Raw genomic sequence first — 56,377 nt, forward strand, 5'->3', positions numbered from 1 at the left:
TCGTCGTAGTCCTTCTCGAACCAGCCCGCGCCGAGGCCGAGAATCAGCCGGCCGCCACTGATGTGGTCGACGGTGCGCGCCATGTCGGCCAGCAGATCCGGATTGCGATAGCCACCGCCGGTCACCAGCGCGCCGATCTCCACCCGCTCGGTCTGCTCGGCGAACGCGCCCAGCATCGTCCAGCACTCGAAGTGCGCGCCGTCGGGATCGCCGGTGAGCGGGTAGAAGTGGTCCCAGTTGAAGACGATGTCGACACCCGCGTCCTCGCAGCGCAGCACCGCGTCGCGGATGAGCCGGTATTCCGGCGCGTGCTGCGGCTGTAGCTGAACTCCGATACGCACTGGACGACTCATGTGCACTCTCCTCGTCGCTCGGCCCGCCCCGCCCCGAGGCTACCGGGGCGGTGGGGGTTCCCGCAGGCAGCCGCACCGCGCCTCCGGCACGGGCTACGTTGGGGACGCGAGACCGAGCCGGTGGATGGAGGTGTCGGCGTGGCCGGCGGCGAGAACGAGGTGGTTCGCGCGGTCGTGTCGACGATGCTGCGCGATCGCGACGACGTGATCGCCGAGTTGTCGGCGGTGATGCGCGCGCAAGTCGTGACGCTCGACTCGGACGCCCGGCTGCGGGGGCTGTTCGAAGCGGGCACCACCGACAACCTGATGTCCGCCCTCGACTTCGTGCAGAACGACGCCGCCGAGGACGACGTGCACGCCCCCGATCGGGCCCTGGTGTACGCGCGCACGCTCGCGCAGCGCGACGTCCCGCTGTCCGCGCTGATTCGCGCCTATCGGGTGGGGCACGCCGGGTTCCTCGACATCGCGATGCGCTACGCCGTGGAACTGGGCGGCCCCGACAGTTCGGCGGCCATCATCCGGATCGTCCACCGCAGCGCGGTGTACATCGACCGGGTGTGCGAGCACGTCGGCGTCGCTTACGAACAGGAACGCGACCGGTGGGTGGGCAGCCGCGGCGCCCTGCGGCAGGAATGGGTGGCGCGCGTGCTCGACGGCTCGGCCGACGACATCGGGCAAGCCGAGCAAGTACTGCGCTATCCGCTGTCCGGCCGCCACATCGCGGTGAACGCCTGGACCGAGCCGCAGCTCTCGGCGCGGGCCGCGGTGGACGTGCTCGATGCCGTTCGCGCCGCGCTGGTTCCGCTGTTCGGCAACCCGCGCCGGGCGCTGGTGGTACCGACCGACGAACGCGAAGTCCGGCTGTGGTTCGCCGTCGCCGAGGACACGACGATCGACGCCGGGGCCATCGAACGCACGCTGTCGGCCATGTCGTTGCCGGTGCGGGTAGCGCTCGGCGGGTGCGGCGCAGGCGTGGCCGGATTCCGCCGCAGCCTGCGCCAAGCCGACCGCGTACGCGAACTCGTGCTGCTCGCCGGTTCCGGCGCGCCGCGCGCGGTGTCGCACGACCAGGTGGCGGCCGTCGCGCTCCTGGGCGGCGACATCGAGGAACTGCGCCACTACGTGGCCGACTGCTTGGGTGAGCTCGCCACCGACAACCAGCGCAATCTCTGGCTGCGCGAAACCCTGCGCGTCTTCTTGGCCAGCAACCGCAGCTACGCCGCCGCCGCCGAAGAGCTGGCGGTGCACCGCAACACCGTCCAGTACCGGGTGCGGCAGGCGCTCGAACTGGTCGGCGACGTCTTCGACGATCACGACCGCACGCTGCACCTGCATCTCGCCTTGCAAGCCGCGCGCTGGCTCGGACCAGCGGTGCTGCGACCGGTCTGAGCCGCGACCGGGCGAGGTCGTTTCGTGCGCTCCGCACGAAAGTTGTACGAAGTTTCGGTGCCCGCGACTATGGCCCACCTCACATCCCGGTTCGTAGCATTTCCGCGAATGCGCAGCTCAGATGAGGAGAAGTCGCTGTGTCAATGCTGGAAACCATGCGCGGGCCGATCGATACCGCTGATCTCGGAGTGACACTGATGCACGAGCACGTTTTCGTGCTCACCGGGGACGTCCAGCAGAACTATCCGGCCGAATGGGGTTCCGAAGAAGAACGCGTCGCCGACGCCGTGCGCCGGCTGCGCGTCGCCTACGACGCGGGTGTGCGCACGATCGTCGACCCGACGGTGGTCGGGCTGGGCCGCTACATCCCCCGGATCCAGCGGATCGCCGAGCAGGTGCCGGTGAACCTGGTGGTGGCCACCGGTATCTATACCTACGGCGATGTCCCGTTCTTCTTCCACTACCGCGGGCCCGCGCTGAACGAGATCGTCGGCGCGCAGGTCCCCGACCCGATGGTCGACATGTTCGTCGCCGACATCCGTGACGGCATCGCGGGCACCGGGGTGAAGGCGGGCATGCTCAAGTGCGCGATCGACCGGCAAGGGCTCACCGCGGGCGTGGAACGGGTGATGCGGGCGGTCGCCAAGGCCCATCTCGAGACCGGCGTCCCGATCACGGTGCACACCCATCCGGAGTCGCGTGCCGGGCTCGACGTCAAGCGCGTGATGTGCGACGAGGAAGGCGTCGATCCCAGCCGCATCGTGCTCGGGCACAGCGGCGACACCACCGACTGCGATCACCTCGCCGAACTCGCCGACGCGGGCTTCGTGCTCGGCATGGACCGCTTCGGCATCAACCTCGACACCACCTTCGAAGCCCGCGCCGACACCCTGATCGAGATGGTGCGCCGCGGCTACACCGATCGGATGGTGCTCTCCCAGGACGCGAGCTGCTACATCGACTGGATCGAGCCCGCCGCCATGGCGGCTCTGCCGCAGTGGCACTACACCCACTTGTTCGAAGACGTGTTCCCCTATGTGCTCGATCGCGGCGTCACCAAGGATCAGATCGACACCATGCTCGTCGACGTCCCGCGCGCGTTCTTCGAGGCACGCGCACGCTGACGTGGCCCGTCGCCGGGCGGCCCGATAGGATCGCCGCACCCTTACTCGGATCGTCCGGCACGTTCCTGCCGGGATGGGATGTGAATTCGTCATGGCCACTGTGACCTTCGACAACGCGACGCGGCTCTACCCGGGCTCCGTCAAACCCGCGGTGGATCGGCTGAACCTGGAGATCGAGGACGGCGAGTTCCTCGTGCTGGTCGGCCCCTCGGGCTGCGGGAAGTCGACCTCGCTGCGCATGCTCGCCGGTCTCGAGGACGTCAACGGCGGTCGCATCCTGATCGGCGACAACGACGTGACGCACGCGGAGCCGAAGGAACGCGATATCGCCATGGTGTTCCAGAACTACGCGCTCTACCCGCACATGACCGTCGCGGAGAACATGGGCTTCGCGCTGAAGCTGGCCAAGGTCGCCAAGGCGGAGAAGGAGCAGCGGGTGCTGGAGGCGGCCAAGCTGCTCGACCTGGAGCCCTTCCTGGATCGCAAGCCGAAGGCGCTGTCCGGCGGTCAGCGCCAGCGCGTCGCGATGGGCCGCGCGATCGTGCGCCAGCCGCAGGTGTTCCTGATGGACGAGCCGCTGTCCAACCTGGACGCCAAGCTGCGTGTGCAGACCCGTACCCAGATCGCGCAATTGCAGCGCAGGCTCGGCACCACCACGGTGTACGTCACGCACGACCAGGTCGAGGCGATGACCATGGGCGATCGGGTCGCCGTGCTGAAGGACGGCCTGCTGCAGCAGTGCGCCACGCCGCGCGACCTCTACCGCGACCCGGCCAACGTGTTCGTCGCGGGGTTCATGGGTTCGCCTGCGATGAACCTGTTCACGCTGCCGGTCACCGACGGCCGGGTAGAACTGGGCGGGCACGCGATCGCGCTGCCGCGCACCGTCGCCGACGAGGCGGGCAACACCGTGACGGTCGGCATCCGTCCGGAACACTTCGAGCTGGGCGACGGCTCCGGCATCGAGATGGAGGTCGACGTGGTGGAGGAACTCGGTTCCGACGCCTACATCTACGGCCGCACCATCGCCGAGGGCGGGACCGACGGCGCGGGCGAAACCATCGTCTCGCGGGCGGATTGGCGTAACCCGCCCGCGAAGGGCACCCGCCTGCGGCTGGCCACCGACTCCGAGCACGTCTACTTCTTCGACACCGAAGGACGCAGGCTCAACTGAGCGCCGCCGAGGGGCGCGCTCCTCGGCCCTCCGTGGACGCGCGGGCCGCACGACTTCGGTTCTCGGCTCGTACCCACGGATAAGCCGCTCACATTGCTCGGCCAGTCGCGCCGTCGCCGGTCGGCGGCGCGCCTGTCCGGCGCGGGCATCAGTCCGTCGCGTCCGATCGACGGCGTGCGCGCCGCTGCCGCGCGTAGTCCTCGTTGAGTCGCACGCCCAGTTCCTCCAGCTCGATCTCGCGACCGGATTCGCTGCGCACCTGCACCCGCACCGGTGCGCCGGTCGCTTCCTCGACCAGAAGCAGCGGAGCCGCCCCCGGTTGCAGGTAGGCGTCGCCCCACTGCATCAGCGCCAGCACGGCGGGCAGCAGATCGCGGCCCATCCGGGTGAGCACGTACTCGTGCCTGGTGCGCTTGCCTTCCTCCTGGTAAGGCCGTTTCGTCAGCAAGCCCGCCTCGGTGAGCTTGCGCAACTGGGCCGCGGCCGCCGCGTCGGTGATGCCGACGCGGCTGGCGAACCCGTCGAACCGCCGTGTGCCGTAGTACGCCTCGCGCAGGATGAGCACCGCCGAGCGCGTGCCGATGATGTCCATCGCCTTCGCGATCGAGCATTCGTCGGGTTTCCAGGCGCTGAGATCGGCCAACGGTCCTTCCATCACTGCTGCCATGACCGACATCATACCGATGCTGACTTGCCTTAACTATTGCCAGGGGTAGTCTGACTATGTGTTGATAGAGCCAGGCATGGTGGCCGGGCTCTCGGTCCGGAAGGAAGCACCATGAGAGACGCGGTGATTGTCGAAGCGGTACGCACCCCGATCGGCAAAGGCAAACCGAACGGCGCACTGCACAACGTCAACGCGGTGGACCTGCTGGCCCACAGCCTGCGCGAGGTGGTGGACCGCAGCGGCATCGATCCCGCACTCATCGACGACGTGATCGGCGGCGTGGTCACCCAATTCGGCGAGCAGGGCGCGAACATGACCAGGCGGGCCGCACTGGCCGCCGGATATCCCGAATCCGTCCCGGCGACCACCGTCGACCGGCAGTGCGGCAGCAGCCAGCAGGCCATCCACTTCGCCGCGCAAGGCGTGATCGCGGGCGCCTACGACATCGTGGTCGCCGCGGGCGTGGAGTCGATGGGCCGGATCCCCATGGGCTCCAACCTGGTCGGTTCGGACGACATCTCCGGCGTCGGCTTCGCCGAGCGCTACCCGGAGGGCCTGGTGTCGCAGGGCATCAGCGCGGAGCTGATCGCGGCCAAGTGGGGACTGACCCGCACCCAGCTGGACGAGTTCGCGCTCGCCAGCCACGAAAAGGCCGCGCTCGCCACCAAGAACGGCCTGTTCGCCAGGGAGCTGGCCCCGATCAACGGGCTCGCCACCGACGAGGGCATCCGGGTCGGCAGCACGCTGGAGACGCTGGCGGTACTGCGTCCCGCGTACTACGACCCGGCCATGGCCGCCCGCTTCCCGCAAATCGGCTGGGAGATCACGGCGGCGACCGCGAGCCAGGTCAGCGACGGCAGCGCGGCGGTGCTCATCATGACCAGCGAGCGCGCGAAGGAGCTCGGCCTGAAGCCGCTCGCCCGGTTGCACAGCTTCGCGGTGGCCGGCGACGATCCGCTGCTGATGCTCACCGCGGTGATCCCGGCGACCAGGAAAGTCCTGCAGCGCGCGGGTCTGCGGCTGTCCGACATCGACCTCGTCGAGATCAACGAGGCGTTCTCGCCGGTGGTGCTGGCCTGGGCCCACGACACCGGCGCGGACTTGGCGAAGGTCAACGTCAACGGCGGCGCGATCGCCATCGGGCACCCCCTCGGCGCCTCCGGCGCCCGCCTGATGACCACGCTCGTGCACGCCATGCAGGACCGCGGCGCCCGCTACGGCCTGCAAACCATGTGCGAGGCAGGCGGCCTCGCCAACGCCACCATCGTGGAGCGACTGGGCTGATCCATATCGCCACCGGCGCTGCGTGTTCGCGGTCGTTCGATGGAACACGCAGGCCGGTGGCGTCTCCCGCCACCGAACCACATCGGCCCGGCTACGTCCTCCAGGCGAGGCCACGCCCGTTCTGGTGGCGCAGCAAACAAAAACAGCCCGGGTTCGCCCGTTCGCCGCAGGCGCTGGAGCAAGCGGCGGTCGGTCGAACCGACACAGCCACAACACCGCGCGCCCCGATCGGCAAGCTCCACTACCAACGCCCCCAGCGCACCTCAACCACGACTTTCGAGCGAAGCGAGACCGAGCATCCGCCGTTCGCGGCCCGGCTCGCGTTTGCGCGGCCGCCGCGTACGCGACGAAGGAACACAGCGGCGCTCGCTCGAACCGACACAGCCACAACACCACGCGCCCCGATCGGCAAGCTCCACTACCAACGCCCCCAGCACACCTCAACCACGACTTTCGAGCGAAGCGAGACCAAGCATCCGCCGTTCGCGGCCCGGCTCGCGTTTGCGCGACCGCCGCGTACGCGACGAAGGAACACAGCGGCGCTCGCTCGAACCGACACAGCCACAACACCACGCGCCCAGATCGGCAAGCTCCACTACCAACGCCCCCAGCACACCTCAACCACAACTTTCGAGCGAAGCGAGACCAAGCATCCGCCGTTCGCGGCCCGGCTCGCGTTTGCGCGGCCGCCGCGCACGCGACGAAGGAGCAAGCGGCGGTCGCGCAAACGCGAGCCATAAGAGGGCCGCGAACACGCCGCGCCGAAGGCGCGGCAATTCAATACGACACCAGCACGACCGCGATCAAGAAACCGATCAGCCAGGATTCGAGGATCAAGGGGACCGCGATGAGCGGGGTCCAGGCGATCGGTCGTCGGTCGCGCACTTTCTCGATCACCGAGATGATCGCGGCGAGCACCGACGCCGCGATGCCCGCCCAGGCGACGACCTGCGCCCACGGCAGGTATCCGACGCCGCGGCCGTCGCGGCCGTCTCGTGCGAGCACATCGTAGAGCGGCACGAAAGAGGCCATCAGCCAGCCGAATCCGAGCACGATCACCGTACCCAGCGCGACACGCAGGGCGTCGGTCGTTCGCTGCCGGATGTTGCGCGCCATGCGATCAGCATGACCGGCCGTCGGCCGCACGGCATCTCAAGAGCCGGTGTAGACCTGGGAAGCCAATGCGACGCCTCCGGCGAACGAGAGCACGATCAGCACGATCGCCAGCACCGGCCAGTACCACATGTACCAGCGCTTGATCGCGGCCAGGATGAGCATCCCCGTAGCCCCGACGACAGCGAGCGCGGTTCCACCCCAGGACACCGCGAACGCCCAGCCCAGATAGTCGGTACGGCAGTTGTCCGTCCCGCATGGATCGCTGGCGAAGGCGAAGAAAAGCGTGAAGTAAGCGGCGGCGGAGCCGAGGACGGCCGCTACGCAGTACAGCACGATGGCGAGCACGACGTCCCAGGTCCGCACCGGCCGGTGCCCGGCGGGCGGCGATGCGGGCGCGACGTGCGGCGGCCAAGGCTGCGGGGTGTGGACCATGCCGCCAACGATCCCCTCCAGCGCGTCTCGCCGACTCCGGGAAACTACTCGAGTCCGCCTGCGCAATCCCGCGATGGGCCCCCGTAGCCGCCTAAGCTGGTCGGCGATGAGCGACTCCGCAGCGCAGAACGTCGTCTACGCCATCCCGATGCGCACCCGCTTCCGTGGCATCTCGGTGCGGGAAGGGATGCTGATCCGGGGGCCCCTCGGGTGGGGCGAGTTCTGTCCGTTCCCCGAATACGACGACCGCGAAGCCGCCGCCTGGCTGGCCACCGCCCTGGAGCAGGTGACAACGGGATGGCCCGAGCCGGTCCGGGATCGCATCCCGCTCAATTGCACGGTGCCCGCCGTCGACCCGGAGCAGGCGCACGCGATCGTGGCCAGGTCCGGCTGCCGCACCGCCAAGGTGAAGGTCGCCGACCATCCCGACTCGCTCGCGGAGGATCTGGCCAGGGTGGAGGCGGTACGCGACTCCCTCGGCCCGAACGGCGCGATCCGGGTCGACGCGAACGCCGTCTGGGATGTCGACACGGCCGTGCGCGATATCCAGCGGATCGATAAGGCCGCAGATGGCCTGGAATACGTCGAACAGCCGTGCCGGACCATCGAGGAACTCGCCGCGGTGCGCCGCCGTGTCGACGTGCGCATCGCCGCCGACGAATCCATCCGCCGCGCCGATGACCCGCTGCGGGTCGCGGTCGCCGGCGCCGCGGATATCGCCGTGCTCAAATGCACGCCGCTCGGCGGCGTTCGCCGCGCCCTGCAAGTGGCGGAGGCGGCGGGACTCCCCTGTGTGGTCTCCTCCGCTCTGGAGACCAGTGTCGGGCTCGCCGCGCAACTGGCGCTGGCCGGCGCGCTCCCGGAACTCGATTTCGCCTGTGGCCTCGGCACTTTGAGCCTGCTCACCGGTGACGTGACGCGGGGATCCCTGCGTGCGGTCGATGGCTACCTCCCCGTCCTGCGCACCCCACCCGAGCCGGAACCGGAACTGCTGGAGAGCCATCGCCACCCCGACGCCGAGCGCACCGCATGGTGGCAGGATCGCTTGGCTCGCGTCAGTGCGCTGCTCTCTCAAAGTACAAAGCGGCCTGGATGATTGGGGCGGCAATCGATCTCAACGGGGTGCGCATCTGCGGTGGTATCCCGATGTGCTGGGTCGGGTTCGGGCGATGGCGGAGGGCGGAGGGCGGAGAAAAGAATTCGCTGAACGATGGAACCGATCGGGGTGCTTCGACGTCCAACCAGATGAAGAACCAAAGATTCAACTGGGGGTGAGCGATGACGAAGTACGCGAAGAACATCGGGACGATCGCGGGTGGGGTGCTGACGGTCTTGATGACTACTTGTGTGGCATTGCCCGCCGCCGACGCGGCGCCCGGGCCGGGCAACGCGAACTGCCACGTGGACGCCGTGAAGGCCATGAATCCGCACAATTCCAAGGGCACGCCGACCGACATCGTCGGAAAGGGCAGTATCAAGTGCACGGCGGACATCGACTCGCTGTACATCGATGTCGAACTCCAGCGCAAGGAGGGTGGGAGCTGGAAGCGGGTCGCTGGCGGTCACAACGAGGCCACCAAACCCACCGCGGGGACCAAAATCGTTGCCCAAGGTGCCACCACCTGCGCGGACGGAGAGTACCGGACGGCTGCTCGCGGGGGCGGCGTGTACGGGGGAGTACCCTCTCAATCCTCGGCGTGGAAGTACTCGGACACGGTGGTGAATCCGTGCGGTAAGTAGTGCCGAGGCGGGCAAGGTTCGAGTGGGCTGGGAGGCCGGGGTGAGTGGGACGGAATGGGAGATGTTCTGCTCGGAGGTGTTTGCCATCGCCGAGCGTTACGCCATCCAGATATTTTCGAATCCCGGCACCCTGGTGCTCTCCAGCGGATCCTCGTCCACGGAAGCCGAAGCACGCGGGGCCAATCCACACATCGAACTGGTGGATATGGGCGACGCCGCGGTGCGCATCGAAACGGGCTGGTGCGTCCGCGCCGTCGCCGACTACGAAATCCAATTCGAGGACAAGCCGTCCCAGGCGGCCGCGGCGGTCGAGGCGATCATTCTCGGGGGCGCCGAAGAGTATGTGATCGTCGATGACGACGACCGGTGGGTGGCGTTCGGGTGGTGTATTCGGGGCAAGGATTCCCTGATGTCGCAACCCCCGCACATCACCTCGGGACGAAAGGCGGTTCGTCGGCTCCTGCCGTGGCGATCGGCGTGACCGTGCGGTAAGTAGCTCGACCAAGCCGACCCAGCTGCCGTCGGTGCAGCGTGCCCAGCCGTGGAGTCGGCCGGGCACGGTGGCGGTCGAATCGAGGCCACCGACCTTCACGCGCATCGGCACCTTGTCGCGTCCGAAGCCGTTGGGTGGAACGGTGGGGATGGCTTTGGATAGGCGGCGGGCTCAGCCGATCCGCACGCCACAACCGAGCATCGTGGTGCGCAGCAGCAACGCCGCTTCCGGGCCGACGACGCCGTCGACGAGTTCGACGTACCGGTCGCAGAATTCCGGGCCGTGCGCGGCCACCGACCCGGGCGCGGACTCCAAGTGATGCGCCAGTTCGTGCAGGATCACCAGTTCGCGCAGCGCCCAGGCGGTGCCGCCGGTGTGCAGCGGAACCGCCAGGACGTTCCCGGCCGCCTCGTAGTGCGCGGCGGTCGCCCCGGCGCGCGAGCGGACGCGCACCGCCACGGCGGCCCGCTCCCAGCGCGCCCGTACCCAATTGAGCGCCAGCACCTTGTCCGTATAACTCTGTACGGATTCCACCGAGGCGAAGCGGCGCTCGATCGGCAGCGTGAGCTGCGAACCGTACAGTTCGACGGTGCGCGCACCGTGCTCGTCCGCACGATCGAACACCCCGCGTACCAACTGCTCGGCGTCGTAGACCTTGGCGCGCTGGCTGTCGCGCACGGTCATCGCTGCGCGAGCGGTCGCGCGGCGGCGAGCAGCAGCCGATCGCCCGCTCGCGCCGACGGCACGCGGTTATGGCCGCCTCGCCCACCGCACGTGCTGTTCACGCTGGTCAACTGCTGCCCTCAGAGGAGGTCAACCTCGCACGGGCAGCGGGGAGTTCGGGGGAGGTTCCGATCCGGGCGGCCCTGCCCGCGCGGTCCCCCGCCGCCCGTGCCGCGGCAGAATGCCCCGCCGACGCCTGCGGCCCACGCCAGGTGCCGCGCGCCTCCGAGGTCTTCGCGTAGAAGTCGGTGAGCTCGATTTCCTTGTTCCGCAGAGCCAGCGCGGTCCCGGCCGCATCGGCGTCCCGCGGCAACACCTCGGCTTCGACCTCCGCCTTCACCTCGGCCAGCCGCCGCCCGATCCGCGCGGCGAACGCCATCTGGAAATTCAGGCGCGCCGTCACACCCGCGACGGGCGCCTGCACCCGCCGCCGGACCTGGCGACCCCACCGCTTCTCCACCACGATCTTCTCGACCGTGGCCGATCGATACGCGCCCGATTTGATGTACTGGTCGGACGCGCGCACCATCTGCACGAGCAGGCTGGCGTACAGCGCTTCGCAAGTATCGATATCGGAGTCGAACCCGTAGGCGTAGACCTGCGTCGAAGTCCGGGCGACATCGCAGCGCACGTCGTTCGCCGCCGCGATCGCGACGAACAGCTGAACGTAGGTACGCAACCCGCGTTTGCCCGGCTCGCCGATCGGAATGATCCGCTGCACCGGCGTCGGCCTGCGCTCACGCCCCGCGATATGCGCCCGCGCCACCGCGAGATCGATGGACGACTTCGTCGCCAGCCGCTGAGCAGCGGCGAGAAACGCCTCGGCCTCGTGCTCGTTGTCGGTCGATTCGGCCTTGCGCAGCAGCCCACCGATGCGTGTGAGCATCCGATCGGGAACCGCGTTCGGCGAAGACATCGCGCCCAGCCTAGTGGGCTCAGCCGAACAAGGCCCGACCGCGGCACCGCGCCGACTCGAGCGCACCGCCCCGCCGCCGCGCGGGCTCGACTTCGCGCCACCGTCCCGCACGCTGGATCGACACCATGTATCTTGCCTTGTGCACCGGCAGGGTGTGCTGCCGCTCACGAATGATCCTGGAGTGTTTGCGATGGCTGTTAAGAAGGTGACGTCCCTACGTTCGTCGCTCGTGCCACGGGCCGCGGTGGCGGTCGCTTCGGTCGGGCTGCTGACCGCGACGTTCACCAGCGCCTGCTCCAGCGACAGCGGCGGCAGCCCGACCAGCCAGAACCTCACCGGTCGCGGCCCGATCACCTACGTCGAGGGCAAGGACACCACCGAGACCGGCGCGGTCAAGCAGCTGATCGAGCGCTGGAACGCCGCGCACCCGGACGAACCGGTGACCTTCAAGGAACAGTCGAACGACGCCTCGCAGCAGTACGACGACCTGGTCGAGCACATGCGCTCCAAACAGTCGAACTACGACGTGGTCGCCCTCGACGTGCCGTGGACCGCCGAGTTCGCCGCCAAGGGCTGGATCCAGCCGCTGAAGGACTCCTTCGCCATCGACACCAGCGCGCTGCTCTCCCCGCCGGTCGCCAGCGCCACCTACAACAACACCCTCTACGCCGCACCCCGCAACACCAACGGCGGCCTGCTGTTCTACCGCAAGGACCTGGTGCCGAACCCGCCCAAGACCTGGAACGAACTGCTGGCCCAATGCCCCATCGCGCGCCAGCAGAACATCGGTTGCTACGCGGGCCAGTTCGCCCCCTACGAGGGCCTGACGGTCAACGCGGCCGAGGTGATCAACGCCTACGGCGGCAGCTTCGTCGGCGCCGACGGCAAGACCCCCACGGTGAACAGCCCGCAGTCCCGCGCCGGGCTGAAGGTCCTGGTCGACGCCTACAACAACGGCGACATCCCCAAAGAGGCCATCACCTTCAAGGAGCCGGAGTCCAGCAACGCCTTCGCACAGGGCAAGCTGATGTTCCTGCGCTCGTGGCCGTCCACCTTCGGTGACGTCGGCGGCGAGGCCTCCGCCGTGAAGGACAAGTTCGCGGTCGCCCCGCTGCCCGGCGAGAACGGCGTCGGCGCCTCCACGCTCGGCGGCTACAACGCGGCAATCAGCGCCTACTCCAAGAACAAGGCCACCGCGCTGGACTTCCTGCGCTTCCTGATCAGCGAGGACGCGCAGCACATCGTCGCCGCGGGCGCGCTGCCCTCGGTGCGCGCGTCGATGTACGACGACCCGGCGCTGATCGCGAAGATGCCGTACCTGCCCGCGCTCAAGGACTCCATCGCCAGCGCGGTGCCGCGCCCGGTAACGCCGTTCTATCCGGCGGTGTCCAAGGCCATCCAGGACAACGCTTATGCTGCGTTGAACGGAACCAAGTCCGTCGACGACGCGATCACCGGCATGCAAAAGGGCATCGAAACCGCCGGATCGTGAGCGGTTGAGCGCAACGGACCCGACGAACCCGCAGGAGAGAAACGGTGTCGGATCCTTCGGGAACGGCGACTAGCGTGCCGAAAGACGACGAGTTCGTTCCGGCCAGACGCGGCTTGGCCGCCAACCTGGCGCTGGAACTGCGACGCGCCGGGAAAGCCTGGTTGTTCGTCACGCCCGTGCTGATCGCGCTCGCGGTCGTCATCGGGTACCCCGTGATCCGGGCGCTGTGGATGTCCTTCCAGAAGGACCCGGGGCTCGACCCGGCGACCGGCATGTTCGTCGAGGGCGGCAACGCCGGATTCGCCAACTACACACACTGGCTGCTGCAACAGTGCCAGGTCGCGACCGGCGAGACGGTGGCCTGCCCGACCGGCAACCTAGGCTCGCAGTTCTGGCTGGCCATCGGAACCACCCTGTTCTTCACGGTGGTGACCGTCGCGCTGGAAGCGACGCTCGGCCTCGGCATGGCCATGGTGATGGGCAAGACCTTCCGCGGCAGGGCGCTGCTGCGCGCGGCCGTGCTGATCCCCTGGGCCATCCCGACCGCCGTCACCGCGCGGTTGTGGGAGTTCATGTTCCAGTACGACGGCGTGGTGAACCGCGTCCTCGGCACGCACATCCTGTGGACCTCCGACGCGTGGCCGTCCCGGTTCGCGGTGATCGCGGCCGACGTCTGGAAGACCACGCCGTTCATGGCGCTGCTGCTGCTGGCCGGTCTGCAAGTGATCCCGGCCGACGTGTACGAGGCGGCGCGCGTCGACGGCGCGTCGGCCTGGCAGCGGTTCACCCAGATCACGCTGCCGCTGCTGAAACCGGCCCTGCTGGTCGCGGTGCTGTTCCGGACGATGGACGCGCTGCGGATGTTCGACCTGCCCGCGATCATGACGCTGGGCAATCCGTCCACTCGGACGGTGTCGATTCTGGTGGTCGATCAGGTCCGGCAAGGCCCCAACAGTGCGGCCGCGCTGTCCACGATCACCTTCCTTTTGATCTTCGCCGTGGCGTTCGTGCTGGTGAAGGTGCTGGGCGCCAACGCGGTTCGCACCCAGGAAGAACAGCGGGAGGCGCACTGATGTCCGTGCAGACGGTGCAGAAGCCGGTGACCGACGAGTCCGCCGCCCAGCCGATCCCGTGGACCAAGCGCCTCGGCTCCGCGCGGGTGTACCTGGGTGCGCTGATCGTGCTCGTCTGGGGTCTCGCGCCGTTCTACTGGATGGCGGTCACCGCGTTCCGCGACCCCGACTACACCTTCGACAACACCCCGTGGCCGACGCACGTCACGCTGGAGAACTTCCGCAACGCGTTCGACACCAGCCGCGGCAACGACTTCGGCAAGGCGCTGGTCAACAGCATCGTCATCGGTTCCATCACGACGGTGATCGCGCTGGCGATCGGCGTGATGGCCGCGTACGCGCTGGCCCGGCTCACCTTCCGCGGCAAGTACGTGGTGTCCGGCCTGATCCTCAGCGCCTCGATGTTCCCGGTCGTCGTCCTGGTGACCCCGCTGTTCCAGCTCTTCACCAGCCTCGGCTGGATCGGCCGGTACCAGGCGATGATCATCCCGAACATCTCCTTCGTACTGCCGATGACGGTCTACATCCTCGCGTCCTTCTTCACCGAACTGCCCTGGGAGCTCGAAGAAGCCGCGCGGATCGACGGCGCCACCAAACTGCAAGCCTTCCGCCTGGTGATGCTGCCCTTGGCCGCTCCCGCCGTGTTCACCACCGCGATCCTGGCGTTCATCGCGGCGGTCAACGAATACCTGCTCGCCCGTTTGCTTTCCAGCGACAAGACCGAGCCGGTCACCGTCGCGATCGCCCGCTTCTCCGGCAACAACCCGCTGGTGCAGCCGTATGCCGCGATCATGGCGGCGGGCACGATCGTCACCATCCCGCTGGTCATCATGGTCCTGCTCTTCCAGCGCCGCATCATCTCCGGCCTGACCGCGGGCGGCGTCAAGAGCTGAATCTTTTGGCAGCGCCTGCGGCGCTGCGTGTTCGCGGCCCCTTGATGGCTCGTGTTCGGGCGACCGCCGCTTGCTCCTTCGTCGCCTACGCGGCGGCCGCCCGAACACGAGCCGGGCCGCGAACGGCACATGCTCGGTCTCGCTTCGCTCGAAACCAGTAGTTGGGGCTATCTGGTTGCGTCAGGTGCCAACCACTCGGCCTAAGGGTCGCGGTGGCGTCATCTTCCGCGGCCTTCTGGGACTCGACGAACCGAGAACGCGCTCGGGTACGGCGTGTCGATCGTCCGGAAAGTGGAAAGCCGGTGGGGAACGAGCGGGGTAAACTCTGCGTTCGACGCTCTTTTCCGTTCGTTCGTGCAGGTGAGTTCGTCCGACGCTCCGGGAGGAGATGATCGTGAGCTCGTTCCGCAGACCGCGAGAACGTAGACGCGGCGCCAAGGGGGGACCTCCGACCGCGCCGTATGCCTCGATCGCGGGCTGGACGGAGCGGCCGGGTGCGACGGAGCGGAACGCGCGGGCACGACGCGAACGCGCGGCGGCCCGCCGGAAATCGCGGCTGCCCGCTCCGCGCCCGGCGGAGCCGGATCGTCCACCACGGAGCAGGGCCGAACGCTTCCGCCGCCTACTGCTCGCCTTGTTCATCCTTTTCGGCGTGGTGCCCGCGCTGCTGTCCGTCCTGGCGTACTGGAGCGCCGAGATACCGGATCCGAACGCGGTGCAGACGAATCAGATCGCCACCGTCCTCGCCGCCGACGGCAGCACGGTCCTCGCGAAAATCGTTCCGCCGGATGGGAAACGGACGCCGGTTCCATTGTCCGAGGTGCCGCGGCCGGTGCGCGACGCGGTGCTGTCGGCGGAGGACCGCAATTTCTACACCAATCCCGGATATTCGACCTCCGGCTTCCTGCGCGCCGTGCGGGACAATCTGCTCGGGAAGGACAACGCGGGCGGCGGCTCCACGATCACCCAGCAATACGTCAAGAACGCGTTTCTCGGCTCCGAGCGCACGGTAACCCGCAAGCTGCGGGAGCTGATCATCGCGGCGAAGATGGCGCGACAGTGGAGCAAGGACGACATCCTCGCCGCGTACCTGAACACCATCTACTACGGGCGCGGCTCCTACGGCATCGCCGCGGCGGCCAAGGTCTATTTCGACAAGCAGGTGAACCAGCTGACCCTCGCGGAGGGCGCGGTGCTCGCGGCACTGATCCGGACGCCCTCCATCCTTGACCCGGAAACCCACCTCGCGGATCTGAAGGCGCGCTGGCGCTACGTGCTCGACGGCATGGTCGAGATGGGCGTGCTGGCGCCCGGCGACCGCGACGCCGCCACCTTTCCGCCGATCATCCCGCTGACCCGGATTCCGGACGAGGACGTGGCCCGCGGTCCGGAGGGCCTGATCCGCAACCAGGTGGTGCGCGAGTTGCGCGACTCCGGCATCAGCGAACGCGACTTGAACAAGGGCGCGTTGCAGATCACCACCACCATCGACACCAGGGCCCAGCAGGCGGTCCTGGACGCGGTGCGCGACCGGCTCGGTGCGCAGCCACCCGAATTGCGCGCCGCGGTGGTATCGATCGATCCGCGTTCCGGAGCGGTGCGCGCGTACTTCGGCGGCTATGACGGCCTCGGTTTCGACTTCGCGCAGGCGCCGTTGCAGACCGGTTCGGCGTTCAAAGTCTTCGCGGCGATCGCCGCGCAGCAGCAGAGCATCCCGCTGTCCCGCGTGCTGGACAGCTCCCCGGTGACCGACCGGGGCACCCGGATCACCAACGTCGACGGCGAGTCGTGCGGCAAGTGCACCATGGCCGAGGCGCTGAAACGCTCGCTGAACACCAGCTTCTACCGGTTGACCATGACGATGTCCGACGGTCCGCAGGCCATCGCGGAGGCGGCGCACGCGGCGGGCATCCCGAAGGAACTGCCGGGCGTGCCGGGCAAGACCCTGACCGAGGAGGGCGGGCGACCGCTGAACGGGATCGTGCTGGGGCAGTACTCGGTTCGCCCCATCGATATGGCCTCCGCCTACGCCACGATCGGCGCGTCGGGCGTCTACCACCAGCCCTATTTCGTGCAGCGAGTGGTGACCGGTGACGGGCGGGTGCTCCTGGATCGCGGCGGCGACAAGGTCGGCGAGCAACCGCCCGCGGGCGAGCAACGTATCTCCCGGACGATCGCGGAAAACACCGCCGAGGCAATGCTTCCCATCGCGGCCTACTCCAACGGGCACGCGCTGAAGAACAACCGTCCCTCGGCCGCGAAGACCGGTACCACACAGCTCGGCACCAGCGACCTGAACAAGGACGCGTGGATGATCGGTTTCACCCCGTCGCTGTCCACGGCGGTATGGATCGGCACCGAGCAGTCACAGCCGATCCGCACCGCGCGCGGAGCCGACATCTACGGCTCCGGCCTGCCCGCCGACATCTGGAAACAGGTCATGGACGACGCGCTGGAGGGCACCCCGATCGAACAGTTCCCCGGCACGCAGGCCCCGGGCCGGCCCAGTCCGAGCAAGCCGCCATCGGGCGGGCCCTACGACATCCTGAATCCACCGCAGCAGTCTCCGCAGCGTGAACCCGCCGTCATCATCCCCTCCAGCCCCCAACCGCCCAGGGAGGTGGAGATTTTCCCGGGGCTGAGCATTCCGGTTCCTGGATAGCGATGATGCTGTGACCTTCCGTCGCCCGGAGGAACGCATGACATGGCAGCATCGTTTGCCAGAGTGAGAGCGAACAGCGAGTGCGTCGGAACGGGCCGACGCCGAAACCGCGGAAACGATGCGGAAGGATATGCGCTCGAGCGACGACAGCGCGGCGCGAGCGACGGGCCCGGAGGCGGTAGCCTGCGCACCATGGAGGGCACCGGGAGCGACGCCGATTGAGGACAGACGAGACATAGGGGCTACGCCGGTGGATTTCAATGTCGTTGACCAACCCGAGACGCTGGTGGCGGGAACAGTGCTTCGCAGCCCCGCGCTCGCGGTCGAGGGACCGCGCCGCGCGAAAGTCGAAGAGGCGTGGAAGCGCAACCTGGCCCGCAAGCTACCCGGGCCGCCGACCACGGCATATGTCGACCACGCGCCGGAGATCAATTCGTACCTGACCCACATCGTCGGCTACCGCTGCCACAGCTTGGCCGACCTGCAGCCCGGCGACGTGCTGGCCCGGGTGCCCGCCGGGCGCTTCGCCCGGTTCATCGCCAGCGGGGACAACCTCGGCGACACCATCGTGAGCATCTGGCGAGCGGTCTGGGACGCGGAGGCCGCTGGGCGGCTCGTGCGGGCCTATACCGGCGACTGGGAACACTATCCGGACGCACGGACGGTGGAAGTCTTCGTGGCATTGGCAGACGATCAGGGCAACGGGTAGGAACAGACAGTGGACTTCGAGATCGTCACTCTGCCGCAGAGCATGGTCGCCGGCCTGACCGTGCCGCTGGCCGGCCGCGAGGTGACCGCGCGTGACCTCGACCTGGTGAACTTCACGTGGGATCGGTACCTGGCGCGGGAGAAGAACGTGCCGCGGGTGGCCGCCTACATCGGCCAGAACGATCACGCCGTCGCCGTGCTCGGCTACGAGATCGGCGGGATGGACGAATTGGACCCCGGTGACGTGCTCACCATCATCCCGCAGGGCCGCTACGCCAAGTTCGTCGTCGCCGACAAGCCCTACGACCTGCTGCGCACCGCGTGGGCGCAGGTGGCGAAGGCGGAGAACGCGGGCACCATCACCCGCTCGCACACCGCCGAGGTCGAGCGCTACACCGGCCCGGCGTCGGTGGAGGTCTACGTCTCGCTGGACTGACTGGACAGCCGATTGTGTACACGTACGCGTGTACACTTTCGGTATGTCGGAGATCAGCATCCGGGAGCTGCGTGCCAACTTGGCCGCTCACATTCGCGAAGCGGAAGCCGGTGAGCAGGTGATCATCCTGCGAGACGGCGCGCCCGCCGCCGCCCTGGTGCCGCTGTCCATGGTGGAGGCATTCGACGCGGCCGAGGACGAGATCCTGGCCCGCGAAGCAGAGGCGAGGCTGGCAACCGACGAGCCGACCTTCACCATGGCAGAGGTGCTCGCCGACCTCTTCGAAGACGACGCGAAGTGAAGTACCGCTTCCGGTTCCTGGACTCGGCGCGCCGAGAACTCCGGGCCATTGAGCGGCCGGATGCGATGCGGATTCTGACGGCCCTCACGGCGCTGGGCGACGACCCTTACGCTCCGGGTTTGGATGTGAAGAAGTTGTCCGGCCACCAGGACCTGTTCCGTCTGCGCGTCGGCAGGTACCGGGTCGCGTACCGGGTGGACAACGGCGTACTGGTGATCCTCGTGGTGAAGATCGGCTGGCGCAAAGACGTCTATCGGGGCCTGTAGTGGCCGAGCAGGTCGGCCGAGGGCGTTTCGCCGTCGGCCGACCTCGTGCCGGTGCGGTGCCTACTCCGCTCCGATGATGAAGGCTTCCAGCTGGGCGCGCGCGATGTCGTCGGCGAGCTGCTGCGGCGGGGACTTCATCAGGTAGGCCGAAGCCGGGATGACCGGTCCGCCGATGCCGCGGTCCTTGGCGATCTTCGCCGCGCGCACCGCGTCGATGATGATGCCCGCGGAGTTCGGCGAGTCCCACACCTCGAGCTTGTACTCCAGGTTCAGCGGCACGTCACCGAAGGCGCGACCCTCCAGGCGGACGTAAGCCCACTTGCGGTCGTCGAGCCAGCCCACGTGGTCGGACGGGCCGATGTGCACGTCGTTGGCGCCGAGCTCCTTCTTGAGGTTGCTGGTGACGGCCTGGGTCTTGGAGATCTTCTTCGACTCCAGGCGCTCGCGCTCGAGCATGTTCTTGAAGTCCATGTTGCCGCCGACGTTGAGCTGCATGGTGCGGTCGAGCTGCACACCGCGATCCTCGAACAGCTTGGCCATCACGCGGTGGGTGATGGTCGCGCCGACCTGACTCTTGATGTCGTCGCCGACGATCGGGACACCGGCCTTGGTGAACTTCTCCGCCCAGACCGGGTCGGAGGCGATGAACACCGGCAGGGCGTTGACGAACGCGACACCCGCGTCGATCGCGCACTGCGCGTAGAACTTGTCGGCTTCCTCCGAGCCCACCGGCAGGTAGGACACCAGCACGTCGACCTTGTTGTCCTTCAGCACCTGCACCACGTCGACCGGCTCGGCCTCGGACAGCTCGATGGTCTCCGCGTAGTACTTGCCGATGCCGTCGAGGGTCGGGCCACGCTGCACGACGACGTCGCTCGGCGGCACGTCGGAGATCTTGATCGTGTTGTTCTCGCTGGCGAAGATCGCCTCGGCCAGGTCGAAGCCGACCTTCTTGGCGTCCACGTCGAACGCGGCGACGAACTTGACGTCGCGGACGTGGTAGGGCCCGAACCGCACGTGCATCAGACCGGGAACGGTCGAGGACTCGTCCGCGTCCCGGTAGTACTGCACGCCCTGGACCAGCGAAGAGGCGCAGTTACCCACACCTACGATGGCGACGCGAACCGCTGTGGCGTTGTCAGCCTTCTCGTTGTCACTCATGGCCGATATTTCCCTCTTTCTGTGGTGCCGCCTTCGTCGATTGCTCCGCCGCAATCAACTCGTTGAGCCAGCGCACTTCGCGCTCGCTTGATTCGAGTCCGAGTTGATGGAGCTGCCGGGTGTAGCGATCCAGCGACCCGCTGGCCTTCTTGATCGCCTCCCGGAGCCCCTCTCGGCGCTCCTCGACCTGGCGCCGCCTGCCCTCCAGGATCCGCATCCGCGCTTCCGCGGGAGTGCGGCTGAAGAAAGCCAGATGAACGCCGAAGCCGTCGTCGGTGTAGTTCTGCGGTCCGGTGTCGGCGAGCAGCTCGCTGAACCGCTCCCGCCCGGCCGGGGTCAGTTGGTAGACCCGTCGCGCACGGCGTGTCGTCGCGCCCGCGGGGATCTCCTCGGCGATCAACCCGTCCGCCTGCATGCGGCGCAGCGTCGGGTAGAGCGATCCGTAGGAGAAGGCACGAAACGCCCCGAGCAGGCCGGTCAGCCGCTTGCGCAGCTCGTACCCGTGCATGGGCGCTTCCAGGAGCAGCCCGAGGATTGCCAGCTCGAGCACCGGGCTTCACCCCCTGACTGTGTTCAGACCTAACCGATGGATGCGACTTCCCACTATATCGGAGCGATACATCTGTGCACAGACGTCTCCCCGCCGTGGACGAGCTACCGACTCAGCGGGAGGGTGGGAAGACCGCGAGCGGCTCGCCCGCGAAAGTGACCTTCGCGTATCCGGAAGCGCCGCCTGGGCAATTCACGTGGATATCGACCACGGGACCGGGGTCGACCGCGCCGGGCGAGTCGAACTGCAGGCTGACGTGACTGATCACGCCGTCCGGGCACTTCACCGTCTGCGGCGCACCGGCCAGCAGGCGGGCGATGGCGGGCACGTCGACAGCGGCGAGGTCGAAGGTGCGCGTCCCCGCTTTGCGCTCGGAGGCCCGCGAGGTGCCGAAGTCGCCGTCGTAGCGGTAGTCGCCGGTCTGGGCCGCGTTGCCGGGCTTTTGCCGGTCAACCAGGGCGTACTTCGGGTACAGGGTGACATCGTCGGCGATCAGGTCCCCGAACTCGGCCCGATACTCCGCGAGGAAGTAGGACAGGCCCGCACCGGTGGTCATGTCGGGAACCTTCTCCGACGAACCGGGCAGATCGACACCGCAGCGGCTGATCGCGCCCACCATCGCGCCCGCGACCAGGGCGGCCGCGATCGTCGAGACCGGCGCCAGCCAGCGCCGCGGTCGCCGCCGGTCCACGCGAACCACAGGGGCGTTCGCGAGGTCGTCCGGAACCTGCAGATCATCGATCAACGCGTCCAGCTCGCCGAAGGATTTGGCTCCCATCGCCTCGGCGGTACGCGCGGAATGCTCGCCCGCGGTCAACTGTCCGTCGGCCAGCGCGGCGTCGAGCAGGCCGCACACGTCGGCGCGGTCGGTATCGCGGGCGCGGATTCCGCTGTATCGGGTTGTCGCCATCGTCCTACCCTTTGAACGGCGAGACACGGCGGATCTCGCCCGCCGGAGTCATCGTGAAGTATCCGCTCTCCCTGACCGAGTTGCTCACGTAGACGGTGACGAGGGGTTCGGCGTTGGTCCTGGCATCGGCCACGCTCACCGAGAAATGCGTCACGGCGCCGCCCGGCACCCGGACGATCGTGGCCGCGTCGGCGAGCGCCCGGCCGATCGCCTCCGCGTTCAACGCGCCGAGATCCACCGACGGTGTGTCGGCCTTGCGGGTCTCGATCTGCCGGGACTGCGTGAAGCCACCGCGGTAGTCGTAGGCGACCTTCCGGTTCGCCTGCCCCGGCACCGCCCGGACCAGCGAGGCGTAGTCCTCGTGCATATACAGCTCATCGACTTGGAGGTCGCCGAATTTCCGCTGGTAATTACGCAGGAACGTGGCGATTCCCTCGGTGGTGTGCGGGCTCGGCGTGGGGATGACCAACGGTTGCACCGTCGCTTGGTCCAGCACGGGCATGGCCTGCGCCTTCGGGTGCGGTTCCTCCGCTTCCCGGGTGACCGCGAGGAATCCGGCGCAGGCGGCCAGGACCGCGGCCACGGTCACCGCGGCTGTGTACCACCGGCGGCGTGAGCGCGGCGGCCGCGGCGCCGGGGCGATATCGCCGGGCCGCTGCAAGTCCGAGACCAGATCCCGCAGATCGCCCAGGGTGCGCGCCTCCGCGGCGAGTTCGGCGAGGGTGTCGTGCTCCTCTTCGGACAGCTGGCCGTCGACCCGGGCGGCGTCGAGCAGCTCGCGAGTAGTGGCGCGATCGGCAGCGCGCGCCCGGGTGTGATCGGGATAACTTGCTCCGGATGCCGAGCGGCGCAGGCGTTTTCGCGCGCTCGCCGAGCGCTGCGGAGTGAACCCGCGCACCGTGGCCTGACTTTGCAGATCGGCGGTGAGCGCGGACAGGTCGCCGAGCGTTTTCGCCGCCGCGGCCTGCGCGATCCGGTCGTGGTACTCGTCGGCGCCGAGCTGTCCCTCGGCGTAGGCGGCGTCCAGCAAGCTGGACGCGGCGGCGCGGTCGAGGTCACGCGCTCGCGTGCGCCCGGATGCTGCGGTGGACACAGACGGATGGTAGCCCGGGCCACGCCGCGACGCGCTGGATCGCGGCCGGTCGGGACCGGTCAATCCGCACAGCCCGGGGCGGGGTGATTCCAACACCGCTACTCTGGTTCTCGTGCGAATTCAGCGGCAAGTTGTCGACTACGCCCTCCGGCGCCGGTCGCTGCTGGCTGACGTCTATGCGGGCCGGGTCGATGTCGCCGAGGTGTGTGATGCGAATCCTTATCTCTTGCGTGCGGCGAAGTTCCACGGCCGGGGTAGCGAAGTCACCTGCCCCATCTGCCGGAAGGAACAACTGACCCTCGTATCCTGGGTCTTCGGCGACGGCCTCGGGCCGGTCGCCGGATCGGCTCGCACACCCGAGGAGCTTGCGCGACTCGCCGAGACGCGCGAAGAATTCTCGGTTCATGTCGTCGAGGTATGCCGGACGTGCAGCTGGAATCATCTGGTGCAGTCCTATGTGCTCGGTTCCGCGCCGGCGCCGCCGCGCCGCCGCACCGGGACACGCGCGAACCGGCGCACTGCCGCCGAATGAAGTGCCTGGGTCATCCCCGTCGGCTGACTCGGGGAGCAGGCACGCGTCCGCCGCGGTGACGACTACCGCTGATAGCCACCTGGACCGCTACGAGTTATGGAGATCTTGTCAGTGAATTCGCCCTACGAGCCCTACGGCGATGAGCCACATGGCGGTCGTCCTCCGCAGAGTTCACGTCCAAGTCCCAACCCGTACCAGAATCCCCGTCCCGGGCCGCCGCCCGGCGCCCGTCCGGGTCAGCCGTCGGGTGGGCGTCCCGTCCCCGGCGAGCCGCGCGGGCCGCAGCCGCCGCGCCGCCCCGGCCCCCCGCCGAACGGGCGACCGCCGCAGGGCGGCCGTCCGCCCCAGCCGGGCCGTCCGCCGCAGCCGAACCGCGGCGTGCCCACCGGCGGCGCTTCCGGCCCCCAGCAGACCCAGCGGATCCAGCGGCCCGGCTCGCTGACCGAGGCGGTGGCCGAGCGCGACCGGCGCGGTCCCAGCACCGGCCCGCGTCCGGCCACCGGTGGGCGTCCCGCGGTGGACCGTGATGGACGTCGCGTTCCCGGCAGCGGCCCGACCACGGGTGAGCGCAGGCAGGCCGCGGGCGGACCGCCGTCCGGCCCGCCGCCGCGCCGTGGCGGCGGCAACGGCTCCGACGGGCCGGGTCGGCGCCAGCCCGCGCAGAAGAAGAAGTTCCCGTGGCGGATCGTGCGCCGCACGCTCTACGTCATGATCGCGCTGGCCATCCTGGTGCCCAGCGGCATCTTCCTGGCCGCGTACACCACGGTGTCGGTGCCGCAACCGGGCGACCTGAAGACCAACCAGGTGGCGACCATTCTCGCCTCCGACGGCACGTCGGTGATCAGTAAAGTCGTCCCGCCGGAAGGCAACCGGACCGACGTCACCATCGACCAGATCCCGCCGCACGTGCGCAACGCGGTGATGGCGGCCGAGGACCGGGACTTCTACACCAACCCCGGCTTCTCCATCTCCGGCTTCGCGCGTGCGGCCAGGGACAACGTCCTCGGCAAGGAGAGCGCGGGCGGCGGCTCGACGATCACCCAGCAGTACGTGAAGAACGCGCTGGTCGGTGACGAACGCTCGCTGACCCGCAAGATGCACGAGCTGGTCATCTCGGCCAAGATGGCGCGGCAGTGGAGCAAGGACGAGATCCTCGCCGCGTACCTGAACACCATCTACTTCGGTCGCGGCGCGTACGGCATCGACGCGGCGTCCAAGGCGTATTTCGGCAAGCCGGTGCAGGAGCTGACCGTCGCCGAGGGCGCCGTGCTGGCCGCCACCATCCAGTTGCCGTCCAGCCTCGACCCGGAGAAGAACCCGGAGGGCGCGAAGACCCGCTGGAACTACGTGCTCGACGGCATGGTCTCCCTCGGCAGCCTGAACACGGCCGAGCGGCAGGGCCTGCAGTACCCGCAGGTGGTCCCGCTCGCGTCGACGCGCGACAAGGAACAGGACTCCGGCCCCGAGGGCTTGATCAAGACGCAGGTGCTCAAGGAACTCGCCGCGGCGGGCATCAGCGAGCAGCAACTGAACACCTCCGGCCTGCAGATCACCACCACGATCGACCCGAAGGCCCAGCAGGCGGCCGTGGACGCCGTCAACAAGAACATGGACGGCGAGCCGGAGAACTTGCGCACCGCCGTGGTCTCCGTCGATCCGCGTACCGGCGCGGTGCGCGCTTACTACGGCGGCAACGACGGCCAGGGCTACGACTTCGCCAACGCGGGTCTGCAGACCGGTTCGTCCTTCAAGGTCATCGGCTTGGCGGCGAACTTGGAGCAAGGCATCCCGCTCTCGCAGATGTACGACAGCTCACCCATCACCGTGAACGGCATCAAGATCACCAACGTCGAGGGCGAGCAGTGCGGCATGTGCACCATCGCCGAGGCGCTGAAGCGATCGCTGAACACCAGCTTCTACCGGATGCAGCTGGACATGCAGAACGGTCCACGCAAGATCGCCGACATGGGGCACAAGCTCGGCATTCCGGAGACCATCCCGGGCGTGGGCAAGACACTCACCGAGCCGGACGGCTCCGGGCCCAACAACGGCATCGTGCTCGGTCAGTACCAAGCCCGGCCGCTGGACATGGCGTCCGCCTACGCCACGCTGGCCGCCTCCGGCGTCTATCACGCGCCGCACTTCGTGACGAAGGTCGTGACCGCCGATGGGCAGGTGCTGCTCGATCGGGGTGAAGTGGCCGGTGAGCAGCGCGTCTCGGCGGCGGTGGCCGACAACGTCACCGCCGCGATGAAGCCGATCGCCGCCTACTCCCGCAACCACGGGCTGGCCAACGGACGCGAATCAGCATCGAAGACCGGTACGGCGCAGCTCGGCGATACAGGGGAGAACAAAGACGCCTGGATGGTCGGCTACACACCCTCGCTGTCGACCGCGGTGTGGGTGGGAACAGAGCAGGGAGACCCCTTGCGGAATGCCAGTGGCGGCATGATCTACGGATCGGGCCTGCCGTCGGATATCTGGAAGGCCACGATGGACGGTGCGCTGAAGGGCACCACCAACGAGAACTTCCCGAAGCCCGCCCCTATCAAGGGTCAAGCCGGTGTGCCGGAGTGGTCAGCTCCCTACACACCGCCGTCCACGGTCGATACCCCGCTGCTGCCTCCGGTTGTGGTCGCACCGACGCAGGTGGAGATCCTGCCCGGCATCACCATCCCGGTTCCAGGCGTCCAGCCCGCGCCGCAGCAGCAGCGCCCGCAGCAGCAGCGGGAGTCGGACTCGGGCCCGCTGCCCGGCCAGCCGGTGGCGCCGTCCGACGGCTCGTCGCCGACGGCCACCGGCTCACCGAGACCGGGCAACAGCGGCAACTCGAACAACGAAGGCACGACCGGAACCGCGCCGACACGGGGCCGGTAGTTCACTGTCACGCAGGCCGGGGCCGACCGCATCAGGTCGGTCCCGGCCTGTGTCGTATTCGAAGCTCCGCGGCTGTGCACGGAAGGCACGCGTGGAGGGTGTGGACGACTCGATCCCGACCGTCGGCCGCACTCCGGGTAGCCTCGGGATCCGTGACCGATCAGCAGCTGGTGGAGCCACGGAGGAATGGGAGGGCACCGCTGTCGGACCAGGTGAAGCCCGGTGGGGCGTACTACGCGGCCCCGGCTCCGCTCGCATCCGATCTCCGATCCGCGGACGCCCGAGACCGGCCGAGTCGCAACGATTCCCTCGCCGCGCAACTGTCCACGGTGATCGGCGGGCCGGTCGGTGATCACGCGCTGATCGGGCGCGTGCGGTTCTGGACGCCCATGCGGGTGCTGCTGGCGTTCACGGTGGTGTTCCTGGCACTGGGCTGGTTCGGCAAAGCAGGTTGCATCCAGCAGACCAACGGCGCGGATGGCCCGACGCTCGACTGGAACAACGGCCGGCAGTACGTGGCGATGTGCTACTCGGACACCGTCCCGCTCTATGGCGCGGAAAGACTGAACGAAGGCGCCTTCCCGTACAAGAAGCAGTGGACCGAGCAGACTCCCGACGGTGGCCGGGAGACGCGATACATGGAGTATCCGGTGCTCTCGGGCCTGTACCAGTACCTCGCGATGCGGATCGCGAAGAGCTGGGACGTCGCGCCACTGCCCGGTGCGCTGCAGGTGGTGATCTACTTCAATGTCGTCGCGTTCGGTCTGGCGATCGCCTGGCTGATCACCGTCTGGGCGTCGGCCCTGCTGTCCGGCCGCCGGATCTGGGACGCGGCGCTGATCGCCTGTTCACCGCTGGTGATCGTGCACGCGTTCACCAATTTCGACGCGCTCGCGACGGCCTTCGCCGCGACCGGCCTGCTGGCCTGGGCACGGCGCAAACCGGTGGTCGCGGGCGTGCTGCTCGGTCTGGGCGGAGCCGCGAAACTGTATCCGCTGCTGCTGCTCGGCCCCATCGTCGTGCTGTGCCTGCGTACCGAGACGATGCAGCGCACGCCGCGCACCCACCTCGGCCTACGGATCCGCGACATCGACGGCCGGCACACCTTCCTGGCGTGGGTGCGTGAGACGCCCTACCGCATCCAGTTCCTCAGCGCCCGTCCGCTCGGCGCCGCGTCCGTCACGGTGTGCGCCACGCTGGCCACCTGGCTGGCGGTCAACCTGCCGATCGCCGCGCTGTTCCCGAACGGCTGGCGAGAATTCTTCCGGCTGAACACCACCCGGCACGCCGACCCGGACTCCATCTACAACGTGATCTCGTCGTTCACCGGCTGGCCCGGTTTCGACGGCGTGCTGACCCACGGGGAGCAGCCCGCCATCCTGAACGCCGTCTCGCTGCTGGCGTTCGTCGCGGCATGCGCGGCGATCGCCTACATCGGCCTCACCGCACCGCGGCGGCCGCGGCTGGCACAACTGTGCTTCCTCGTGGTCGCGGCGTTCCTGCTGACGAACAAGGTGTGGAGTCCGCAGTACTCGCTGTGGCTGGTGCCGCTCGCCGTCCTGGCACTTCCGCACCGTCGCATCCTGCTGGCCTGGATGACCATCGACGCCCTGGTCTGGGTCCCGCGCATGTTCTACTACCTCGGTCTGGACCGCAAGGGCCTGCCCGAACAGTGGTTCACCGGCACCGTCGCACTGCGCGACCTGGCGGTGCTCGGACTGTGTGCCGTGATCGTGCGGCAGATCTATCGCCCGGAGGAGGACCTGGTGCGGCGCGACTTCGTCGACGACCCGGTCGGCGGGATCGTCGACCGCATGCCGGACCCGCTGCTGGCCTGGCTGCCGGAGCCGCTGCGACCGCGACCGGCGGTCGCCCGCGGCTGATCCGGCCGCCGGCTCAGACGCTCACCTGGTGCGCAAGAAACGCGCCTGCCGTTCCGGTTCCTGCGGCAGCATGTCCAGATCCAGCTGCCAGGCGCTACCGGTCCACGGATCGAACAGTGGCGTGCCGTCGACGGTCGGCAGGTGGCGGCACGACTGCGACAGCATCGCCACGGTGGTGTCGGCCGAATCGGATTCGTTCGCGCCGACGATCACGATGGACAGTCCGATCAGCTCGCCCCGCGTGATCAACGCGCCGATCCGCTGGGCGTCCGAACTCTGGTAGCCGTGCGGGAAATCCGCCGCCAACAGCACCCGATGCTCGGCGGGTGGCGTGAAGGCGCCACTCGTGTAGGCCAATTCGGCGAGTTCGGCCGCGTCGACCAACGCCTGCAGCCGCGCCGAGATCTCGGCGTGGTCGGTGATCGGAGGACCGTTCAGCACGGGAGCGAGCAGGCCGGTGAAGCCGCTGAACGCGTCGGTGAGATCGATGATGTCCACCAATGTCCGCCGTTGCGGCGCCGTGGCGAGCAGCCGCGCCAGCAGGGCGCCCACAACGGGCGCGACCGCGCGGGTCGATTCGGCATCGATCCACAGCGGCCGGTTCAGCGGCACCGGAACGCAATACGGGATGCGCAGCGTTCCCCGGTCGAGGGCGTACAGCTCGCCGAGCCGGATGCCGTCGCTCGGCGCGGGCGGCTTGTCCCAAGCCGGCGAGTCCCACGACGCCAAGGCGGGCGGCAGCACCCGGTCGGCCTCGGCGAGTTCGCCCCTCAGCTGTTCGGCGTCGCGCTCGTGGTTGTGCTCGGCGGTGCCGACGAGTTCGTCGTGCCGTTGCTGCGCGACGCGACGCGCCTGCTCGGCTTCGGGAGTGTTCCTGGTCGCGGGATCGGAGACGGCGAGCGACAGTTCGTTGTCCAGCCGCTTGGCCGCGTACTCCCGCGCCGAGACCAGCGCGGCGGCCGACCGCGCGGCGTCCTCGAACACCATCCACAGCCGCTCCAAGCCGTGACCGACCTCCAGCGGCGCACCGGCGGCGGCGATCTGCGCGTCACCGGCCAGTGGGCCGGCCATGGTGTGCGTGCCGGGCTGCCCCGACTCCGTGGAGGAACCGTCGACCTCGACGCCGTGCGCCGTGAGCAGCACGGCCAGCCCGCCCGCGTAGCCTTGGCCCACCGCGCGCAGCTTCCAGGCCGGGCCGCGCCGGTACACCTCCAGACAGATCAGCGCCGTCTCACCGGACGACGGCGTGATCGCGAACTCCGCGGTCACGCCGCCGTTCTCGGACAACGTGGCGGTGACCGGCCCGAGGCCGTCCGCCCGCGCGGGGGCGGACGGGTCGGCGCTCACCACCAGCAGCACGGCCTTCGCGTCGGCGCGTACCTCGGTGAGCGTGATCGTGACCCCGTCGGCGGCCAGGGCCACCCCCGGCGCGGCGGGCTGGTTGTAGAAGACGAAATCGTCGCTGGAGAAAACCTTCAGGTTCTCGGCGACCACCAGCGCGGAAACATCGAGGGCAGCCTCGGCTTTCGCGCTGAAACGAACGACCTCACCGGTCAATGGGATGTTCTGACCGGCCTGCAGTTGTATCACCGTATCCGCCCCGCTGTCCGCCGCCGGTCAACCGTTGACGAGGAACCGGCCGAGCTGCGGCACCGCCTCACCCGGATGCTTGGCCTGGAAGCCCTCACCGAGCGCCTGCAGTTTCCAGTCGTTGCCCACCCGGTACAGCTTCGACATCGCCATCGCGGTGAACGGCATGCCCCCGGCGAGGGTGTACCTGGCCAGTTCGCCGTTGTTCGTCCCGTCGACCAAGCGGCAGAACGCGTTCTGCACCTGCTCGAAAGTGTGGCCCTTGTAGGAGGTGACGATGAACACCAGCGTCGTGATGTGCGCCGGGACGCGGGTCAGGTCGACCAGGATCATCTCGTCGTCGCCCTCGCCCTCGCCGGTGAGGTTGTCGCCCTGGTGGCGGATCGAGCCGTCCTTGGAGGTCAGCTGGCCGTAGTAGGCGACGTCGACCGGGTTCATGTCGGCGAACATGATGACCGACGCGTCGAGGTCGATGTCGACCGTGCGGTTGCCGAACATACCGCGGCTGCGCACCGGATCCCAGCCGAGACCCATCTTGACGAAGGTCAGCGCGGCGCCTTCCTTACGCAACGTGACCCGCTGGCCCTTGACCAGGCTGACCGGTCGGTCCTTACTCAGGCTGACTTCCGCGGGTTGTTGCGGCTGCTGCTGCGGCGGCTGGCCGGGCTGCTGGTAACCGGGACCGGGCGGCGGCGGGTAACCAGGGCCGGGAGGCGGGTAACCAGGACCGCCCTGCGGCGGCTGGCCGGGGCCGGGCGGCGGGTAGCCGGGACCAGGGGGCGGGTAACCGGGACCGGGCGGCGCGTACTGCGGCGACTGCTGCTGGGTCGGGTACGCCGGGGTGGTCGGCGGCGGGTAGTTCGGCGGCTGCTGGACCGGCTGCTGCGGAGGCGGCGGGGCCTGGGCCGCCTGGGCCGCCTGGGCAGGAGCGTCGTCGACCGTCACACCGTGATCGGTGACCAGCGCGGCGAAACCGCCGGCGTACCCCTGTCCGACCGCGCGCACCTTCCACGCGCCCTGGCGGCGGTAGAGCTCGAGCGCGATCACGATCGACTCGGTGTTCAGTCCTTCGATCCGGTACTCGTACAACTGGTTACCGGCCGCGTCCGACACGATCGCGGTGGGGGCGGGGAACTGGCCGAAGTTGCTGTTCGCGTCGTCCAGCGTGATCACCGCGCGAATCTGATCGATGTCGGCGGGCACCGCGTGCAACGACACCGCCAGCGACGCGGGCTGTCCCGCGGGGGCGGGCTGCAGGTTGACGCCGGGACCGCTGGGCTGGTTGAAGAAGACGAAGTCGGCGTCGGAACGGACCTTGCCCCGCTCGGTGACCAGTAGTGCCGACAGATCCGCCGGAGCCGAGAGCTGGACGGAAATCACCACGTCGTTGGTGGCCAGCGGACCGTTCTGGCCCTTGGCGAGTGTTGCGGACAAGTTCGACCCTTCGCTTGTCGGTGCGTTCGCCTGACACTCTACGAGAAACGCGTTGCGCGCCGCTCGTACTGAACGGCCGCGCTGGCCCGACACCCGAGAAAGCATCGGTTAGGGTGACGGCACGCAGATGGAATACGGCGGTCACACCGTGTTCCCGATCCAGACGGCAGGCAAACATCGCATGGCGCAATTGTTCGAGCAATCGAAGAAGGTGATCGAAGCTCACCTGGCCGGGACCAGCCTCCGCGCGATCTCCGGTTCGATGATCGCCTACGAAGGAAACGTTCAGTTCAAAGCGGCCGGTTTCGGCGGGGGCGACGGCGTGCTCGCCGGGCTGAAGCGCCGGGCCACGGGTGAGAAACTGTCGCTGATGGAATGCGCCGGGCACGGCCGGGTGTTCTTCGCGGTCAACGGCCAGCACGTGACCGTGGTGAACCTGAACAACGAGACGCTGCAGGTGGAGTCGCAACAGTTGCTCGCCTTCGCCGGAAACCTGCGCACCGACGTACGCTTCGCCGGGTTGCGCGGTGCGTCCACCGGGCAGGGCCTGTTCACCACGACCGTCTCCGGCCAAGGTCAGGTCGCGCTGCTCTCGGCCGGCGGCCCGCTCATCCACCTGGAGGTTTCCCCGCAGTATCCGCTGGTGGTGGATCCGGACGCGTTCGTCGCGGCGCGCGGGAACCTCAACCAGTCCTTCGTCACCGACGTGTCGTGGCGCAGTTTCGTCGGCCAGGACGCGGGCGAGGCGTTTTCGCTGCGCTGGGACGGCCAGGGCGTGGTGTCGATCCAACCGGCGGAACGGTAGGCGAGCTGTGTTCGAGAAGGTCAACGGCAAGGTCGTCAAGGTCGATGTCGGCGTGGCGGGCGGGGTGGTCGCTCGCAACGGCGCGATGCTGTTCTATACGGGCGCTGTGTCTTTCGCGCCGCATCAGATCCCGGGTGCCCAGGGCATGGGCGGCATGGGCGGGCTGATGGGTCTCGCGGGCCGCGCGATGGCGGGTGAGCACGAGCGCACGATGCTCGCGCAGGGCAACGGCGTGGTCCATTACGGATTCGCCGGCCTGGAGGTCCACGTGGTGCACCTGCAGCCGGGTGCGACGCTGCGCGTCGAGGCATCGCGGCTGCTGGCCAACACCGCCGGGTTGCAGAGTTCGGTGGTCTCCGTCATGAGTTCGGGCGGCGGGGGCGGGGGCGGCGGTCTGATGGGCGCGCTGCGCGGCGCGGCCTCGGGCGCGTTGACCGGCCAAGGCATGTTCACCACCCAGCTGTCCGGGCACGGCGCCGCGGTGCTGCTCGGCCACGGCGGATTCCTGGAACTGCAAGTGGGCGGGCCGAATCCGATCGTGGTCGACCCGCAAGCCTTCGTCGCCGCCTACGGCAACGTGCAGACCGAGCTCAAGTCGGCGTTGAGCTGGCGCGACGCCGTCGGCCGTGGCTCCGGGGAGGCGATGCAGTTGCATTGCGTCGGGCAGGGCGTCGTCTACGTGCAGGCCTCCGAAGAGAAGTTGTGAGCAGGGTATGTCCCAGATCCTCAACCCCATGAATCTCGGTGAGAGCGACAACATCCCGGGAAACAGCTACGCGTACTGCATCGACCTGAACAAACCGTGGTTCATGCGCAAGGGCGCGATGATCGCCTACTACGGCGACATGCGGTTCCAGATGCTCACGCACGGATTGCAGGGCGGGCTGCTGCACATGGTGTCGCAGCAGTTCTCCGCACCGCTGTTCACCGGCGACTACGTCGTCGCGGAGGGGCACGGCAAGCTGATCATCGGCGACCGCGGCTACGACATCAATTCCTACGATCTCGAGGACAACGGCAACCTGACCATCCGGGCGGCGAACCTGCTGGCCTTCGAGCCGGGCCTGTCGCTGAACCAGTCGATCGTGCCCGGGTTCCTCACCCTCATCGGCACCGGCAAGTTCCTCGCCTCGTCCAACGGGCCGGTCATGTTCGCCGAGCCGCCGCTGCGCGTCGATCCGGAATCGCTGGTCGGATGGGCCGATTGCCCCTCCCCCAGCCACCACTACGACGAGGGCTGGATCTCGAACTTCCTGGCCGCCGGTGCCGCGCGCTTCGGCGTGAACTCCGGTGAGGAGCGGCAATTCGAGTTCACCGGTGCGGGGACCGTGCTGATCCAATCCAGCGAGAAGGTGCTCAGCGACTCGATGCTGGTACGGACCATCGAGGGGCAGATCCAGAGCGGCATCACCGTCGGCGGCCTGCAAAGACTGCAAGGGCTCATCGCGCAGCAGCTGGCCGGGCAACAGCAGTACTGAGCGCGTTGGTGGCGGACTCCCACCAGTCGGACACCCGCCTCGGTGCCGCACCCGGCGACACGCAGCGTGGACGACGACGATGTCGCGGCTTCGGTGGGTGCATCGCACCCACCTACGAGCACGCCTTCGGAACTACGCTCGATACATGTCGTCCAATGAGCTCGGAGATTTCCTCCGGTCGCGTCGCGCGCAGGTGTCGCCCGAGGAAGTCGGGGTCCGGACATACGGCGTGCGTAAGGTCGCGGGCCTTCGACGGGAGGAAGTCGCCTTCCTCGCCGGGCTCAGTTCCGACTATTACACGCGTTTGGAGCAGGGTCGCGAACGTAACCCGTCCGCCCAGGTGCTCGACGCGCTCTCCCGTGCGCTGCGGCTCGATGCCGACCAGGAAATGCATGTGTACCGGCTGGCCCGGTTGGTTCCGGCGTCCCGCGGGTCCGGCGGCCGGGAGCCGGTGAGCCCGATGCTTCTGCAACTGATGGACACCTATGCCTCGACTCCGGCGTTCGTGCTGAATCGGACACTGGACATCCTGGCCACGAACCGTCTCGCCGAGGCGCTGTTCTCGCCCTTCGCCGACACGGACAACCTCGTGCGCATGGTGTTCACCGATCCCGCAGGCCCGGAACTTCACCGAGTGGCATCGTGCGGCGCAGTCCACAGTCGCGTCCTTGCGTTTGGCGGTGGGGCACGAACCCGACGACGCTCGTCTGACCCGGTTGGTGGCGGAAGTCTCGGCGGCGAGCCCGGCGTTTCGCCGGTACTGGGCACAAGGCCATGTGCGGGGCAAGACGGTGGAGGCGAAAGAACTCGCGCATCCTGACGTAGGCACGCTCAGCTTGGTTTTCCAAGCGTTCGATGTGCGGGACAAGCCAGGACAGCAGCTGGTGATCTATCAAGCCGAACCGGGGTCACCGAGTGAGCAAGCCTTGAAACTCCTGGGATCGCTGTCCGCGACGAAGTACCGCGAACGCGAGGATTCCGACGTCTCCTTCCGCGAGCAGGGTTGACGAACCGAACCCGTCGATAACTGTTTATTAACTCCAGCTTCTTGCGACCGGGGCACGTTCACCCGACTTCGCTGCAAGCCCCCTGCAGAGGTGGACGCGGGTCCATTTTTCGCCTGTTTCGGGACTGTAACTCGGGTCGAGCGATAGCCATACGGCCCGTGTTTGCCTGGGCGCGCGGCACCCAGGTGGATTGCGTCCTGTTAGCTGATGCTCTGCGAACCGAGGATGGATTGCGTACTTCCGAGAACCGGAAAAACACATTCCTGAGGAGAGAAATCATGAGCCAGGTCATCAGCGGAACACCCCTCGCAGGCCGCGTCGCCGTCGTCACCGGCGCCTCCAGCGGCATCGGGGAAACCACCGCCGAACGACTCGCCCGACTCGGGGCGAAGGTCGCCCTGCTCGCGCGCCGCGGCGACCGCATCGGCGCTGCCGCCGACCGCATCACCGCCGCCGGGGGCACCGCTCTCGCCGTCACCGCCGACGTCACCGACCGCGCTGCGATGCAGGCGGCCGCCGACCGGATCCGCGCCGAACTCGGCGACGTCGACCTGGTCTTCGCCAACGCGGGCGTCCAGCTGATCTCCGAGATCGTGGACCTGAAAGTGGAGGACTGGGACACCCAGATCGACCTGAACATCAAGGGCGTGATGAACACCATCCAGGCCTTCGTCACCTCCCTGGTCGACGCCGCCGCCGACGGCAAGCCCGCCGACCTGATCACCACCTCCTCGATCGCGGCCACCCGCGTCCTCGAGAAGTTTCAGGTCTACTCCGGCACCAAGGCCTACATCAGCCAACTCACCCGCCTGCTGCGTACCGAACTCGGCCGCAAGAACGTTCGCGTGGCCACGATCGAACCCGGCATGGTCGACACCGAGCTGCCCGACCACGTCAGCGATCCCGACGCCAGCAAGCTGATGGCCGACCTCATCGACCAGATCGACGTCCTGCAGTCCGAAGACGTCGCCGAGACCGTCGCCTTCGTCGCCGCCGTCCCCAAGCATGTCAACCTCACCGAGATCACCATCCTGCCCACCGCGCAGATCATCTGAGATGCCCCGGGCCGCCCCTGCCTCGAGCACAGGGGCGGCACGCTCGTGCGCGTGCTCGCCCGGCGAGCGGACAACCGCGTCAGAATAGACTGGTCGAACCGGCGTATCACATACGGAGAGCAAAGGATTCGCGTCGGAACGGTGAACTCGACTCGATGTTCGCCGGGGCGAGTCAACGGTCGGCGCAGAATCGGGTCATGGCTGACTTGGCGCTCTCGCCACAGCGTCGCACGGCGCTGACGAACCTGGTCCGAGACGAATCCACCTTCGCGACCGCGTATCCGCGGGTGGCCGTCTACTGGTCCGCCGCCGGACGGTTGCCCGGTACCGGTGACGACATCGCCGACGCCACGTTCGACCTACACCTCCTGCACTACTTGACCGGCGGCGCGAGCACGAACCCCTATTGGGACATTGTCGCCGCCGCGGTCTCGCCCGGGCCGCGCGAGCGCGCCAACCGTTCTGAAGTGAACGGTGGAAACCCGAAAGGCAGTGCGCGTCTGGCGTATGCGCAGATTCTATTGCAAGGCGCCTATGCCTACGCGATCCCCTCGCCCGCGACGCTGCGCTGGGTCGCGGACGTCGCGCAGGGCAGACAGCTGCTGGAAGTCGGCTCCGGTCGCGGCTACTGGGCGCATCAGTTGACTCGAATCGGCGTGCCCACCACAGCTTTCGACTCGCACCCGCCGGATCGCGCGCCGAACCCGGCATTTCCCGTCATCGCGGGCCAACCCACGACGTGGCATCCCACCGCGACGCCACCCGCGTCGATCGCCGCTCTGGCCGCCGCCCACGCCGACCACGCGCTGTTCCTCTGCTGGCCGCCCGGCTGGGAGAACCCGATGGCCTCCGGCACCCTCGCCGCCTACCAGGAGGCGGGCGGCTCCTTGCTGATCTACGTCGGTGAACCGCGCGGCGGGCGCACGGCCGACAGCACGTTCTTCGACAGGCTGGAGGCCGGATGGACGCTGCTCGACCAGGACCCGGACTACGTCTCCTGGTGGAACCTCGGTGATCGGGCGCAGTGCTGGCAGCGTCGGTGAGTCAGCTCGCGCGCTGGAACTCCCACGGGTCGTGCGCGCTGATCAGCGTGACCTCGTGACCGTGATCGCGGTGTAGTTCGCGCAGCCGCGCCTGAGTGCCCAGCCGCAGGTCGTGGTGGACCTCGGAGCTGGTCTGCACGATGTCCAGCACCGGGTGCGGCTGCGGGGCCGGGTCGAGTTCGCGATGGTAGTAGTACGCGTCGCCGCAGTGCAGCAGCCAAGTGTCCCCATCGCGGACGGCGACACCGGTGTGGCCCGCCGTGTGCCCGCCCAGCGGGATCAGCTGGAAGTCGTCGGGCAGGTCCTTCGGCTGGAGCGCGTCGAAGCCGAACCAGTTGCCGGTCGGGCCCGACGGATAGGTCACCCAGTGCGGGTCGTGCGCCCAGTGCGCGGGGCGGTAGCGGTAACTCGGGGCTTCGGCCAGTGCCGCTGCCAGCTCGGCGGCGAGCACGTGGACCCGCGCGTGCGGGAAGTCGGGCAGTCCGCCGCAGTGGTCCACGTCGAGGTGGGTGAGGATGATGTGCCGGACGTCGGCGGGGTCGTAGCCGAGCCGCTCGACCTGGCGGATCGCGGTCTCGTCTTCGGCGAGCACGGGCTGGGCCATCGTGACCCAGTCCGCCCCGAGGGTGCCCGCCGGGTCGCGCACGTCATCGAGTCCGATGCCCGTCTCGATCAGGACCAGTCCGTCGGACGCCGTCTCGACCAGCAGGCAGTGGTTCACGGCATGAGCGGGGGCGGGGCCGTCGTAGGTGGCTTCGATCTGCCGGACGGAGCCGCAATTGAGGTGGTGGATTGTCATGCGAGCTAGTCTGTGACTTGAAGCGCGGTTCAAGTCAAGGAGACGAGATGACCGACCTGCTCGATATCGCCGAGGTCGGCGCGCAAACCGGCCTCGCCCCCTCCGCCCTGCGCTTCTACGAGAAGCGCGGTCTCATCGCAGCGACCGGCCGCAACGGCCTACGCCGCACCTACCACCCCGACATCCTGAACCGCCTCGCCCTCATCTCCTGCGCCCGAGGCGCCGGTTTCACCCTCGCCGAAATCGCCCGCTTCCTACGCGCCTCCCCCTCCGACGCCGAACTCCGCACCCGCATGGCGGAAAAAGCACGACAACTCGACGACGACATAGCCCGCCTCATCCGCATGCGCGACAGCCTCCGCCACGCCGCCACCTGCAACCACGACCCCCTGGTCGAATGCCCGGACTTCAAGTCGAACTTCGAGAGTGCCGCCGAATCGGTGTGAGGCTGCGAAGAGAGGATCGGTCACATGATCGAGGCCGAAATCAAGGCTCGAGTCCGTGACGTCGAGTCAGTGCAGGCTACGCTGGCGGCGCGGAGCATGGGTCAGCGCGCGAAGTATGAGGACACTTACTACGACCTGCCGGACGAGCGATTGTCTTCGGAGGGCCGTGAGCTGCGGTTGCGGACGATCACTACGGGCAATGGGCGGCGATCCCTGCTGACCTACAAGGAACCCGCGGTCGACACGAGCAGTGGATCGAAGCCGGAATACGAAACCGAGGTGGCCGACCCTACGGTGCTCGACTCCGTGCTACGCGGTATCGGCCTGAAAGAGCTGGTCGTCCTTGAAAAGCGTTGCATCAACTATCGATTCGAGTCCGAAGGACGCGACCTGCTGGCCACACTGGTGACGGTCCCCGAGTTGGACGGCACGTTCATCGAGCTGGAAACCATCGTGCCCGAAGCGGAACTGTCGGAAGCGCTGGAGCTCGTTCGGTCCACACTTCGTCAACTCGGAATCGCCGACGGCGATCTCACCACCGAGCAGTACACGGATGCCGTACTTACTACGCGGCGGAAGCCGGAGCTCCCTTGATGAACCAGTTGATGATCTCCTCGCCCGCGAGGATGCCGGTGGCGCGGGTGATGGTGAGGTTGGGGTGGGTCCAGTTGAGGTGTTCGAGTTCGCCGTGGCGGGGGCGGATGGCGGAGTCGGCGGCGCGCAGCATTTCGGCGTCGAGGGCGCCGTCGCCCGCGGCGAGTGTCCGGGCCTCGTCGGCGAGTTCTCCACTTTCCCAGAGGCGCTTGCGCACCTCGGCGACCGCGCGGCTCTTGCAGACGACCTGCGGCATGGTGTAGATCTTGCGACCCTGCTGAGACGCGGACCAACCGCGTGAACGACACCAGTCGTCCCACTCCGCCAAGAACCCCTCGGGCACCTCCTTCGGCTTCACCACGAGGTAGCAGAACAAATGGTCGGCCACGCGGAACTTCGTGACCCAGGAGTCATCGATGCGGGTGTGCAGTTCCTTGCTCACTTCGGACAGCGTGGCGCCCCCCGCGCGAACCTTGGCGTCGATGGCGATGCGCCAGCTCAGGTCGGGCACGCCGTCGACCAGGATGTTCCCGCCGTTGCTGGTGATCGCGTAGCGCCACGGCGCTCCGGGCAGCCGGATGCGGTCGAACTGCTTGATCGTGCGGGTGGTGGTGGGAACGATGGCGGCGGGTTCGGTCAGGGTCTGCATCCGCAGCGCCGCGGTGGTGGTCATGAACGACAGCGGCGCCCCTTCCAGATGCTCCACGCAGACCGTCGGCACGTCGGCGGTGGTGCTGAAGGCGTTACGCGAGTAGATCATCGTCCGGTCCAAATCGGTCGCGATCAGCGCACGTCTTCGGTGGGCTCTCGGAGATAGGTTCACTGCTGCACGTCCTTGATCAATCCCATGCACGAATATGCCAGGTCGGGGACGACGTCGACCGGGACGCCCCGGGCCGCGGCGAGCAGGCGGATGTGCGCGTGCTCCGGTGCGTCCGCCTCGCGCACCAGCACCCGCCACGGCACCCGCCGCAGCAGCACCCGGGTGGTCTCGCCGACGCCGGGTTTCACGAAGTTCACGCTGGCGATGCCGTACTGCTCGCGCACCTGCTGCACGGACGCCCAGCCGGTCCAGGTGGGCGTCCGGTCGCTCGCGCGAACTCCGGCCACCTCCGCGGGCACCCGGTCGCGGATCGCGTCGAAGGCGCCGCTCACGGTGTCCAGCAGACGCCCGGACACGTCGTCACCGGCCAGTTCGCGGTAGAACTTGGCGCCGTGGAAATCGCCGGGGCCGATCAGCGTGTCGTTCAGGACGGTGCGCGAGACCAATCCGGACACCGTCGAATTGAGGCACGCGGAGGCGATCAAGAAGTCGTCGCGCGTGCCGTAGGTGCGCACGCAGTGCCCGGGATCGGCCAGCACCGCCAATTCGTCGTCGAACCGGGGGCCACCGGCGGCGTGATAGGCGTCCAGCGCCTCGGTGAGCTCGCGGGTGATCGCCCCTTTGCCGGTCCACCCGTCGACGAACACGACCGAGGACGGATCGTGATGCTCGGCCAGATAGTCCAGCGCCACCGCGTCGATGCCGCGATCCCGCACGATCGACACCGCGTAGTGCGGCACCTCGAGGCTCGGACGCCGCGCCCGCAGCCAGCGGCGCATCAGAATGCCGACCGGTGTGCCCGCACGGGCCAGCGACACCAGCACGATGTCGTCGCCGCGTTCGGCGACGACCAGTTCCGACACGGTCGCCACGGCCAGCGCGAGCCGCTCGGCGCTGGCCGCGAGCACCTCGTCGAACAGCGATCGGTACGCCGCGTCGGGCTGATACTCGATCGGCAGCGACTCCGCGTAGTGCGCCTTCCCGGCCTGTATCCGCCGTTCCCGCTCGACGATGTCGGCTTCCAGGTCGACGTCCGACAGATCCTTCAGCAGCCAGGAGACTTCCTCGGCCGCGTAGGAGCCGAACTGCGGTCCGTGCAGGGGGGTGGGTAGCGCACCCACCTCGGTACTCGTCATACCCGGCTCCCGTCCGACTCCGTGCGTTCGGCGTGCAGCCGCCGCGGGTCCGCCTCCGGCAGCACCGCCAGCAGGACGTCGGCCCCGGAAGCGGTCAGCACATCGATCAACCCGTGCTCGGCCGTCAGCTCCGCGGTGTCGGCGGGGGAGTCGACCACGACGACGAGCACCGGGTCGGCGGCCGGGCCGTCGCCCTCGGCGCCGCTGTCGACACCGTCGTCCGAGATCGCGACGGCATCGCCGTGCGGCGAACCAGCGAGCAGCGCGCCCAGCCCCGCGAGGTCGGCCTCGAACAGGTCGAGCGAGGTCGCGGGCCACTGCGCGTTGTACAGATAGCGCGGCTCGGCGTCGCCCGGCTCGGGCGCGACGAACCGGAACCCCCGCCGCAACGGATACCCCGGCTCGTCCAGCACGTACGCGGGCGACCGCGTGGTGGTCTGGAAACGCGTGGGCGTCCCCGACTCGGCGAGCAGCGCCGCCAGCCGCAGGGGCAGGTACATGAGCTCCTCGTGCCCGAGCACGATGACGGCCCGGCCGGGGAAGTCGGCATCGAGCCGGGCGGTCAGCGCACCTCCCGCGTCCAGCAGCGCGGCCTCGAACGCGCCGGTGTCGGAGGCCAGGATGCCGTGCCTGCCGCCCTCCGGCACAGCGGTCGGCCACGGGAGTTCGACGCGCCCGAACGAACCGGTGTGCCCGGCGGTCGGGTTCAGCCGAGGCTCGGGGAGTGCGCCGACCGCGTCCACCAGTCCGTCGGGCAGTGACGCGCGGCCGGTGGCGAGGCACACGGTGTCGATGCGCGCCCCGAGTTCGGCAGCCACGGAGTCGAATTCGGCCCGCTGGGCATCGGTGCGCAGATCCACCAGCGACGCGAGCACATAGTGCGTGCGGGGCGCGAAGGCGTGCAGTGCCCGCACCGCGTCGATCGCGGTGTCACCGGTGGAGATCTCGTCGTCCACCAGCACCAGCGGCAGATCGTTGACGAAGATGCCGGCCGGCGCCGGTTGCAGCAGGTGGGAAGTGGCGTGTGAGTGCCCCTCCTCGAAACCGGCGAGCGTCGTCGCGTGCGGCACCGCGCGCCGGGTCGAATGCAGGTAGCAGCTCGCGCCGATCCGCGCGGCCACGCAATGGCCGAGCCCCGTCGCGGTCTCCGCGAATCCGAGCACTACGGCTTCGCGCGCACCGAGCACCGCTCGAACCAGGTCGCCCAGCTGATCGCCCGCGCCGAGCACCACGCGCGGATCGGTGGGCAGGTGCTTGCCGAGCACGGTGGAGACCAGCAGATGCGCCCGGCGCCGATTGTTGTGGCGAACGCCCGGTTGCACCAGCGCGGTGATCGGCAGCCGCGCGGAACGCAGCCGCTCCGCGCCGCCTTCCGGATCGTGATGCAGCCCGATGCCGAGATTTCTTGTCGCCCAGAATATTTCGTTGTGACCGAATTCGGTCGAGGTCCGGCTCATACGGTGACCAACGCCGTCAGCAGATCCACGAAGGACACTCCCTTGTTCGCCACGCCGAACACCCGTGCACGCAACAGCGTCTGCCGCGCCCAGCTGCGATGCGGCCGCATCTCGTTCATCTTGTTCCGGTAGCCGGAGGCCGCCACGCCGCCGACGTCCTCGCGCAGGATGTCCAGCGCGTCCGAGTACTCCTCGTGCGTCACCACCGACAGCGCGTGCACGGCGGCCACGTGCGACGGGTGGATCACCGTCTTGCCCTGGATGCCGTTGGCCCGGTCCAGCGTGATCTCCCGCAGCAAGCCGTCCAGATCCCGGCTCACCAGGTACTGCCGGAACGGCACCGCGTCGGACTCCTCGAACGGCGCGGTCCGCAGCAACGGCCGGAACATCCGTTCGTGGTCGGCGAAGTACTCCCACACCGGTCCCGTGATGACGAAACCGGTGCCGTCCGCGCGCCCCAGGTAGTTCACGATGTCGGCGATCACGTCGGCGACCACGCGTACGTCGTAGATGGTCAGGTCGCGATCGCGCCGGATGCCGAACGTCGAACACATGTCCGTCGCGCCGACCCGCACCGCGAGCACCCGGTCCCGGTGCGCGGCCAGCAGCGCCGCGATCTGGGTGAGCTCGTAATCGCGGGTCTCCCGGTGCACCAGCCCCGGCGACTCCAGCACCGGCATTCCGTACAGTGGCCGGTCCACCCGCTGGGCCGCCACGTTCAGCGCGTTGAGGTACTTCGGCCCGGTGACGCTGTCGAACTTCGGGAACACGAAACCGGTCAGCACCCTGGCACCCGGTCCGAGTTGCTCGATGAGCTCGGTGATCGTGTCCGCGTCGCGCACCCGCACGAACAACAGCGGGTTGGCGTCATGGCTGCCCGCGAGCAGATCGAGCGCGGCGACGGTCTGCCGCTTGGCGTACTCGACCTCGTGATCGGCGACCGCGTCTTCGAGGTCGATCACCATCGAACACACCCCGTGCTCGGCGCGCCTGCCGATCGTCAGCGCGAGATCGGGCCTGGTCGCCGGTGCGTACAGCGTTGCGCCGAGCCCGACCGCGAGCAGCTCACGATCGGTGTGGTCGTCGCCGAACGGTTCGGGCTGCCGGTGGAACAGTCGCCTCGCCTCCGGCCCGTGCAACTGCCGGAAGTGGCGCAGCGGCATTCGCTTCCGCAGGCAAACCTCCTGCTGGACGGCGATGCCTGCGGTCATCGTTGCCCCATCCTCATTCTCGTCGTGGTCCTGCTTGTCTTCTCATTCGATCCACTACCCCGGCTATGAATTCGGTGACGGCATCCAGTTCCGCCACATAGGCCCAGTAGTCGGGGTGACGCCCCGACAGTGTTTCGCTGATTCGGTCGATCCGCGCCGCTTGCGCGTCGAGCACCGAACCCCATTCGGCGACCAGCCCACGGCTCACCGCGAGCATTTGCGCGTCCCGCAACCGGAATCGTACGGCCTTGGCCTGTTCTTGCGGGTCGGACCGAATCGCACGCAGCAGGGTCAGCCGCTTGGTGACGGCGTCGACTCGCTGCTCGGCCTCGGCGAGGTACCCGCGCGCGGATGTGGTCAGATCAAGTGCTAACTCCGGATTGTTCTCTGCCGCCGCCGCACGCGCCCTGCCGAGGGCCGCGTCCGCGGCCTCGATGGCTCGCTGGCTTTCCCGCTCATTGTTAGCCAGATCGGCCGAACTCGCAGCATTGAACTCGCGCAGCAGCGCCGAGAACGCCTGCGGAACCCCTTCCGCCCTGGTCCGGACGGCGGCAAGGCGGGTTGTCACGGACGATATCGCGGTGTTCGCCGCCCCGGCCCGAGATGGGGCTTGCGCCAAGGCATCCGCCAGCTCACCGGTGGCCGTCTGTAGTCGGTTCGCGGCCTCCCGCACCGTGCTCGCGGGTGCGCCCGCACCCGCCGCCTCCAGTGTGACCAGCGCCTCATCGACCGCGGCGGCGCGCTCGCGCACCGACGGATAGTGCTCGAACTCCGATTCGGCGGCCCGGCCGCGCACACCGGCCGCGGCAGCCTTCACCTGCTGCACCAGCTGCGGCACCGCGCCGAGCACGGCCACCGCCTCTTCGAACTTGCCCTGGTCGCCGCGGTAGAACTCGTCGACCGCGCGCGCCGCGTCGGTCAGCTGCCGTACCGCGGCGTCGACGCGCTCCCGGCCCCGCGCGACCGGCGGGCCGCCCTGCTGCGCGGCCTCCAGCTCCGCGCTCAGCGTCAGGTAGACCTCCGCCGCCCCATAACATCTGTGGCGCACCGCTTCCCAGCGCGCGCCGATCCGCCGCTCCGGGAAGATCTGCTCGGCGGCGTGCACTGCCGCGTCGGCCGCGCTCTGCCGCCGGTCCATGTCGAGGAACGCCGTCGCCAGGGTGGCGCGGGCGTGTTCGATCCACTCGTCGTTTCCCGACGAACGGAACCAACCGCGCCTGCGCCCTGCCACGCCCCGATGGTAGGAGATGTTCCAGTTCGCCGGGGGTTGCGCCGGTTCCTACGCAAGTTCGCGGAAACCTACTACTGTCGTATGGCGTACCCGGCGATTCGGACATGCTGGGAACCAATGACGGACTATTGAAAGGGAATCCCGCATGGGTGTCAGTTTGTCCAAGGGCGGCAATGTCTCGCTGACCAAGGCGGCGCCTAACCTCACTGCTGTTGCGGTCGGCCTCGGGTGGGATGTGCGGACCACCACCGGTACCGACTTCGACCTCGACGCGAGCGCCATCGCGACCGGCGCGGACAAGAAGGTCCTGTCCGACCAGCACTTCGTCTTCTTCAACAACCTGCGGTCGCCCGATGGCGCGATCGAGCACGCGGGCGACAACCGGACCGGTGAGGGCGAGGGCGACGACGAGGTCATCAACGTCGACCTGGCGAACACCCCGCCCACGATCGAGAGCATCTTCTTCCCGGTCTCGATCTACGACGCCGACTCCCGGTCGCAGTCCTTCGGCCAGGTCCGCAACGCCTACATCCGCGTGGTGGACCGCAGCAACGGCGAGGAGCTCGCCCGCTACGACCTCACCGAGGACGCCTCGACCGAGACCGCCATGGTCTTCGGCGAGCTGTACCGCAACGGCGCGGAGTGGAAGTTCCGCGCGATCGGCCAGGGTTACGCCTCCGGTCTGGCGGGCATCGCCCGCGACTACGGCGTGAACGTCTAAGGAACACTTCGCTGTTCGCAGGGGGCCCGGTGACGGGCCCCCTCGTCGTGCGACCCCAGGCATGCCGGCGCCCTGGGAGCGCGTTGGACAACCGGCGATCCAGCAGCCACGCTGGTAGCAACCGTCGCCGCCTCGTTATAACTCACGAAAGGTCCCAGCGTGGTCCTGCGCATATTCGGCATGTCCCTGGTCGTCACGGTGGTATCGCTCGTCGTCGCCCTGGTGTACGGCGGACCGACCGCCCTCGCGCTCGCCGCGATCCTCGGCATCCTCGAGGTGTCGCTTTCGTTCGACAACGCCGTGATCAACGCCACCGTCCTGGAGCGGATGAGCGCGTTCTGGCAGCGGATCTTCCTCACCATCGGCGTGCTGATCGCCGTCTTCGGTATGCGGTTGGTCTTCCCGCTGGCCATCGTGTGGATCACCGCCGGGCTGGATCCGGTCCGGGCCTTCGACCTGGCCCTCAACCCGCCCCCCGGCGACGCCCTGACCTTCCCGGACGGCAGCCCGAGCTACGAGAAGCTGCTCACCGACGCGCACCCGCAGATCGCGGCGTTCGGCGGCATGTTCCTGGCGCTGCTGTTCCTCAACTTCATCTTCGAGGAACGCGACATCACCTGGCTGAGCTGGCTGGAGCGGCCGCTGGCCAAGGCGGGCAAGCTGGACATGCTCTCCGTGGTGGTCGCGGGCACCGGCCTGATCCTCACGGCCGAGTACATCGCCGACGAAGCGCACCGCTCGACCGTCCTGGTGGCCGGCCTGCTCGGCATGATCACCTACATCGCGGTGGACGGCCTCGGCTCCATGTTCCACACCGAGGAGCACACCGAAGGCGGCCCATCCGAGCTGGCCAAGGCCACCGGTAAGGCGGGCTTCTTCCTGTTCCTCTATCTGGAGGTGCTCGACGCGTCGTTCTCCTTCGACGGCGTGATCGGCGCGTTCGCCATCACCTCCGACCCGATCATCATCGCGCTCGGCCTCGGCCTGATCGGCGCCATGTTCGTCCGGTCGATCACGGTGTACCTGGTCCGCAAGGGCACCCTGTCGGAGTACGTCTACCTGGAGCACGGCGCGCACTGGGCGATCGGCGCGCTCGCGGCCATCCTGCTGGTCTCGATCGGCGTGCACATCAACGAGCTCATCACCGGCATGGTCGGCGTCGCGTTCATCGGCGCGGCGTTCATCACGAGCATCGTCCGCAACGGCCGAGCGGACGAGGAGGAACTGGACAGCGAACGAGAACCGACGCCGGTAGGCTGATCTCCGGCAAGCAGCCGAAGACCTGTTGCGGCAGCGGCCCCATCCGACGGATGGCCGCTGCCGCTCTCGTTTCGAGAGGGGGGATCGCGCCATGGCGATCGACGACAACCCCGGCGGCGTCAACCTGTCCAAGGTGACCCTGTCGAAGGCGACACCGAGTATCAACCTGACCAAGCCCGGTGAGCAGCAGGGCACCATGCGGGTCAACCTGAACTGGTCGAGCGGATCCAAAGGCTTCTTCCGCCGGTCCAAGCCCGTGGATCTGGACCTCGGCTGCCTCTACGAACTGTCCAACGGCGCCAAAGGCGTGGTCCAGGCGATCGGGAACAATTTCGGCACGCTGGAGGCCGAGCCCTACATCCGGCTCGACGGCGACGATCGCAGCGGTTCGGCCGCTACCGGCGAGAACCTGCACATCGACCTGGCCAGGCCCGAATTGTTCCGGCGCATCTTGATCTTCGCCTTCATCTACGAGGGCGTGCCCAATTGGGCCGCCGCCGACGGTGTGGTGACGCTGTATCCCACAGCCGGTCCGCAGGTCGAAATGCGGCTCGACTCTCCGGTGGACGGCGCCCGCTCGTGCGCCATCGCTCTGCTGCAGAACCAGGGGGCCGGGATCACCGTGCATCGCGAAGTGCACTACGTCAACGGCGCCCAGCGCGAACTCGACCAGGCCTATCAGTGGGGCATGCAGTGGCAGAGCGGGCGCAAGTAGGTCACCGCGCCGCAGGCACCGGCCTGCTCGCCCCGGCCGCCGAGCCGGTCGGCGGGCGCGCGGCGAACACCAGACCGACCAGGCCGATGCCGAGCCCGGCGACCGTCAGCAGCCGCAACGGCTGATCGATCAGCAGCCAGGCCAGGATCGCGGTCACGGCGGGCGTCGCGAAGAACAGTTTGCCCACCCTCGTCGCATCCCACCGCCGCAGCATGGCGTTGAGCAGCAGGAACGCGGCCATGGAGTTCACCAGCACCATCCAGACGAGCGACCCGGCGAACCGGCCCGCGTCCCACACCTGCGCCTGATCCGACACCCAAGCCAGCGCCCCCGCGATCGGCGCGCTCACCGCCACGTGCAGCGCCGTGGAGGCCTTCGGATCGACGGCGGGCGCGAACCGCTTCTGATACACGGTGCCGATGCTCAGGCCGAGCAGTCCCACCACGCACAACAGCAGTCCGGTCGCGGAGAAGTGGGACTGGTCGAACACCGCCAGGGCGACCCCGACTCCGCCGATGCCGAAGCCGAACCACTGCCGCAGCGTGACCACTTCGCCGATCAGTCCGGCGCACAGCGCGATGACCACCGGATTCAGGCCCTGCACCAGCGCGATCACCGCCGCCGAGACATGCTCGGCCATCGCCGTGTAGAAGGCCCCGAACTGGACCATCTGCATCAGCAACCCGGCGACGAGCACGTGCCGCAACGTGCGGCCACGCGGCCACGCGGCGCGCGCGAAGACCGCATACGCCATGAGCAGGACCCCTGCGACGGCGAAGCGCACGAACAACACCATCAGCGGTGGCGCGGCGCCCACCCCGATCACACCGGCGATGAACGCGCTGCTCCACAGCACGACGAACACCGGCTGCGCGGCCGCCATCGCGAATCGACTCTGCACGGACCCTCCTGTAACTAACCACCTAGGGTGGTTATCACGGTCGCATTCGCCGAACTAACCTGTCAAGGCGGTTATCATGCGAGAGTGTTCACCTTCGTGAGCGGCGACCTCGCCCTGGATTTCGCCGGCACCGTCAAGGCGCGATCGACCACGTTCGAGGACATCCTCACCACCCCCGCCGCGCTCGCCGACTGGATCGTCGCCGCAGGACTGCTCGACCACCCCCCGCACAGCGACGCCGACACTCTCGCCCGAGCGGTCCGCCTGCGTGAGGCGGCCTACCGCATGGCGCACGCCGCCGCCGAGGGACGCACCTTCGACGACGCCGACCGCCGGACTGTCAACGCGTTCGCCGACGCCGCACCGCCCTCGATCAGCCTGCGCGCCGACGGCACGGTCGTCCGCTCCGGCGACGCGGACGCGGCGCTGGCCGCCATCGCGCGTTCAGCGATCGAGCTCTCGGGCAGCGGGGCACTCGTCAAAGAGTGCGGCCGACCCGCCTGCACCCGGCTCTACGTGGACACTTCCCGCGGCGGCTCCCGCCGCTGGTGCGACATGACGCTGTGCGGCAATCGCGCCAAGAGCGCCGCCTTCCGCGCCAGGCACGGCGGGCCTTAGACGACCGGGACCAGATTGCGGGGGTCCGAGCGCGGCACCGGGGACGCCGCCGACCGGCTCCCGCGCGGCAGCGCCCACAGGAACACGAAGAACAACACGACGAGCAGGCCGGCGCGCCCCCACACACCGAACTCGACGACGTTCTCCATCTGCTCGACCGCGGTGCCCGAGCCCATCGAGTAGAAGTACCGGAACACCCCGATGCCGATCGCCGCGTCGGCGACGAGATAGCTGCCGATCAACCACCACGGCACCTCGAGCAATACCAGGAACGGCACGAGCCACAACGTGTACTGCGGTGAATGCACCTTGTGGAACAACAGGAATCCACACAGCATCGCGCCGCTCACCCCGACCCACGGGAACACGCCGGTCGTCCGGTAGCGCTTCCCGCCGAGCCACATGGCCAGCGCGAACGCCGCGAGCACGAGCAGCGGCGAAGCGACCGAGACCACTTGCTGAAACGCCGCCTCGCTGCGCGCGTCCGGACCGAACATCGGCCGCAGTCCCCAATACCAGATCGAATTCGTGGTGATGTCGGCCTGCCGCAATTGCTGGAAGGTGATCGACGCGCGCCAGCCCTCGTACCCCGCCAGCGCGAACGGCAGGTTCACCGCGACGACGGTGCCGACCGCCGCGGCCGCGGTGAGCAGAGCGCCCCGGACGTCCAGCCTGCGCCGCGGCCCTTCTCCCGCGCGCTCGCCCCCGGTCAGCACGTACGCCAGCAGGGGCAGCACGAAGATCCCCGGGTACAGCTTGAGACAGAATCCGAGCCCGAGCAGCACAGCGGCCACGATTCCCCTGGTCCGCACGGAGTAGCGGGTCGGCGCCGCCATCACGTAGACGGCCGCCACCGCGGTGCACACCACCGGGAGCTCCCAATTGTGAAAGGCATACAGCACGAGCGGCGGTCCAGCCGCCCACAACAGGGCGGCCCAACCGGCCAGGCGAGCCAGCATCCACGCGGTCAGCAGCGCGAACGGCGCCAGCAGCAGCGCCGAGTACCGCAGGAAATCGGCGTCGTTGTGCGCGCCGGTCGCGCCGAGCCACATCAGCACACCGCTGAGTACCGGATACTCCACCGCGCCGCCCACCAACGCGCCGTCGTCGGTGATGCCGCCGGTCACGTAGGGGAAGACGTGTTCGTTGATGTCTCTGCCGAGCCAGAGGAACTGGATATCCGAATAGCAGACGTCGGAGTCCTTGATGACATCGAAAACCGTACTGCGCCCGTCCCGGTCGAACGGCGCCCCCGCACAGCGCGCCTTGTTCGCGTACGCCAGGGCGAGGACGAGACCGCAGAGCAGTACCACCACCATGGCCAGCGCCGCACGGCGTCGCACGCGACCCGCGGGCAAGTCGCTGGCGGCGAGTCCGGTCGGCATGGATCCACCCTAAGCGGACGGTCCGGGCGGTGCCGCCGTTCCCCCTTCCTACGGACGCGAACGCGCGGCGCGGTCGCCTGCCCGCCCGGACCGCGCGCCGGGGCAATTTCACTGCTCAGCCGCCGCTCATGTAGCCTGTTCGGGTTGCTGACGCAACGACCCTCCTGCCACGGACCGTCCGTGGCCGTTTCCTAGTCCACAGGAGGTGATTGGTCCGTGCGTCATTACGAAGTGATGGTCATCCTCGATCCGAGCCTGGACGAGCGCACTGTTGGTCCGTCGCTGGACAACCTGCTCAGTGTCGTTCGCACCGAGGGCGGCAAGATCGACAAGGTCGACATCTGGGGCCGCCGCCGGCTCGCCTACGAGATCGCCAAGCACGCCGAGGGCATCTACGCCGTGGTCGATCTGACCGCCGAGCCCGCCACCGTGAGCGAGCTCGACCGCCAGCTGGGTCTCAACGAGACGGTGCTGCGCACCAAGGTTCTGCGCCACGACAAGTAGTCCGGCAACCCTCGTTTGCGTCGGAGCCTGTGCCTAGGCTCTAGCGCAACAGCGAGACGCGGACTGCACACCGAGCAGGAGGAACCACATGGCAGGCGACACGGTCATCACCGTCATCGGAAATCTGACGGCCGACCCGGAGCTTCGATTCACACCGGCGGGACAGGCGGTGGCGAATTTCACCGTCGCGTCGACTCCCCGTGTGTTCGACCGTAATTCGAACGAATGGAAAGACGGCGAAGCGCTGTTCCTGCGCTGCAATATCTGGCGGGAGGCCGCGGAGAACGTCGCCGAAAGCCTGACCAGAGGTTCCCGTGTCATCGTGAGCGGACGGCTCAAGCAGCGCTCCTACGAAACCCGCGAGGGTGAGAAGCGCACGGTCGTCGAGCTCGAGGTCGACGAGGTCGGTCCCTCACTGCGCTACGCCACCGCGAAGGTCAACAAGACCAGCCGTGGCAGCGGTGGCGGCGGCTTCGGGTCCGGCGGCGGTGGCAACTACGCCTCCTCCGGTGGTGGCGGTGGGCGTTCCGGCGGTGCCGAGGACGACCCTTGGGGCAGTGCGCCCGCGGCCGGCTCCTTCGGGGGCGGCGGCCGCATGGATGACGAACCGCCGTTCTGAGAACGGCCACAGCGGCCCGCTCGCGTCGGGCCATCAGTGATTACGGAGTACAAGACCATGCCTAAAGCGCCCGCGCGCGAAAAGGTGCTCAAGAAGAAGGCTTGCTCGTTCTGCAAGGAGAGCAAGACCGGAACCGTCACGATCGACTACAAGGACACGGCGTTGCTGCGCAAGTACGTCAGCGACCGCGGCAAGATCCGCGCCCGCCGCGTCACCGGCAACTGCGTCCAGCATCAGCGCGACGTCGCGGTTGCGGTCAAGAACTCGCGTGAGGTGGCTCTGCTGCCTTACGTGTCGACGGCTCGCTGAGAAAGGGAGGCACGCAAATGAAGTTGATTCTGACTGCTGATGTGGACAACCTCGGTGCCCCCGGCGACACCGTGGAGGTGAAGGACGGCTACGGCCGCAACTACCTGCTGCCGCGCGGTCTGGCGATCCTGGCCAGCCGTGGCGCGCAGAAGCAGGTCGAGGGCATCCGCCGGGCGCAGGAAGCCCGCCGGGTCCGCGACCTCGACCACGCCAACGAGCTGAAGCAGGCCCTCGAGGGTCTGGAGTCGGTCTCGCTGGCGGTCAAGACCGCGGGCACCGGCAAGCTCTTCGGCTCGGTGACCCAGTCGGACGTCGCGGCGGCCGTCAAGGCGGCGGGTGGCCCCGTCGTCGACAAGCGCAGCATCGAGCTGCCGAAGGCGCACATCAAGACGACCGGCAAGCACGTCATCGTGGTGCACCTGCACCCGGACGTGGTGGCGAAGTTCGACCTCACGGTCACTGCCGCCTGATCGAGTCAGAGCGTCGAGGACCACTCCCGTCTCAGCGATGGGAGTGGTCCTCAGCTGTGCCTTGTCATTCGAGGCCCATTCATAGCTGAGTGTTTGCCGGATACTCGAGAGCGTTATTCGGGACAATCGGGGCGTCGCATGACCTCGCGGCTGCGCCTTATTCGTCCAGCCTGTGGATTACCGGTCAAACCGACCGTCCGCAATGTGATTCAAGTCATATGCGGCTCACGTTCTGTTAACCCAACACGCCCGGCTGTTCAACTCGGCCGACACGCCGGTACTTCATTAATCCACACCTGGAAAACCGCGGAAGCGCATATCTATCTGCGTATTTGACCTGGCCGACCTGCGTTTTCCCCAAGTTGTACACAGGGGCTGCACACGGTTTGGTGAACTTTCCCCAAGTTATCCACAGCTGTGTGCACAGCGCGGTTTGGTCCACACCCATCGGGTCGCCTAGGTTCGTCGCATCGCTGCGCGCGGATCGCCTCCCATCGCGTGCGCGGGCGGGTGCCGTGGCGGTAGCTGGAGCCCTGGTCAACGGCTTTCCCAAACGTGTCGGTGCCCGGGAGTAAAACGAGTCGACAGGGTGGAACCCGGTCGTGGGGTAGAGAGGACGGTCGAGTCTGGTGACAACCACCGATGACCGCGGGCACACGGACTTCCCGCCCGAACCTCCCGGCGAAGACTTCGGCCGCCAGCCGCCGCACGACATGGCGGCCGAGCAGTCGGTGCTCGGCGGCATGCTGTTGAGCAAGGACGCCATCGCCGACGTCGTCGAGGTCCTTCGTCCCGGCGATTTCTACCGTCCCGCGCATCAGGCCGTCTACGACACCATCCTCGATCTCTACGGGCGCGGCGAACCCGCCGACCCGGTGACCGTCGCTGCGGGGCTCGACCGCCGCGGCGAACTCAAGCGCATCGGTGGCGCGCCCTATCTGGTCACGCTCACCCAGACCGTGCCGACCGCGGCCAACGCCGGCTTTTACGCCGAAATCGTCGCCGAGAAGGCCATTCTGCGCCGCCTGGTCGAGGCGGGCACCCGCATCGTCCAGTACGGCTACGCGGGCGCCGACGGGCAGGACGTCGCCGAGGTGGTAGACCGCGCCCAAGCCGAGGTCTACGAGGTCACCGAACGCCGCACCAGCGAAGACTTCCTCCCCTTGGAGGAATTGCTCCAGCCGACGATGGACGAGATCGACTCCATCGCCAGCCGCGGCGGCATCTCGCTCGGCGTCCCCACCGGTTTCACCGAACTCGACGAGATCACCAACGGCCTGCACCCGGGCCAGATGATCATCGTCGCGGCCAGGCCTGGAGTTGGAAAATCGACCCTGGGAATGGATTTCATGCGTAGTTGCTCGATCAAGCACGGCTTGGCGAGCGTTATCTTCTCCCTGGAGATGAGCCGGACCGAGATCGTCATGCGGTTGTTGTCGGCGGAAGCGAAGATCAAGCTCGGGGACATGCGGTCCGGGCGGATGAGCGACGACGACTGGACCAAGCTGGCGCGGCGGATGAGTGAGATCAGCGAGGCGCCGCTGTTCGTGGACGATTCACCGAACCTGACCATGATGGAGATTCGCGCCAAGGCGCGGCGGCTGAAGCAACGCCACGACCTGAAACTTGTTGTGGTGGACTATCTGCAGCTGATGACCTCCGGCAAGAAGGTCGAATCCCGGCAGCAGGAGGTCTCGGACTTCTCCCGCAACCTGAAACTGCTGGCCAAGGAACTCGAAGTGCCGGTGGTGGCGATCAGCCAGCTCAACCGTGGTCCCGAACAGCGAACCGACAAGCGCCCAATGGTGTCCGATCTCCGCGAGTCGGGATCCCTGGAACAAGACGCGGACATGGTCATCCTGCTGCATCGTCCCGACGCTTTCGAGCGCGACGACCCGCGCGGCGGCGAGGCGGACCTGATTCTGGGCAAGCACCGTAACGGCCCGACCGCGACGATCACCGTGGCCCATCAGCTGCATCTGTCCCGCTTCGTGGACATGGCGCGCGGGTGACGTACTTCTCCTGAGCACCCACCCGAGTAACGCTCGGGTTCCCTACCACGACGTTCTCGGTGACGTATGGCCCGTCGGGGGGCTTGTCCGTCCACTTTGTCGGTGTATGGAATGGGAAACAGGACATGGCTCTTCGCGAGTTCTTCGCGCGGCATCGGATCGCTTCGGCCGTTGCCGCCCCGGCGGCATTGGGGGTGGCGGCGGTCGTCGCCGCCTCGCTGGCACTGACGTCGTCGCCGCAAACCAGGGATACGCAGCTCACGACGTCCGTCACGGAATGCCGCGACATGGTCACCATCTCGGTGGCCGGTCGTAACGACACCCCGGTCGAGGGCACCACCAAGATGCTGGTGGACGCCAATGGCAACCCGCTGCCCGCCGCGCTGTCCGGTGACCACAGCAGTGAGTGGGTCGATCCGGTCGTCAACGCGCCGGCCGATGACGTCGATCCGGACGCGTACGCCGCGGTCTACATCGCCTATCCGGCGAACATGGCCACCTACGAGGACGCCGTCAACGCCGGTGTCGCGAACACCGAGCGGGTGATGCGGGAGATCGCGCGGGCCTGCCCCGACACCAAGTTCTCGATCGTCGGGTACAGCGAGGGCGCCGACGTCGTGCGCCGCGTCGCGATGAAGATCGGCCATCAGGAGCCCGGCCAGGACGGGGCCTATGAAGTCGTCGATCCGGACGATGTCGTCGGTGTCGTCATCCTGGCGGACTCGGGCCGCTCGGCGGGAGACGGGCCGTTCCCGGGGTCGAAGGACCCGTTCGGCAACCCGGACGGCTTCGACCAGCAATATCAGAACGGCACCAACCCGGTCCCCGGCCAAGGTGCGGTGCAGGGCACCAGCGGTGACTTCGGTGCGTTGAACGGCAAGATCGCGTCGTTCTGCTCGGACGGCGATCTGACCTGTTCGGCGCCGCAGAACATCTCGCTGCTGCAGTTGGTGGTCAACGTCGGCAGGCAGCTGAACGTCGACGCCCTGGAACGCGACGGGCTGACGCCGGCGACCGGGCAGGACGTGGCGGTGGTGCTGGGCCGGATCGCGCTGGCGGCGTTCGCCGACATCCAGTCGCAGCCGAACTGGATGCAGAGCGACGAGACCTTCCTGGAAGTGCTGCTGCGGGTCTCCGATCCGGCGTACAAGCCGGGAGAGAAGAAGGCCCCGGCGAAGGCGGATTCGATTTCGACCAACGAGATGTCGCCGCTGGCATACCTGCCGCAGAAGGTGCTCAACGAGATCGTCGGCCTCATCGTGACGAATCAGAACACGATTCCCGTGATCTTGAGCGACCCGTACAACCTCACGCTCGGCCCGAACCACACCGGTCACCACTTCGACTACTGGGACGATGCCGACCCCGCCGCGGGCAAGCCGCTGACCTCGGCCGAGTACGCGGCGGCCTGGCTCACCCATCTGGCGAAGCAGGCGCAGGCCGGTAAGCAGGTCGACCCGACGTCCAAGCCGCAAGAAGCCGATCTGGCCGCCGTGTACAAGGCGGTGGAGACCACCTCGGCGACGCCGACCACCGAACCCGCCAAGACTTCGACCACGTCGGCGACGCCCACCGGCGCCGCTCCCACGACGACCGGCAGCACGAGCAGTCCGACCACCACGGTCGCGCCGACCACGACCACGACCACGGCACCGGCGGCCACCACTCCGGCCCCGTCACCGGTCGCGGCGCCGGTCGAGACGACGAAGCCCACCACCACTGAACCGACCACGACCACAACGCAATCCGCGGCCCCGGCTACCAGCACGACCGCGAAAGCATCGAATTGACCGACCCGTCGGCTCGCGATCGCGCTCGAGAGTTGCGATCGCGAGCCGACGGTGATTTCGGTCACACGAGTCCACCGTTGGCGCGAATGACCTGACCGTTGACCCAATGTCCCTGCGGGGCGGCCAGGAATGCCACCACGGCGGCGATGTCGGCTGGTGTGCCGAGTCGCTGCAGCGGCACGGCGTCGGCGAGTCGCTGGATGGTGGCATCGTCTTTTCCGTCGAGGAACAGATCCGTGGCGGTCGGCCCGGGCGCCACCGCGTTGACCGTCACGTCCCGGCCCCGCAGTTCGCGGGCCAGGATCATGGTCAGCGCCTCGACGGCTCCTTTGCTGGCGGCGTAGGCCCCGTAGGTCGGGAACGCGGTGCCGACCACCGACGTGGAGAAGTTGATGATCGCGCCACCGGATCGCAGCCGCCGCGCCGCTTGTTGATCTACGACGAATGTGCCGCGGATATTGGTCCGGTAGGTGCTGTCGAGCACCGCCAGATCCAGATCGACCAGCGGCGCGAGCTGCATCCGGCCCGCGGCGTGCACCACGACGTCGACTCCGCCGAATTCGCTTTCCGCCCGGTCGAATACCTCCGCCATCGCGGACTCGTCGGCGACGTCCCCCTGGGCCGTCACCGCTACGCCCCCGGCGCCGCGAATGGCTTCGGCGGTGTCGTCGGCCTCGGCGGCATTCGACGCGAAATTCAGGACAACCGCGAACCCG

The 56,377-nt window shown here is 68.1% G+C and carries 57 protein-coding genes and 1 pseudogene (2 of these 58 cut by a window edge); 37 read left to right on the plus strand and 21 right to left on the minus strand.

Going from position 1 to position 56,377, the window contains the following annotated elements; all coding sequences use genetic code 11:
• Positions 1–353: the beginning of an LLM class F420-dependent oxidoreductase gene (locus tag QMG86_RS30715; protein WP_281876347.1), read on the minus strand. 442 nt of this gene lie to the left of the window's left edge; only the first 353 of its 795 coding nucleotides appear in the window; the start codon lies at positions 351–353; its stop codon lies beyond the left edge, outside the window.
• A gap of 138 nt (positions 354–491) precedes the next feature.
• On the opposite strand from QMG86_RS30715, the gene QMG86_RS30720 reads away from it, so the two are divergent.
• The 3 genes from QMG86_RS30720 to QMG86_RS30730 all read left to right on the plus strand — a co-directional run bounded on the left by QMG86_RS30720 (position 492) and on the right by QMG86_RS30730 (position 4,040).
• Positions 492–1,742: a PucR family transcriptional regulator gene (locus QMG86_RS30720; protein ID WP_281876348.1), complete on the plus strand. Its 1,251-nt coding sequence runs from the start codon at positions 492–494 to the stop codon at positions 1,740–1,742.
• A gap of 143 nt (positions 1,743–1,885) precedes the next feature.
• Positions 1,886–2,866, plus strand: coding sequence for a phosphotriesterase family protein (locus tag QMG86_RS30725; RefSeq protein WP_434086218.1), 981 nt, complete (start codon positions 1,886–1,888; stop codon positions 2,864–2,866).
• Between the two features lie 91 nt (positions 2,867–2,957).
• Positions 2,958–4,040, plus strand: a complete 1,083-nt coding sequence (locus tag QMG86_RS30730) for an ABC transporter ATP-binding protein (protein ID WP_281876350.1) — start codon at positions 2,958–2,960, stop codon at positions 4,038–4,040.
• A gap of 148 nt (positions 4,041–4,188) precedes the next feature.
• Here QMG86_RS30730 and QMG86_RS30735 read toward each other — a convergent pair whose 3' ends face one another.
• The gene (locus tag QMG86_RS30735; protein WP_434086133.1) at positions 4,189–4,719 is read right to left on the minus strand and encodes a winged helix-turn-helix transcriptional regulator; all 531 of its coding nucleotides are present in this window, start codon (positions 4,717–4,719) and stop codon (positions 4,189–4,191) included.
• Positions 4,720–4,818: 99 nt separating this feature from the next.
• Here QMG86_RS30735 and QMG86_RS30740 point away from each other — a divergent pair, with 99 nt between their 5' ends.
• Positions 4,819–5,991, plus strand: a complete 1,173-nt coding sequence (locus QMG86_RS30740; protein ID WP_281876352.1) for a thiolase family protein — start codon at positions 4,819–4,821, stop codon at positions 5,989–5,991.
• Positions 5,992–6,768: 777 nt separating this feature from the next.
• Here QMG86_RS30740 and QMG86_RS30745 read toward each other — a convergent pair.
• Positions 6,769–7,107, minus strand: a complete 339-nt coding sequence (locus QMG86_RS30745) for a hypothetical protein (RefSeq protein ID WP_281876353.1) — start codon at positions 7,105–7,107, stop codon at positions 6,769–6,771.
• Between the two features lie 36 nt (positions 7,108–7,143).
• Entirely contained in the window at positions 7,144–7,539 is a 396-nt protein-coding gene (locus QMG86_RS30750) for a hypothetical protein (protein WP_281876354.1), read from the minus strand.
• Between the two features lie 106 nt (positions 7,540–7,645).
• On the opposite strand from QMG86_RS30750, the gene QMG86_RS30755 reads away from it, so the two are divergent.
• From QMG86_RS30755 to QMG86_RS30765, 3 genes are all read left to right on the plus strand, one after another.
• Entirely contained in the window at positions 7,646–8,635 is a 990-nt protein-coding gene (locus QMG86_RS30755) for an o-succinylbenzoate synthase (protein ID WP_281876355.1), read from the plus strand.
• Between the two features lie 182 nt (positions 8,636–8,817).
• The gene (locus QMG86_RS30760) at positions 8,818–9,279 is read left to right on the plus strand and encodes a hypothetical protein (RefSeq protein ID WP_281876356.1); all 462 of its coding nucleotides are present in this window, start codon (positions 8,818–8,820) and stop codon (positions 9,277–9,279) included.
• Positions 9,280–9,301: 22 nt separating this feature from the next.
• Positions 9,302–9,760 carry a hypothetical protein gene (locus QMG86_RS30765; protein ID WP_281876357.1) on the plus strand — a complete coding sequence of 153 codons (459 nt, stop codon included), beginning with the start codon at positions 9,302–9,304 and terminating at the stop codon, positions 9,758–9,760.
• 183 nt (positions 9,761–9,943) lie between these two features.
• Here the strand turns inward: QMG86_RS30765 and QMG86_RS30770 are convergent, their stop codons facing one another.
• Positions 9,944–10,456 carry a TIGR04338 family metallohydrolase gene (locus QMG86_RS30770; protein WP_281876358.1) on the minus strand — a complete coding sequence of 171 codons (513 nt, stop codon included), beginning with the start codon at positions 10,454–10,456 and terminating at the stop codon, positions 9,944–9,946.
• A gap of 106 nt (positions 10,457–10,562) precedes the next feature.
• Positions 10,563–11,411 (minus strand): DUF2786 domain-containing protein, encoded by an 849-nt coding sequence (locus QMG86_RS30775; RefSeq protein WP_281876359.1) that lies wholly within the window; start codon positions 11,409–11,411, stop codon positions 10,563–10,565.
• Between the two features lie 190 nt (positions 11,412–11,601).
• On the opposite strand from QMG86_RS30775, the gene QMG86_RS30780 reads away from it, so the two are divergent.
• The 8 genes from QMG86_RS30780 (at position 11,602) to QMG86_RS30815 (ending at position 19,242) form a co-directional block, all read left to right on the plus strand.
• Positions 11,602–12,903 (plus strand): ABC transporter substrate-binding protein, encoded by a 1,302-nt coding sequence (locus tag QMG86_RS30780; protein WP_159841247.1) that lies wholly within the window; start codon positions 11,602–11,604, stop codon positions 12,901–12,903.
• A 44-nt stretch (positions 12,904–12,947) separates the two neighbouring features.
• Positions 12,948–13,976 (plus strand): carbohydrate ABC transporter permease, encoded by a 1,029-nt coding sequence (locus QMG86_RS30785; RefSeq protein ID WP_434085472.1) that lies wholly within the window; start codon positions 12,948–12,950, stop codon positions 13,974–13,976.
• Positions 13,976–14,869 (plus strand): carbohydrate ABC transporter permease, encoded by an 894-nt coding sequence (locus QMG86_RS30790; RefSeq protein ID WP_281876360.1) that lies wholly within the window; start codon positions 13,976–13,978, stop codon positions 14,867–14,869. The genes QMG86_RS30785 and QMG86_RS30790 overlap by 1 nt, the downstream gene beginning before the upstream one ends.
• A gap of 388 nt (positions 14,870–15,257) precedes the next feature.
• Positions 15,258–17,531 (plus strand): transglycosylase domain-containing protein, encoded by a 2,274-nt coding sequence (locus QMG86_RS30795; protein WP_281876361.1) that lies wholly within the window; start codon positions 15,258–15,260, stop codon positions 17,529–17,531.
• A 250-nt stretch (positions 17,532–17,781) separates the two neighbouring features.
• Positions 17,782–18,240: a GyrI-like domain-containing protein gene (locus tag QMG86_RS30800; protein WP_159841243.1), complete on the plus strand. Its 459-nt coding sequence runs from the start codon at positions 17,782–17,784 to the stop codon at positions 18,238–18,240.
• 9 nt (positions 18,241–18,249) lie between these two features.
• The gene (locus tag QMG86_RS30805) at positions 18,250–18,675 is read left to right on the plus strand and encodes a GyrI-like domain-containing protein (RefSeq protein WP_039803156.1); all 426 of its coding nucleotides are present in this window, start codon (positions 18,250–18,252) and stop codon (positions 18,673–18,675) included.
• A gap of 43 nt (positions 18,676–18,718) precedes the next feature.
• Positions 18,719–18,976: a type II toxin-antitoxin system Phd/YefM family antitoxin gene (locus QMG86_RS30810; RefSeq protein WP_195081017.1), complete on the plus strand. Its 258-nt coding sequence runs from the start codon at positions 18,719–18,721 to the stop codon at positions 18,974–18,976.
• Between the two features lie 65 nt (positions 18,977–19,041).
• Entirely contained in the window at positions 19,042–19,242 is a 201-nt protein-coding gene (locus QMG86_RS30815; protein WP_281876362.1) for a type II toxin-antitoxin system RelE family toxin, read from the plus strand.
• Between the two features lie 60 nt (positions 19,243–19,302).
• Here the strand turns inward: QMG86_RS30815 and QMG86_RS30820 are convergent, their stop codons facing one another.
• From QMG86_RS30820 to QMG86_RS30835, 4 genes are all read right to left on the minus strand, one after another.
• Positions 19,303–20,403 (minus strand): inositol-3-phosphate synthase, encoded by a 1,101-nt coding sequence (locus QMG86_RS30820; RefSeq protein ID WP_159841241.1) that lies wholly within the window; start codon positions 20,401–20,403, stop codon positions 19,303–19,305.
• Positions 20,396–20,953: a PadR family transcriptional regulator gene (locus QMG86_RS30825; RefSeq protein ID WP_039803160.1), complete on the minus strand. Its 558-nt coding sequence runs from the start codon at positions 20,951–20,953 to the stop codon at positions 20,396–20,398. Before QMG86_RS30825 ends, QMG86_RS30820 begins: the two co-directional genes overlap by 8 nt.
• Positions 20,954–21,065: 112 nt before the next feature.
• Positions 21,066–21,863 (minus strand): DUF1707 SHOCT-like domain-containing protein, encoded by a 798-nt coding sequence (locus QMG86_RS30830; protein WP_281876364.1) that lies wholly within the window; start codon positions 21,861–21,863, stop codon positions 21,066–21,068.
• Positions 21,864–21,867: 4 nt separating this feature from the next.
• A complete protein-coding gene (locus tag QMG86_RS30835) occupies positions 21,868–22,956 on the minus strand; it encodes a DUF1707 SHOCT-like domain-containing protein (protein ID WP_281876365.1) in 1,089 nt (362 codons plus the stop codon).
• 112 nt (positions 22,957–23,068) lie between these two features.
• On the opposite strand from QMG86_RS30835, the gene QMG86_RS30840 reads away from it, so the two are divergent.
• The 3 genes from QMG86_RS30840 (at position 23,069) to QMG86_RS30850 (ending at position 28,248) form a co-directional block, all read left to right on the plus strand.
• Entirely contained in the window at positions 23,069–23,488 is a 420-nt protein-coding gene (locus QMG86_RS30840; protein ID WP_063016743.1) for a DUF5318 domain-containing protein, read from the plus strand.
• Between the two features lie 708 nt (positions 23,489–24,196).
• Entirely contained in the window at positions 24,197–26,365 is a 2,169-nt protein-coding gene (locus QMG86_RS30845; RefSeq protein WP_281881211.1) for a transglycosylase domain-containing protein, read from the plus strand.
• 200 nt (positions 26,366–26,565) lie between these two features.
• Entirely contained in the window at positions 26,566–28,248 is a 1,683-nt protein-coding gene (locus QMG86_RS30850) for a glycosyltransferase family 87 protein (RefSeq protein WP_434086219.1), read from the plus strand.
• Positions 28,249–28,269: 21 nt separating this feature from the next.
• Here QMG86_RS30850 and QMG86_RS30855 read toward each other — a convergent pair whose 3' ends face one another.
• Together QMG86_RS30855 and QMG86_RS30860 are read right to left on the minus strand one after the other, a co-directional pair.
• Positions 28,270–29,838 (minus strand): TerD family protein, encoded by a 1,569-nt coding sequence (locus tag QMG86_RS30855; protein ID WP_281876366.1) that lies wholly within the window; start codon positions 29,836–29,838, stop codon positions 28,270–28,272.
• 27 nt (positions 29,839–29,865) lie between these two features.
• Positions 29,866–31,272: a TerD family protein gene (locus QMG86_RS30860; RefSeq protein ID WP_281876367.1), complete on the minus strand. Its 1,407-nt coding sequence runs from the start codon at positions 31,270–31,272 to the stop codon at positions 29,866–29,868.
• 181 nt (positions 31,273–31,453) lie between these two features.
• On the opposite strand from QMG86_RS30860, the gene QMG86_RS30865 reads away from it, so the two are divergent.
• The 7 genes and pseudogenes from QMG86_RS30865 to QMG86_RS30890 all read left to right on the plus strand — a co-directional run bounded on the left by QMG86_RS30865 (position 31,454) and on the right by QMG86_RS30890 (position 36,660).
• Positions 31,454–32,077: an AIM24 family protein gene (locus QMG86_RS30865; RefSeq protein WP_281881213.1), complete on the plus strand. Its 624-nt coding sequence runs from the start codon at positions 31,454–31,456 to the stop codon at positions 32,075–32,077.
• A gap of 7 nt (positions 32,078–32,084) precedes the next feature.
• Complete coding sequence (locus QMG86_RS30870; RefSeq protein ID WP_281876369.1) at positions 32,085–32,783, plus strand: AIM24 family protein; 699 nt, start codon at positions 32,085–32,087, stop codon at positions 32,781–32,783.
• Between the two features lie 7 nt (positions 32,784–32,790).
• Positions 32,791–33,555, plus strand: a complete 765-nt coding sequence (locus QMG86_RS30875) for an AIM24 family protein (RefSeq protein ID WP_063016753.1) — start codon at positions 32,791–32,793, stop codon at positions 33,553–33,555.
• 145 nt (positions 33,556–33,700) lie between these two features.
• Positions 33,701–34,105 (plus strand): annotated as a pseudogene (locus QMG86_RS33660) (helix-turn-helix domain-containing protein); the annotation flags it as partial.
• A 118-nt stretch (positions 34,106–34,223) separates the two neighbouring features.
• Positions 34,224–34,562: an MmyB family transcriptional regulator gene (locus QMG86_RS33665; RefSeq protein ID WP_491565758.1), complete on the plus strand. Its 339-nt coding sequence runs from the start codon at positions 34,224–34,226 to the stop codon at positions 34,560–34,562.
• A 278-nt stretch (positions 34,563–34,840) separates the two neighbouring features.
• Positions 34,841–35,617 carry an SDR family oxidoreductase gene (locus QMG86_RS30885; RefSeq protein ID WP_281876370.1) on the plus strand — a complete coding sequence of 259 codons (777 nt, stop codon included), beginning with the start codon at positions 34,841–34,843 and terminating at the stop codon, positions 35,615–35,617.
• Positions 35,618–35,814: 197 nt separating this feature from the next.
• Positions 35,815–36,660, plus strand: a complete 846-nt coding sequence (locus tag QMG86_RS30890; RefSeq protein ID WP_281876372.1) for a hypothetical protein — start codon at positions 35,815–35,817, stop codon at positions 36,658–36,660.
• A gap of 1 nt (position 36,661) precedes the next feature.
• Here QMG86_RS30890 and QMG86_RS30895 read toward each other — a convergent pair whose 3' ends face one another.
• A complete protein-coding gene (locus tag QMG86_RS30895) occupies positions 36,662–37,459 on the minus strand; it encodes an MBL fold metallo-hydrolase (protein ID WP_281876374.1) in 798 nt (265 codons plus the stop codon).
• A 47-nt stretch (positions 37,460–37,506) separates the two neighbouring features.
• Between QMG86_RS30895 and QMG86_RS30900 the strand changes: the two genes are divergently transcribed.
• Together QMG86_RS30900 and cyaB are read left to right on the plus strand one after the other, a co-directional pair.
• Positions 37,507–37,905 (plus strand): MerR family transcriptional regulator, encoded by a 399-nt coding sequence (locus tag QMG86_RS30900; RefSeq protein ID WP_281876375.1) that lies wholly within the window; start codon positions 37,507–37,509, stop codon positions 37,903–37,905.
• 24 nt (positions 37,906–37,929) lie between these two features.
• The gene (cyaB, locus tag QMG86_RS30905; RefSeq protein WP_281876377.1) at positions 37,930–38,499 is read left to right on the plus strand and encodes a class IV adenylate cyclase; all 570 of its coding nucleotides are present in this window, start codon (positions 37,930–37,932) and stop codon (positions 38,497–38,499) included.
• On the opposite strand, the gene QMG86_RS30910 is transcribed toward cyaB, so the two are convergent.
• Genes QMG86_RS30910 through QMG86_RS30930 form a run of 5 tightly spaced genes read right to left on the minus strand, consistent with a single transcriptional unit; the run spans position 38,471 to position 44,357 of the window.
• Positions 38,471–39,259 carry an HAD family hydrolase gene (locus QMG86_RS30910; RefSeq protein WP_281876378.1) on the minus strand — a complete coding sequence of 263 codons (789 nt, stop codon included), beginning with the start codon at positions 39,257–39,259 and terminating at the stop codon, positions 38,471–38,473. The two genes, cyaB and QMG86_RS30910, sit on opposite strands and share 29 nt — an antisense overlap.
• 59 nt (positions 39,260–39,318) lie before the next feature.
• Positions 39,319–40,458 (minus strand): cysteine protease StiP family protein, encoded by a 1,140-nt coding sequence (locus QMG86_RS30915; RefSeq protein WP_281876379.1) that lies wholly within the window; start codon positions 40,456–40,458, stop codon positions 39,319–39,321.
• Complete coding sequence (locus QMG86_RS30920) at positions 40,455–41,915, minus strand: phosphoribosyltransferase domain-containing protein (protein ID WP_281876380.1); 1,461 nt, start codon at positions 41,913–41,915, stop codon at positions 40,455–40,457. Before QMG86_RS30920 ends, QMG86_RS30915 begins: the two co-directional genes overlap by 4 nt.
• Positions 41,912–43,126 (minus strand): HpcH/HpaI aldolase/citrate lyase family protein, encoded by a 1,215-nt coding sequence (locus QMG86_RS30925; RefSeq protein WP_281876382.1) that lies wholly within the window; start codon positions 43,124–43,126, stop codon positions 41,912–41,914. The genes QMG86_RS30920 and QMG86_RS30925 overlap by 4 nt, the downstream gene beginning before the upstream one ends.
• Positions 43,127–43,139: 13 nt before the next feature.
• Positions 43,140–44,357, minus strand: a complete 1,218-nt coding sequence (locus QMG86_RS30930; RefSeq protein WP_281876383.1) for a hypothetical protein — start codon at positions 44,355–44,357, stop codon at positions 43,140–43,142.
• 145 nt (positions 44,358–44,502) lie between these two features.
• Between QMG86_RS30930 and QMG86_RS30935 the strand changes: the two genes are divergently transcribed.
• From QMG86_RS30935 to QMG86_RS30945, 3 genes are all read left to right on the plus strand, one after another.
• A complete protein-coding gene (locus QMG86_RS30935; RefSeq protein ID WP_195090739.1) occupies positions 44,503–45,078 on the plus strand; it encodes a TerD family protein in 576 nt (191 codons plus the stop codon).
• A 159-nt stretch (positions 45,079–45,237) separates the two neighbouring features.
• Positions 45,238–46,338: a DUF475 domain-containing protein gene (locus tag QMG86_RS30940; RefSeq protein ID WP_281876385.1), complete on the plus strand. Its 1,101-nt coding sequence runs from the start codon at positions 45,238–45,240 to the stop codon at positions 46,336–46,338.
• 91 nt (positions 46,339–46,429) lie between these two features.
• Positions 46,430–47,053 (plus strand): TerD family protein, encoded by a 624-nt coding sequence (locus QMG86_RS30945; RefSeq protein WP_281876386.1) that lies wholly within the window; start codon positions 46,430–46,432, stop codon positions 47,051–47,053.
• Position 47,054: 1 nt separating this feature from the next.
• Here QMG86_RS30945 and QMG86_RS30950 read toward each other — a convergent pair whose 3' ends face one another.
• Complete coding sequence (locus QMG86_RS30950; protein ID WP_281876388.1) at positions 47,055–47,954, minus strand: DMT family transporter; 900 nt, start codon at positions 47,952–47,954, stop codon at positions 47,055–47,057.
• Between the two features lie 84 nt (positions 47,955–48,038).
• Here QMG86_RS30950 and QMG86_RS30955 point away from each other — a divergent pair, with 84 nt between their 5' ends.
• On the plus strand, positions 48,039–48,572 hold the full coding sequence (locus QMG86_RS30955) for a CGNR zinc finger domain-containing protein (protein ID WP_281876390.1): 534 nt from the start codon (positions 48,039–48,041) through the stop codon (positions 48,570–48,572).
• On the opposite strand, the gene QMG86_RS30960 is transcribed toward QMG86_RS30955, so the two are convergent.
• The gene (locus QMG86_RS30960) at positions 48,569–49,957 is read right to left on the minus strand and encodes a hypothetical protein (protein ID WP_281876391.1); all 1,389 of its coding nucleotides are present in this window, start codon (positions 49,955–49,957) and stop codon (positions 48,569–48,571) included. The genes QMG86_RS30955 and QMG86_RS30960 overlap by 4 nt on opposite strands.
• Before the next feature lie 216 nt (positions 49,958–50,173).
• On the opposite strand from QMG86_RS30960, the gene rpsF reads away from it, so the two are divergent.
• From rpsF to QMG86_RS30990, 6 genes are all read left to right on the plus strand, one after another.
• A complete protein-coding gene (rpsF, locus tag QMG86_RS30965; protein WP_040871220.1) occupies positions 50,174–50,461 on the plus strand; it encodes a 30S ribosomal protein S6 in 288 nt (95 codons plus the stop codon).
• A gap of 88 nt (positions 50,462–50,549) precedes the next feature.
• Positions 50,550–51,080, plus strand: coding sequence for a single-stranded DNA-binding protein (locus QMG86_RS30970; protein ID WP_281876392.1), 531 nt, complete (start codon positions 50,550–50,552; stop codon positions 51,078–51,080).
• 57 nt (positions 51,081–51,137) lie between these two features.
• Positions 51,138–51,389, plus strand: a complete 252-nt coding sequence (rpsR, locus tag QMG86_RS30975; RefSeq protein WP_043700357.1) for a 30S ribosomal protein S18 — start codon at positions 51,138–51,140, stop codon at positions 51,387–51,389.
• A gap of 17 nt (positions 51,390–51,406) precedes the next feature.
• Complete coding sequence (rplI, locus tag QMG86_RS30980) at positions 51,407–51,859, plus strand: 50S ribosomal protein L9 (RefSeq protein ID WP_281876393.1); 453 nt, start codon at positions 51,407–51,409, stop codon at positions 51,857–51,859.
• Positions 51,860–52,488: 629 nt separating this feature from the next.
• Entirely contained in the window at positions 52,489–53,871 is a 1,383-nt protein-coding gene (gene dnaB, locus QMG86_RS30985; RefSeq protein ID WP_281876394.1) for a replicative DNA helicase, read from the plus strand.
• Positions 53,872–53,996: 125 nt separating this feature from the next.
• A complete protein-coding gene (locus QMG86_RS30990) occupies positions 53,997–55,661 on the plus strand; it encodes a cutinase family protein (protein WP_281876395.1) in 1,665 nt (554 codons plus the stop codon).
• Positions 55,662–55,722: 61 nt separating this feature from the next.
• Here QMG86_RS30990 and QMG86_RS30995 read toward each other — a convergent pair whose 3' ends face one another.
• Positions 55,723–56,377 carry the 3' portion of an SDR family oxidoreductase gene (locus QMG86_RS30995; RefSeq protein ID WP_281876396.1) on the minus strand. The gene runs 95 nt beyond the window's last position, so 655 of the gene's 750 nt are visible here — the last part of the coding sequence; its start codon lies beyond the right edge, outside the window — the gene reads right to left on this strand; it ends in the stop codon at positions 55,723–55,725.

Source organism: Nocardia sputorum (assembly GCF_027924405.1).
GTDB classification, from domain to species: Bacteria; Actinomycetota; Actinomycetes; order Mycobacteriales; family Mycobacteriaceae; genus Nocardia; species Nocardia sputorum.

Coding starts and splice junctions, on each gene's coding strand:
- QMG86_RS30915 (WP_281876379.1), bottom strand. CDS start 40,458: ATGACGAGTACCGAGGTGGGTGCGCTACCCACCCCCCTGCACGGACCG.
- QMG86_RS30790 (WP_281876360.1), top strand. CDS start 13,976: ATGTCCGTGCAGACGGTGCAGAAGCCGGTGACCGACGAGTCCGCCGCC.
- QMG86_RS30945 (WP_281876386.1), top strand. CDS start 46,430: ATGGCGATCGACGACAACCCCGGCGGCGTCAACCTGTCCAAGGTGACC.
- QMG86_RS30935 (WP_195090739.1), top strand. CDS start 44,503: ATGGGTGTCAGTTTGTCCAAGGGCGGCAATGTCTCGCTGACCAAGGCG.
- QMG86_RS30820 (WP_159841241.1), bottom strand. CDS start 20,403: ATGAGTGACAACGAGAAGGCTGACAACGCCACAGCGGTTCGCGTCGCC.
- QMG86_RS30795 (WP_281876361.1), top strand. CDS start 15,258: ATGATCGTGAGCTCGTTCCGCAGACCGCGAGAACGTAGACGCGGCGCC.
- QMG86_RS30755 (WP_281876355.1), top strand. CDS start 7,646: ATGAGCGACTCCGCAGCGCAGAACGTCGTCTACGCCATCCCGATGCGC.
- QMG86_RS30830 (WP_281876364.1), bottom strand. CDS start 21,863: ATGGCGACAACCCGATACAGCGGAATCCGCGCCCGCGATACCGACCGC.
- QMG86_RS30780 (WP_159841247.1), top strand. CDS start 11,602: ATGGCTGTTAAGAAGGTGACGTCCCTACGTTCGTCGCTCGTGCCACGG.
- QMG86_RS30960 (WP_281876391.1), bottom strand. CDS start 49,957: ATGCCGACCGGACTCGCCGCCAGCGACTTGCCCGCGGGTCGCGTGCGA.
- QMG86_RS30745 (WP_281876353.1), bottom strand. CDS start 7,107: ATGGCGCGCAACATCCGGCAGCGAACGACCGACGCCCTGCGTGTCGCG.
- cyaB (WP_281876377.1), top strand. CDS start 37,930: ATGATCGAGGCCGAAATCAAGGCTCGAGTCCGTGACGTCGAGTCAGTG.
- rpsR (WP_043700357.1), top strand. CDS start 51,138: ATGCCTAAAGCGCCCGCGCGCGAAAAGGTGCTCAAGAAGAAGGCTTGC.
- rplI (WP_281876393.1), top strand. CDS start 51,407: ATGAAGTTGATTCTGACTGCTGATGTGGACAACCTCGGTGCCCCCGGC.
- QMG86_RS30760 (WP_281876356.1), top strand. CDS start 8,818: ATGACGAAGTACGCGAAGAACATCGGGACGATCGCGGGTGGGGTGCTG.
- QMG86_RS30900 (WP_281876375.1), top strand. CDS start 37,507: ATGACCGACCTGCTCGATATCGCCGAGGTCGGCGCGCAAACCGGCCTC.
- QMG86_RS30920 (WP_281876380.1), bottom strand. CDS start 41,915: ATGAGCCGGACCTCGACCGAATTCGGTCACAACGAAATATTCTGGGCG.
- QMG86_RS30990 (WP_281876395.1), top strand. CDS start 53,997: ATGGCTCTTCGCGAGTTCTTCGCGCGGCATCGGATCGCTTCGGCCGTT.
- QMG86_RS30725 (WP_434086218.1), top strand. CDS start 1,886: ATGCTGGAAACCATGCGCGGGCCGATCGATACCGCTGATCTCGGAGTG.
- QMG86_RS30770 (WP_281876358.1), bottom strand. CDS start 10,456: ATGACCGTGCGCGACAGCCAGCGCGCCAAGGTCTACGACGCCGAGCAG.
- QMG86_RS30910 (WP_281876378.1), bottom strand. CDS start 39,259: ATGATCTACTCGCGTAACGCCTTCAGCACCACCGCCGACGTGCCGACG.
- QMG86_RS30885 (WP_281876370.1), top strand. CDS start 34,841: ATGAGCCAGGTCATCAGCGGAACACCCCTCGCAGGCCGCGTCGCCGTC.
- QMG86_RS30970 (WP_281876392.1), top strand. CDS start 50,550: ATGGCAGGCGACACGGTCATCACCGTCATCGGAAATCTGACGGCCGAC.
- QMG86_RS30815 (WP_281876362.1), top strand. CDS start 19,042: ATGCGGATTCTGACGGCCCTCACGGCGCTGGGCGACGACCCTTACGCT.
- QMG86_RS30925 (WP_281876382.1), bottom strand. CDS start 43,126: ATGACCGCAGGCATCGCCGTCCAGCAGGAGGTTTGCCTGCGGAAGCGA.
- QMG86_RS30890 (WP_281876372.1), top strand. CDS start 35,815: ATGGCTGACTTGGCGCTCTCGCCACAGCGTCGCACGGCGCTGACGAAC.
- QMG86_RS30740 (WP_281876352.1), top strand. CDS start 4,819: ATGAGAGACGCGGTGATTGTCGAAGCGGTACGCACCCCGATCGGCAAA.
- QMG86_RS30845 (WP_281881211.1), top strand. CDS start 24,197: ATGATCGCGCTGGCCATCCTGGTGCCCAGCGGCATCTTCCTGGCCGCG.
- QMG86_RS30735 (WP_434086133.1), bottom strand. CDS start 4,719: ATGATGTCGGTCATGGCAGCAGTGATGGAAGGACCGTTGGCCGATCTC.
- QMG86_RS30750 (WP_281876354.1), bottom strand. CDS start 7,539: ATGGTCCACACCCCGCAGCCTTGGCCGCCGCACGTCGCGCCCGCATCG.
- QMG86_RS30775 (WP_281876359.1), bottom strand. CDS start 11,411: ATGTCTTCGCCGAACGCGGTTCCCGATCGGATGCTCACACGCATCGGT.
- QMG86_RS30865 (WP_281881213.1), top strand. CDS start 31,454: ATGGCGCAATTGTTCGAGCAATCGAAGAAGGTGATCGAAGCTCACCTG.
- QMG86_RS30875 (WP_063016753.1), top strand. CDS start 32,791: ATGTCCCAGATCCTCAACCCCATGAATCTCGGTGAGAGCGACAACATC.
- QMG86_RS30810 (WP_195081017.1), top strand. CDS start 18,719: ATGTCGGAGATCAGCATCCGGGAGCTGCGTGCCAACTTGGCCGCTCAC.
- QMG86_RS30730 (WP_281876350.1), top strand. CDS start 2,958: ATGGCCACTGTGACCTTCGACAACGCGACGCGGCTCTACCCGGGCTCC.
- QMG86_RS30895 (WP_281876374.1), bottom strand. CDS start 37,459: ATGACAATCCACCACCTCAATTGCGGCTCCGTCCGGCAGATCGAAGCC.